46 protein-coding genes and 1 pseudogene (2 of these 47 running past the window's edge) are annotated in these 57,463 nt (G+C 74.2%); 18 read left to right on the top strand and 29 right to left on the bottom strand.

Annotation, left to right across the window (positions count from 1 at the left end; translation table 11 throughout):
• Positions 1–221, bottom strand: the 5' portion of a protein-coding gene (locus tag ACZ7LK_RS16670) for a Mur ligase family protein (protein ID WP_126887077.1). It extends 1,027 nt beyond the left edge of the window; only the first 221 of its 1,248 coding nucleotides appear in the window; it begins with the start codon at positions 219–221; its stop codon lies beyond the left edge, outside the window.
• Positions 222–336: 115 nt separating this feature from the next.
• Between ACZ7LK_RS16670 and def the strand changes: the two genes are divergently transcribed.
• On the top strand, positions 337–882 hold the full coding sequence (def, locus tag ACZ7LK_RS16665; RefSeq protein ID WP_392273394.1) for a peptide deformylase: 546 nt from the start codon (positions 337–339) through the stop codon (positions 880–882).
• Positions 883–1,005: 123 nt separating this feature from the next.
• Here the strand turns inward: def and ACZ7LK_RS16660 are convergent, their stop codons facing one another.
• A complete protein-coding gene (locus ACZ7LK_RS16660) occupies positions 1,006–1,665 on the bottom strand; it encodes a TetR/AcrR family transcriptional regulator (protein ID WP_392273395.1) in 660 nt (219 codons plus the stop codon).
• A 134-nt stretch (positions 1,666–1,799) separates the two neighbouring features.
• Between ACZ7LK_RS16660 and ACZ7LK_RS16655 the strand changes: the two genes are divergently transcribed.
• Complete coding sequence (locus tag ACZ7LK_RS16655; protein WP_392273396.1) at positions 1,800–3,026, top strand: acyl-CoA dehydrogenase family protein; 1,227 nt, start codon at positions 1,800–1,802, stop codon at positions 3,024–3,026.
• 57 nt (positions 3,027–3,083) lie between these two features.
• Here the strand turns inward: ACZ7LK_RS16655 and ACZ7LK_RS16650 are convergent, their stop codons facing one another.
• The 5 genes from ACZ7LK_RS16650 to ACZ7LK_RS16630 all read right to left on the bottom strand — a co-directional run bounded on the left by ACZ7LK_RS16650 (position 3,084) and on the right by ACZ7LK_RS16630 (position 9,859).
• Positions 3,084–4,007: a carbohydrate ABC transporter permease gene (locus tag ACZ7LK_RS16650; protein ID WP_392273397.1), complete on the bottom strand. Its 924-nt coding sequence runs from the start codon at positions 4,005–4,007 to the stop codon at positions 3,084–3,086.
• Positions 4,004–5,338, bottom strand: a complete 1,335-nt coding sequence (locus tag ACZ7LK_RS16645; protein ID WP_392273398.1) for a carbohydrate ABC transporter permease — start codon at positions 5,336–5,338, stop codon at positions 4,004–4,006. The genes ACZ7LK_RS16650 and ACZ7LK_RS16645 overlap by 4 nt, the downstream gene beginning before the upstream one ends.
• A 5-nt stretch (positions 5,339–5,343) precedes the next feature.
• Positions 5,344–6,669, bottom strand: a complete 1,326-nt coding sequence (locus tag ACZ7LK_RS16640) for an ABC transporter substrate-binding protein (RefSeq protein ID WP_392273399.1) — start codon at positions 6,667–6,669, stop codon at positions 5,344–5,346.
• On the bottom strand, positions 6,666–8,357 hold the full coding sequence (locus ACZ7LK_RS16635) for a glycoside hydrolase family 13 protein (protein ID WP_469462629.1): 1,692 nt from the start codon (positions 8,355–8,357) through the stop codon (positions 6,666–6,668). Before ACZ7LK_RS16635 ends, ACZ7LK_RS16640 begins: the two co-directional genes overlap by 4 nt.
• A 227-nt stretch (positions 8,358–8,584) precedes the next feature.
• Entirely contained in the window at positions 8,585–9,859 is a 1,275-nt protein-coding gene (locus tag ACZ7LK_RS16630) for an ABC transporter substrate-binding protein (RefSeq protein WP_392273401.1), read from the bottom strand.
• 124 nt (positions 9,860–9,983) lie between these two features.
• Between ACZ7LK_RS16630 and ACZ7LK_RS16625 the strand changes: the two genes are divergently transcribed.
• The 4 genes from ACZ7LK_RS16625 to ACZ7LK_RS16610 are packed head-to-tail and all read left to right on the top strand — an operon-like array spanning position 9,984 to position 14,215.
• On the top strand, positions 9,984–10,499 hold the full coding sequence (locus tag ACZ7LK_RS16625; protein ID WP_392273402.1) for a PadR family transcriptional regulator: 516 nt from the start codon (positions 9,984–9,986) through the stop codon (positions 10,497–10,499).
• Positions 10,496–11,254: an ABC transporter ATP-binding protein gene (locus ACZ7LK_RS16620; RefSeq protein ID WP_469462625.1), complete on the top strand. Its 759-nt coding sequence runs from the start codon at positions 10,496–10,498 to the stop codon at positions 11,252–11,254. Before ACZ7LK_RS16625 ends, ACZ7LK_RS16620 begins: the two co-directional genes overlap by 4 nt.
• Positions 11,255–11,260: 6 nt before the next feature.
• Complete coding sequence (locus ACZ7LK_RS16615) at positions 11,261–13,546, top strand: ABC transporter permease (RefSeq protein WP_392273404.1); 2,286 nt, start codon at positions 11,261–11,263, stop codon at positions 13,544–13,546.
• Positions 13,547–13,597: 51 nt separating this feature from the next.
• Positions 13,598–14,215, top strand: a complete 618-nt coding sequence (locus ACZ7LK_RS16610) for a thermonuclease family protein (RefSeq protein ID WP_392273405.1) — start codon at positions 13,598–13,600, stop codon at positions 14,213–14,215.
• A 51-nt stretch (positions 14,216–14,266) separates the two neighbouring features.
• On the opposite strand, the gene ACZ7LK_RS16605 is transcribed toward ACZ7LK_RS16610, so the two are convergent.
• Entirely contained in the window at positions 14,267–15,037 is a 771-nt protein-coding gene (locus ACZ7LK_RS16605) for an alpha/beta fold hydrolase (protein ID WP_471141399.1), read from the bottom strand.
• A 43-nt stretch (positions 15,038–15,080) separates the two neighbouring features.
• Positions 15,081–15,566: a glutathione peroxidase gene (locus ACZ7LK_RS16600; RefSeq protein WP_392273407.1), complete on the bottom strand. Its 486-nt coding sequence runs from the start codon at positions 15,564–15,566 to the stop codon at positions 15,081–15,083.
• An 85-nt stretch (positions 15,567–15,651) separates the two neighbouring features.
• On the opposite strand from ACZ7LK_RS16600, the gene ACZ7LK_RS16595 reads away from it, so the two are divergent.
• Positions 15,652–15,894, top strand: coding sequence for a DUF6011 domain-containing protein (locus ACZ7LK_RS16595; protein ID WP_392273408.1), 243 nt, complete (start codon positions 15,652–15,654; stop codon positions 15,892–15,894).
• Between the two features lie 30 nt (positions 15,895–15,924).
• Here the strand turns inward: ACZ7LK_RS16595 and ACZ7LK_RS16590 are convergent, their stop codons facing one another.
• Both ACZ7LK_RS16590 and ACZ7LK_RS16585 read right to left on the bottom strand, forming a co-directional pair.
• Entirely contained in the window at positions 15,925–16,797 is an 873-nt protein-coding gene (locus tag ACZ7LK_RS16590) for an acyl-CoA thioesterase (protein ID WP_392273409.1), read from the bottom strand.
• Between the two features lie 11 nt (positions 16,798–16,808).
• Positions 16,809–19,331 (bottom strand): DEAD/DEAH box helicase, encoded by a 2,523-nt coding sequence (locus ACZ7LK_RS16585; RefSeq protein ID WP_392273410.1) that lies wholly within the window; start codon positions 19,329–19,331, stop codon positions 16,809–16,811.
• Between the two features lie 122 nt (positions 19,332–19,453).
• On the opposite strand from ACZ7LK_RS16585, the gene ACZ7LK_RS16580 reads away from it, so the two are divergent.
• The gene (locus ACZ7LK_RS16580) at positions 19,454–20,245 is read left to right on the top strand and encodes a metal-dependent hydrolase (RefSeq protein WP_392273411.1); all 792 of its coding nucleotides are present in this window, start codon (positions 19,454–19,456) and stop codon (positions 20,243–20,245) included.
• 181 nt (positions 20,246–20,426) lie between these two features.
• On the opposite strand, the gene ACZ7LK_RS16575 is transcribed toward ACZ7LK_RS16580, so the two are convergent.
• Entirely contained in the window at positions 20,427–22,208 is a 1,782-nt protein-coding gene (locus tag ACZ7LK_RS16575) for an ABC transporter ATP-binding protein (RefSeq protein WP_471141572.1), read from the bottom strand.
• A gap of 5 nt (positions 22,209–22,213) precedes the next feature.
• Positions 22,214–23,989: an ABC transporter transmembrane domain-containing protein gene (locus ACZ7LK_RS16570; protein ID WP_392273412.1), complete on the bottom strand. Its 1,776-nt coding sequence runs from the start codon at positions 23,987–23,989 to the stop codon at positions 22,214–22,216.
• 180 nt (positions 23,990–24,169) lie between these two features.
• On the opposite strand from ACZ7LK_RS16570, the gene ACZ7LK_RS16565 reads away from it, so the two are divergent.
• Positions 24,170–25,765: a peptide-N4-asparagine amidase gene (locus ACZ7LK_RS16565; protein WP_471141393.1), complete on the top strand. Its 1,596-nt coding sequence runs from the start codon at positions 24,170–24,172 to the stop codon at positions 25,763–25,765.
• Between the two features lie 48 nt (positions 25,766–25,813).
• On the opposite strand, the gene ACZ7LK_RS16560 is transcribed toward ACZ7LK_RS16565, so the two are convergent.
• From ACZ7LK_RS16560 to ACZ7LK_RS16550, 3 genes are all read right to left on the bottom strand, one after another.
• On the bottom strand, positions 25,814–27,235 hold the full coding sequence (locus tag ACZ7LK_RS16560) for a Gfo/Idh/MocA family protein (protein ID WP_471141390.1): 1,422 nt from the start codon (positions 27,233–27,235) through the stop codon (positions 25,814–25,816).
• A gap of 353 nt (positions 27,236–27,588) precedes the next feature.
• Entirely contained in the window at positions 27,589–30,513 is a 2,925-nt protein-coding gene (locus ACZ7LK_RS16555) for an FAD-binding and (Fe-S)-binding domain-containing protein (RefSeq protein WP_471141387.1), read from the bottom strand.
• A gap of 74 nt (positions 30,514–30,587) precedes the next feature.
• Positions 30,588–31,049, bottom strand: coding sequence for a MarR family winged helix-turn-helix transcriptional regulator (locus tag ACZ7LK_RS16550; RefSeq protein WP_392273416.1), 462 nt, complete (start codon positions 31,047–31,049; stop codon positions 30,588–30,590).
• A gap of 107 nt (positions 31,050–31,156) precedes the next feature.
• Here ACZ7LK_RS16550 and ACZ7LK_RS16545 point away from each other — a divergent pair, with 107 nt between their 5' ends.
• Together ACZ7LK_RS16545 and mltG are read left to right on the top strand one after the other, a co-directional pair.
• On the top strand, positions 31,157–32,965 hold the full coding sequence (locus tag ACZ7LK_RS16545; protein WP_471141383.1) for an ABC transporter ATP-binding protein: 1,809 nt from the start codon (positions 31,157–31,159) through the stop codon (positions 32,963–32,965).
• 395 nt (positions 32,966–33,360) lie between these two features.
• Positions 33,361–34,221 (top strand): endolytic transglycosylase MltG, encoded by an 861-nt coding sequence (gene mltG / locus ACZ7LK_RS16540; protein WP_392273418.1) that lies wholly within the window; start codon positions 33,361–33,363, stop codon positions 34,219–34,221.
• Between the two features lie 43 nt (positions 34,222–34,264).
• Here the strand turns inward: mltG and ACZ7LK_RS16535 are convergent, their stop codons facing one another.
• The 4 genes from ACZ7LK_RS16535 to ACZ7LK_RS16520 form a co-directional block, all read right to left on the bottom strand.
• Positions 34,265–35,374: an NAD(P)-binding domain-containing protein gene (locus tag ACZ7LK_RS16535; protein WP_471141380.1), complete on the bottom strand. Its 1,110-nt coding sequence runs from the start codon at positions 35,372–35,374 to the stop codon at positions 34,265–34,267.
• Positions 35,375–35,568: 194 nt separating this feature from the next.
• Positions 35,569–37,098, bottom strand: coding sequence for an L-piperidine-6-carboxylate dehydrogenase (gene amaB / locus ACZ7LK_RS16530; RefSeq protein ID WP_471141377.1), 1,530 nt, complete (start codon positions 37,096–37,098; stop codon positions 35,569–35,571).
• A complete protein-coding gene (gene hglS / locus ACZ7LK_RS16525; protein ID WP_471141375.1) occupies positions 37,095–38,516 on the bottom strand; it encodes a 2-oxoadipate dioxygenase/decarboxylase in 1,422 nt (473 codons plus the stop codon). The genes amaB and hglS overlap by 4 nt, the downstream gene beginning before the upstream one ends.
• A 9-nt stretch (positions 38,517–38,525) precedes the next feature.
• Positions 38,526–39,707, bottom strand: coding sequence for an NAD(P)/FAD-dependent oxidoreductase (locus ACZ7LK_RS16520; protein ID WP_471141372.1), 1,182 nt, complete (start codon positions 39,705–39,707; stop codon positions 38,526–38,528).
• A 289-nt stretch (positions 39,708–39,996) separates the two neighbouring features.
• Between ACZ7LK_RS16520 and ACZ7LK_RS16515 the strand changes: the two genes are divergently transcribed.
• The 4 genes from ACZ7LK_RS16515 (at position 39,997) to ACZ7LK_RS16500 (ending at position 43,953) form a co-directional block, all read left to right on the top strand.
• Positions 39,997–40,419: a YjbQ family protein gene (locus tag ACZ7LK_RS16515; protein ID WP_392273423.1), complete on the top strand. Its 423-nt coding sequence runs from the start codon at positions 39,997–39,999 to the stop codon at positions 40,417–40,419.
• A 232-nt stretch (positions 40,420–40,651) separates the two neighbouring features.
• Positions 40,652–42,193, top strand: coding sequence for a restriction endonuclease fold toxin-2 domain-containing protein (locus ACZ7LK_RS16510; RefSeq protein ID WP_471141369.1), 1,542 nt, complete (start codon positions 40,652–40,654; stop codon positions 42,191–42,193).
• A 32-nt stretch (positions 42,194–42,225) separates the two neighbouring features.
• A complete protein-coding gene (locus tag ACZ7LK_RS16505; RefSeq protein ID WP_471141366.1) occupies positions 42,226–42,672 on the top strand; it encodes a hypothetical protein in 447 nt (148 codons plus the stop codon).
• A 60-nt stretch (positions 42,673–42,732) separates the two neighbouring features.
• Positions 42,733–43,953, top strand: a complete 1,221-nt coding sequence (locus tag ACZ7LK_RS16500; RefSeq protein ID WP_471141363.1) for a damage-control phosphatase ARMT1 family protein — start codon at positions 42,733–42,735, stop codon at positions 43,951–43,953.
• Between the two features lie 49 nt (positions 43,954–44,002).
• On the opposite strand, the gene ACZ7LK_RS16495 is transcribed toward ACZ7LK_RS16500, so the two are convergent.
• Positions 44,003–44,986, bottom strand: a complete 984-nt coding sequence (locus ACZ7LK_RS16495) for a 2-hydroxyacid dehydrogenase (protein WP_469462597.1) — start codon at positions 44,984–44,986, stop codon at positions 44,003–44,005.
• On the bottom strand, positions 44,983–46,152 hold the full coding sequence (locus ACZ7LK_RS16490; RefSeq protein WP_392273426.1) for a lactate 2-monooxygenase: 1,170 nt from the start codon (positions 46,150–46,152) through the stop codon (positions 44,983–44,985). Before ACZ7LK_RS16490 ends, ACZ7LK_RS16495 begins: the two co-directional genes overlap by 4 nt.
• An 80-nt stretch (positions 46,153–46,232) precedes the next feature.
• Between ACZ7LK_RS16490 and ACZ7LK_RS16485 the strand changes: the two are divergent.
• A pseudogene (locus tag ACZ7LK_RS16485) lies at positions 46,233–47,015 on the top strand (GNAT family N-acetyltransferase); the annotation flags it as partial.
• A 115-nt stretch (positions 47,016–47,130) separates the two neighbouring features.
• Here the strand turns inward: ACZ7LK_RS16485 and ACZ7LK_RS16480 are convergent.
• The 4 genes from ACZ7LK_RS16480 to ACZ7LK_RS16465 form a co-directional block, all read right to left on the bottom strand.
• The gene (locus tag ACZ7LK_RS16480) at positions 47,131–47,406 is read right to left on the bottom strand and encodes a DUF2087 domain-containing protein (protein WP_392273427.1); all 276 of its coding nucleotides are present in this window, start codon (positions 47,404–47,406) and stop codon (positions 47,131–47,133) included.
• A gap of 248 nt (positions 47,407–47,654) precedes the next feature.
• Positions 47,655–48,353: an HAD family hydrolase gene (locus ACZ7LK_RS16475; RefSeq protein WP_392273428.1), complete on the bottom strand. Its 699-nt coding sequence runs from the start codon at positions 48,351–48,353 to the stop codon at positions 47,655–47,657.
• A gap of 88 nt (positions 48,354–48,441) precedes the next feature.
• On the bottom strand, positions 48,442–48,927 hold the full coding sequence (locus ACZ7LK_RS16470) for an Lrp/AsnC family transcriptional regulator (RefSeq protein WP_392273429.1): 486 nt from the start codon (positions 48,925–48,927) through the stop codon (positions 48,442–48,444).
• A gap of 37 nt (positions 48,928–48,964) precedes the next feature.
• Positions 48,965–51,436: an MMPL family transporter gene (locus ACZ7LK_RS16465; protein WP_471141357.1), complete on the bottom strand. Its 2,472-nt coding sequence runs from the start codon at positions 51,434–51,436 to the stop codon at positions 48,965–48,967.
• A 311-nt stretch (positions 51,437–51,747) separates the two neighbouring features.
• Between ACZ7LK_RS16465 and ACZ7LK_RS16460 the strand changes: the two genes are divergently transcribed.
• Positions 51,748–53,262 (top strand): FUSC family protein, encoded by a 1,515-nt coding sequence (locus ACZ7LK_RS16460; protein ID WP_392273431.1) that lies wholly within the window; start codon positions 51,748–51,750, stop codon positions 53,260–53,262.
• 198 nt (positions 53,263–53,460) lie between these two features.
• Positions 53,461–54,534, top strand: coding sequence for a lactonase family protein (locus ACZ7LK_RS16455; protein WP_469462584.1), 1,074 nt, complete (start codon positions 53,461–53,463; stop codon positions 54,532–54,534).
• 147 nt (positions 54,535–54,681) lie between these two features.
• On the opposite strand, the gene ACZ7LK_RS16450 is transcribed toward ACZ7LK_RS16455, so the two are convergent.
• From ACZ7LK_RS16450 to ACZ7LK_RS16440, 3 genes are all read right to left on the bottom strand, one after another.
• Positions 54,682–55,602, bottom strand: a complete 921-nt coding sequence (locus tag ACZ7LK_RS16450) for a sirohydrochlorin chelatase (protein ID WP_471141354.1) — start codon at positions 55,600–55,602, stop codon at positions 54,682–54,684.
• A gap of 70 nt (positions 55,603–55,672) precedes the next feature.
• Positions 55,673–56,767, bottom strand: a complete 1,095-nt coding sequence (locus tag ACZ7LK_RS16445) for an N-acetylglucosamine kinase (protein ID WP_471141351.1) — start codon at positions 56,765–56,767, stop codon at positions 55,673–55,675.
• A gap of 19 nt (positions 56,768–56,786) precedes the next feature.
• Positions 56,787–57,463 carry the 3' portion of a uracil-DNA glycosylase gene (locus tag ACZ7LK_RS16440; RefSeq protein ID WP_392273435.1) on the bottom strand. 1 nt of this gene lie beyond the right edge of the window, so 677 of the gene's 678 nt are visible here — the last part of the coding sequence; only part of the start codon is in view: it crosses the right edge, with 2 bases visible at positions 57,462–57,463; the stop codon is at positions 56,787–56,789.

Here is a 57,463-nt window from a genome sequence, read left to right as displayed (position 1 = left end):
GTGGTGGTCTTGCCGTTGGTCGCCGACACCAGGACGACGTCCAGATGCTGCGCGAGCCGCCCCAGCAGTTCGGGGTCGAGCTTGAGCGCCACCCGGCCGCCGATCACCGATCCGCTGCCGCGTCCCGCCGCGCGAGACACCGCCGCTGCGGCCTTGCCTGCCGTCACGGCCAGCTTGGCGCGCGGCGACAGGGGCTCAGGATTGCCAGGGTGTCCTGCCATCGTCCTTGTTCCTCCTAGCGTGGGTCCGGGCTCAGCCTATCGAGATCCGGCCGGGCGCCCGAACCGCGCCACCTGCTGGAACCCTCCGGCAGGGGTGGAACGTACGCTGGACGCCATGCGAAACCGGCCGATCCCCGGCAGTTCCGGCCATGTACGAGCCATGACCCTGCTCGGCGACCCGGTCCTGCACAGCCCCTGCGAGCCCGTCAGCGACTTCGGTCCGTCCCTGTCCCGGCTCATCGAGGACATGTTCGCGACGATGTACGCCGCCCAGGGGGTCGGTCTCGCGGCCAACCAGATAGGGGTCGCCTCGCGGGTCTTCGTCTACGACTGCCCCGACGACGAGGACGTCCGCCACCTCGGGCACATCGTCAACCCGCGCCTGGTGGAGGCGGACGGGGTGACGGTGCGCGGACCCGAGGGCTGTCTGTCCCTGCCGGGCCTGGAGGCGGGCACGGAACGCTTCGACCGCGCCGTGGTCGAGGGCGTCGACCTGCTGGGCGCGCCGGTGCGCGTCGAGGGGACGGGCTTCTTCGCCCGCTGCCTCCAGCACGAGTGCGACCACCTGGACGGCACGGTCTACACCGACCGCCTCACCGGCTGGCGCCGCACCCGCGCCCTGCGGGCGGCGCGTCGCGCCCCCTGGGCCCGGTCCGGCTGACGGGACGGAGCCGCGCGGCCGGGTCGTCCGGAAGCCGGGTGCGTCGGAGGCGGCCGGCTCGCGGGCCGGGGCGCCCGGAGGGCCGGGCCCTCGGCAGCGGGGCCCCGCGCGGCCGGTGCACCGTCAGAAGCCGGGGCCCTCCACCTTGTCGTCGACCCGCTCCAGCCGGCCCCACAGCAGATCGGCCAGGCCGCGTACCAACTCCTCGCGGGAGCAGGGGCGTTCGCCGAGCCACCAGTCGCCGGCCGCGTGCATCATGCCGACGATGCCGTGGCCCCAGACGCGGGCCAGCGCCTCGCTGCCCGGGCCCAGGTCGACGCGTTCGGCGATCACCCGGGCGAGCTCCTCGCCCATGCGCCGGAGGACGGGCGCCGAGTGCCGGCCTATGTCGAAGCCCTGCTCCGACTGCTGCCCCCCGCCCCCGCCGCCGTCCTCCGACGGGTGCATCAGGAACCGGTACACCTGCGGCCGCGCCTCGATGGCCGCCAGGTAGGTGTCGAGGGTCGCCTCCACCCGCTGCCGCCGGTCCGCGGGCGCGTCGAGCGCGGTGCGCAGGGCGGACAGCAGGGCGTCGGTGTGACGCTTGGCGAGCGCCCGGTACAGGCCGCCCTTGTCGCCGAAGTGGCGGTAGAGGATCGGCTTGGTGATCCCGGCCTCGGCGGCGATGGCGTTCATGGACGCCTGCGGTCCGTCGCGGAGGACCACGCGGTCGGCGGCCTCGAGCAGCTCGCGTCGCCGCTGGTCGGCCGACCGCTGCTGGTCGGTCCGGTGTGTGGTCTCCATAGCGTGTCTCCCCGCCCGTGCGATGTCCCTAAGACCCGCGCAACGTAACACTCACGCCGCGGGAGCCGCCGGTTGACAGCGGCTACTTACCGGTAACAGACTGCGGTTACCGCAAGTAACCGCCGGGAGGGAACATGGCCGAGTTCACCTTTGAACTCAACGACGACCAGCAGCAGGTCCGTGACTGGCTGCACGGATTCGCCAAGGACGTGATCCGCCCGGCCGCCTCCGAGTGGGACGAGCGCGAGGAGACCCCCTGGCCGGTCATCCAGGAGGCCGCCAAGGTCGGCATCTACTCCCTCGACTTCTACGCCCAGCAGTTCTTCGACCCCACCGGCCTCGGCATCCCCATGACCATGGAGGAGCTGTTCTGGGGCGACGCGGGCATCGCGCTGTCCATCGTCGGGACCGGCCTCGCCGCCGTCGGCGTCCTCGCCAACGGCACCGAGGAGCAGATCGGCACCTGGATACCGCAGATGTACGGCACCCCCGACGACGTCAAGGTGGCCGCCTTCTGCTCCTCCGAGCCCGACGCCGGCTCGGACGTCGCCGCCATGCGCACCCGCGCCGTGTACGACGCGGCCAAGGACGAGTGGGTCCTCAACGGCACCAAGACCTGGGCCACCAACGGCGGCATCGCGGGCGTCCACGTCGTCGTGGCCGTCGTCGACCCCGAGCTCGGCTCCAAGGGCCACGCCTCCTTCATCGTCCCGCCGAACACCCCCGGCCTGTCCCAGGGCCAGAAGTTCAAGAAGCACGGCATCCGCGCCTCCCACACCGCCGAGGTCGTCCTGGAGGACGTGCGCGTCCCCGGCTCCTGCCTGCTGGGCGGCAAGGAGAAGCTCGACGAGCGCCTCGCCCGCGCCCGCGAGAGGGCCAGGGCGGGCGGCGAACGCGTGAAGAACGCCGCCATGGCCACCTTCGAGGCGTCCCGCCCCGCCGTCGGCGCCATGGCCGTGGGCACCGCCCGCGCCGCGTACGAAGTGGCCCTGGACTACGCGAAGACGCGCGTCCAGTTCGGCCGCCCCATCATCGACAACCAGGGCGTCGCCTTCCAGCTCGCCGACATGCGCACCCAGATCGACGCGGCCCGGCTGCTGGTCTGGCGCGCCTCCTGGATGGCGACCGCCGGCAAGCCGTTCACCTCCGCCGAGGGCTCGATGTCCAAGCTCTACGCCAGCGAGGTCGCCAAGAAGGTCACGGCCCAGGCCGTCCAGATCCTCGGCGGCAACGGCTATACCCGCGAGTACCCGGTGGAGCGCATGCACCGCGACAGCGCCATCTACACCATCTTCGAGGGCACCAGCGAGGTCCAGCGCCTGGTCATCGCCCGCACCCTGGCGGGCATGCCGATCCGCTGAACCGGAGGCGGGGCGCCTCCCCCGTGAGAGGCGCCCCGCCCGTACCACCCGGACCGGTCACTTCACCGATCCGGCCATCACCCCCTGCACGAAGTGCCGCTGGAAGGCGAAGAAGACCACCACCGGCACGATCAGGGACAGGAAGGCGCCCGGCGCCAGCACGTCGATGTTGCTGCCGAACTGGCGCACCTGCGACTGGAGTTCCACGGTCAGCGGCTGGGCGGAGCTGTCGGCGAAGAGCAGCGCCACCAGCATGTCGTTCCACACCCACAGGAACTGGAAGATCGCCAGGCTCGCGATGGCCGGCCGTCCCACCGGCAGCACGAGCTGGGTGAAGATCCGCCACTCCCCGCCGCCGTCCATGCGGGCGGCCTCCAGCATCTCGCGCGGGATGTCGGCGAAGTAGTTGCGCAGCAGGAAGACGGCGAACGGCAGTCCGTAGGCGACGTGGAACAGCACCACGCCGGGGATGGTGCCGAACAGACCGAGCTGCCCGAAGAGCTTGGCGACCGGCAGCAGGCCCACCTGGACCGGGACCACCAGCAGCGCCACCACCAGCAGGAAGATCCAGTCCCGGCCGGGGAACTCCAGCCAGGCGAACGCGTACCCGGCGAGCGCGGCGATCACCACGACGAGGACGGTCGTCGGGACCGAGATCAGCACCGTGTTCCAGAACGCCCGGGTGATCCCCGCGTTGCCCAGCAGCGCCGAGTAGTTGTCGAAGGACAACTGCCCCGGGCTGGTGAGCGCGGTCCACCAGCCGCTCGCCGCGTTGTCGTTGGCCGAACGCATCGAGGACAGCAGCAGCCCGGCCACCGGGGTGATCCAGATCAGGCCGACCACCACGAGGAACGCCTGTACCAGGCCGTTGGCCAGCCAGCGGCGGAGCCGGCCGCCCGGATGCCGGGCGGGTGCCGGCCGGACCGGCGGGGGAGGAGGGGTGGACGGTTCCGAGGGGGGTGCGGTGACGGTCGCGCTCATGACTGGCTCCTGCGGAAGCGGCGGACGTTGAACACCATGGCGGGGATGACCAGCAGCAGGAGCAGCACGCCGAGCGCACTGCCCAGCCCCTGGTTGTTGCCGCCGCCGAAGGAGACGAGCCACATCTGGGTGGCGAGGACGGTGGCGTCCTCCTGCACCGGGCCCGGGGCGATGATGTAGATGAGGTCGAAGACCTTCATCACGTTGATCACCAGCGTCACGAACACCACCGTCAGCACCGGCGCCAGCAGCGGCACGGTGATCCGGCGGAACACCTGCCACTCGCTCGCCCCGTCCATCCGGGCCGCCTCCAGCGCGTCGCGCGGCAGCGACGACAGCCCGGCGCCGACGAGCACCATGGCGAAGCCGGTCCAGATCCACAGGTAGGCGCCGATGATCGCCGGAGTGACCAGCGCCGGTCCCAGCCAGGAGACGCCCTCGTAGGGCGGGGCGAAGTTCGCGGCGGGCAGCTTGACCGTGTACGTGCCCGACGCCTCCAGCCCGGTCAGGCGGAAGGAGCCGTCGGCCGCGGTCGTCGCCGTGGCGGCGGTGCTCCCGTCCCGTACGGCTTCCACCGTCAGGCCAGGCAGGCCGCGTTCGGCGGGGTCGATCTCGCCCGGCCGCCCTCCGCCGCCGGGGGTGAAGTCCAGGTAGACCACGCCCCGCAGCTCGTTCGCGGCCGCCTTCGCCGGGGACGCCGGCTCGGCGTCGGCGGGCATCTCCTTGGGCGGCACGCCCACCAGTCCCAGGTTCACCGTGCCGCCGGCCGGGACGGCCTCGGCGGTGCCGTACGAACCGTCCGGGGCCTTCCGGACGCCTTGGTCCTCCCGGGGACGGGCGGCGGGGTAGGAGGACGACCCGGCGACCGCGTCGTGCACGCCGACGACGGCCGCGTTGAGCACGCCCTTGTCGGGGTCCTCCTCGTAGGCGAGCCGGAAGATGATGCCCGCCGCCAGGAAGGAGACGGCCATCGGCATGAACAGCAGCAGCTTGAACGCGGTGGCCCAGCGGACCTTCTCCACCAGCACGGCGAGGATCAGCCCGAGCCCGGTGAGCAGCGTCGGGGCGACCACCACCCAGATGGCGCTGTTGCGGATGGCGGTCAGGGTCGCGGGGTCGCGGAACATCTCCGCGTAGTTCTCCCCGCCGACGAACCGGGTGCCGGCCGCGTCGAAGAAGCTGCGGCCGACGGAGAACAGGACGGGGTAGACGACCAGCGCGCCCAGGAGCAGCAGCGCCGGCAGGACGAAGGCCACGGCGATGGTCCGCCGGCGGCGCTGGGCGCGCCGCCGGGGACTCGCGGCCCCCACGGGAGTGGTGAGGGTGGTCATGGTCGTCAGCCCTTGTACGCCTTGGCCGCCGCGGCTTCGAGCGCCGCCGCGGTGGCCGCCGGGTTCGACGGGTCGCGCAGGAAGTCCTGGAGAAGCTTCCACTCGCCGACGCCCTTGGTGCCGCCGAAGGAGGCCGGTGCCTGGTCCGACATGTCGAAGCGCACCGAATCCCCGGCGTCGATGAGCGACTTGGCCGTCTTGCGCACGGTGTCGTCACCGTAGGAGGCGAGGTCCAGCTTCTTGTTGGGGGACAGGAATCCGCCCGCCTCCGCCCACACGGCCGCCGCCTCGGGCGTCGCCAGGTAGTCCAGGAACGCCTCCGCGGCCTTCTGGTTCTTGCCGTCCTTCAGGACGACGGCCGCGTCACCGCCGCTGACCACGGGGGCCGTGCCGCCGGTGACCGCCGGGAAGGGGAAGAAGGTGGCGTCCTGGCCGATCTTCTTCCCGAACTGGTCCTTGGCTATCCCGGCGACGAAGTCGCCCTCGTACACCATGCCGGCCTCGGGGTCGGGGCCGAAGACCTTCTCGACGGAGCCGGGGAAGTCGGTGCTCAGCGCGCCCTTCTGGCCGCCCGCGATCAGCTTCTTGTCGGAGAACAGCTTGCCGAGGGTGGTCAGGGCCTTCACCACGGTGGGGTCGGTCCACGGGATCTCGTGCCGGGCGAGCTTGTCGTACTTCTCGGGACCGGCCTGGGAGAGGTAGATGTTCTCGAACCAGTCGGTGAGGGTCCAGCCGTCCTCACCGGCGACCGCGAAGGCCGGCAGGCCGGAGTCGGAGACGGCCTGCGCGTTCTTGAGCATCTCCTCGTACGTCTTCGGCGGCTTGACGCCCGCCTGCTCGAACGCCTCCGGGCTGTACCAGACGGTCGACTTGTGGGCGGCCTTGAAGTACAGGCCGTACAGCTTGCCGTCGACCGAGCCGTACGACGCCCAGACGGGGGCGAAGTTGGTGCCGACCGTCTTCACGGTGCTGTCGGGGAGCGGCTTGAGCCAGCCCTTCTTCGCGAACTGCTGGAGCACACCGACCTGGGGGACCATCACCACGTCCGGCGCGTTGCCGCCCTCGATCTTGCTCCCGACGACCGTGGAGACGTTGTCACCGGTCGACGTGAACCGGGTCTTGGCCCCGGTCTTCTCGGTGAAGGCGTCCAGCACCTTCTGGAAGTTCTTCTGCTCGGCGCCCGACCACACACCGGCCACGTTCAGCGTCTGGCCGCCGAGCGCCTTGTCGCCGCCGCCCGCGCTCACCGGGTCGCCGCCGCAGGCGGTCGCCCCGAGGGCCAGGGTCAGCGCCGAACAGCACGCCATCGCCATCCGTCGTCGCGTCATCATCGTGATACCTCCGAGGTGGTGTGGTCACCGGTCCACCAGGCGGCGGTGGAACCGGGCAGTACGCCGGCCGGGCAAGGGCCGCTGGACAGCAGGGGGGCGCCGGAGACCGGTGCGGGCACCGGGTCGGCGGTGAAGTTCACGGCGCAGACGAGTCCGTCGCCGCGTTCGAAGGCCAGGACACCGGGCGGCGACTCCAGCCACCGCATCGTGCCCTCGCCCAACTGCGGCAGGCCGCGCCGCAGTTGCAGCCCGTCGCGGTACAGGTGCCAGAAAGAGCGGGTGTCGGCGAGCGCCCGGTCGGTGGCGTGCTCGGCGAACCAGCCGGGCTGCGGCAGCCACGGCTTGGCGCTCTCGGCGCCGGTGCTGAACCCGAACGGCGAGGCGTGCCCCGACCACGGCAGCGGGACGCGGCAGCCGTCCCGGATGCGGGCCCGGCTGCCGGTGCGCCGGAAGATCGGGTCGGTGAGGACCTCGTCCGGCAGGTCCACGACCTCCGGCAGGCCCAGTTCCTCGCCCTGGTAGATGTACGCGGCGCCGGGCAGCGCCAGCATCAGCAGCGCGGCGGCCCGGGCCCGCGCGGCGCCCAGGCCGCTGCCCTCGGTGCCGGACTCGCCGTAGCGGGTCACCGTGCGCACCTGGTCGTGGTTGTTGAGCACCCAGGTCACGGTGGAACCGGTGCCGGCGATGTCCCGGACGGCCTCGTCGATCACCGTACGGAAGGCGGCGGCGTCCCAGGGGGCGCTGAGCAGGTCGAAGAAGAACGCCTGGTGCAGTTCGTCGGGGCGGACGTACTTGGCGTGCTCCCGGGCGGTCGGTACGGAGACCTCGCCGACCAGCAGCCGCTCGCGGCCGTCGCGGGCCGTGTACTCCTCGCACACCGCGCGCCAGTGCCGCCACACGTCGTGCACCTCGGGCTGGTTCCAGGCGAGCGGGTTGACCGAGTCGCGGGTGCGGGCGTCGGCCTCGGGGTCGGGGGAGTCGGGCAGGTCGGGGTGCTTGTACAGGCCCGCCGCCACGTCGATCCGGAAGCCGTCGACGCCCCGGTCCAGCCAGAACCGCAGGACGTGGTCGAAGTGGGCGGCCACCTCGGGGTTGCGCCAGTTCAGGTCGGGCTGCTCTGGGGTGAACATGTGCAGGTACCACTGGCCGGGCGTGCCGTCCTGCTCGGTCACCCGGCTCCAGGCGGGTCCGCCGAACATGGCGTGCCAGTTGTTGGGCGGCACGTCCCCGCCCGGGCCGCGGCCCTCGGCGAAGTGGAACCGGGCGCGGGCCTCGCTGCCGGGGGCGGCGGCGAGCGCCTCGCGGAACCAGGCGTGCTCGCTGGAGCAGTGGTTGGGGACGATGTCCAGCAGCACCTTGATGCCGAGCCGGTGGGCGTCTCCCACCAGCCGGCCGAACTCGTCGAGGTCGCCGAAGACGGGGTCCACGTCGCAGTAGTCGGCGACGTCGTAGCCGTGGTCGGCCTGCGGGGACGGGTAGAAGGGGCTCAGCCATATGCCGTCGACGCCGAGCTTCTTCAGGTACGGGAGTCCGGCGCGGACCCCGGCGAGGTCGCCGATGCCGTCGCCGGTGCTGTCCAGGAAGCTGCGGACGTACACCTGGTAGATCACCGCGTCGCGCCACCAGGGGTGGGCCGTGCGGTGCGTGAGGTGCTGCGAGAGGCCGTCGTCGGCCGGAGCGGTGAGCATCACCCGTTGACCTGTTTCTTCGTGAAGGGGTGCGCGCCATCCAGAGCGGGTAGCGGTTATGCATGCATGTTAAGTAGCCATGACGAGAAGGTGTCAACGATGGTGCGGAAACCAGCGGCAATTGAGGATGTATGTCCCTTATATGCGGGACGCGTTCATGAGGCGGCCATGACAAAGCTACCTAACAGGTAACTAGGGAGAGGGGAGGGGGTGACGAGGTGGGAACGTCAGCGGCGACGGGCGATGGCCGCGAGCTCCCCGGCCAGCCGCCGCACGGCTTCCTCGGGCGACTGGTGCTGCGCCATCGCGTCGTGCACCACGGCCTGCACGGCCAGGCTGACCTGCTCGTAGTGCGGGCTCTTGGGGCGCGGGGCCGCCGCCAGCACACTGGCCCGCAGCGCCGGCAGATACGGGAACCGCCGCACCAGCACCGGGTCCCCGTAGAGCGCCGCCCGCACCGGCGGCAGGGCGCCCTCGGCCAGCACGCGGCGCTGCACCTGTTCACTCGTGAGGTACGCGATCAGGTCACGCGCCGACTCCGGGTGCCGCGCATGACTGCTCACCGCCAGGTTCGACCCGCCCAGCACGCTCGTGCCCGGCCCCCGGGGCCCCGGCAACGGCACCGCGCCGAACTTCCCCGCCACCCGGGAGTCCCTCCCGGACGCGCCCGCCCAGGCGTACGGCCAGTTGCGCAGGAACAGCAGCCGGCCCTCCTGGAACGCCTGCCGCGACTCCTCCTCGGTGTACGACAGCGCCTCCCGGGGGATCCAGCCGTCCCGCACGCCCCGCGCCAGGAAACCGATCCCCGCGCGGGCCGCCGCGGAGTCCACCGTGACCCGCTCGCCCTCGTCGCCCAGGATCGTGCCGCCGGCCGAGTACACGGCCTCGGCGGCGTTCACCGTCAGCCCCTCGTACGGCAGGAACTGCCCCGCGTACCCGCCCAGGCCGTACCGCGGGGCGAGGGTCCTGGCCTGCCGCTCCAGCTCCGCCCAGGTGCGCGGCGGCCGCACGCCCGCCCGGTCGAGGACGTCCTTGCGGTAGAAGAGCATCCCGGCGTTCGTCACGTACGGGACCGCGTACAGCCGCCCGTCGTACGTCGCCGTGTCCACCACCGGCGGCAGGAAACTGGCCAGCGGGAAGCGCTCACGGTCCACCGGCGCGATCCACCCGGCGGCGGCGAACTCCGACGTCCACGCCACGTCGATGTTGAGCACGTCGAACCGGCCGCCGCCCGAGCGGAGATCGGTGATCATCTGGGACCTGGTCTCGTCCGCCGAGTCCGGCAGCTCGACCAGCGTGACCCTCTCGCCCGGGTGCGCGCGGTTCCACCCGTCGAGCACCCGGCCCAGGTAGCCGGTGAGGTCGCCGGCCGTGGCCAGCGTCATCGGACCCCGCCCGCCCTCGGGCGCGCGGCCCGCGGGGGCGGTGCCGGACGCCGCGTAACCGGTCAGGACGACCAGCGCGACCAGGAGCCCCCTACCCGCGGCACGTATCCACCGCATAGGTTCCTCCCAGTGCACCCGGCGCGAGACATCGGCGTCCGCGTCTCGGGCATGTATACCCGTTAGGCATGGGCGATACTAGAGCCCACATCACATCGGGAGCACACGGAGGAGGACAGCACGAGTGCGCCTTCCCCTCCTCGCCCTCCTGGCCCGCGGCCCGGCGCACGGCTACGAGCTCAAGCAGGACCTTGAGCAACTGCTGGGCTCCGCGTACCCTCCCACCAACGTCGGCCAGATCTACGTGACCCTCGGCCGGCTCGAGAAGTCCGGCCTCATCGAGGGCGAGGAGATCGCCCAGGAGAGCCGGCCCAACAAGAAGATCTACCGTCTCACCGACGCCGGGCAGGAAGCACTGCGCGCCTGGTTCGAGGAGACGGCCGACGAACCGAGGGTCCGGGACGAGTTCTTCATGAAACTCGCCCTCGCCCCGCGCACCGGACTCGCCGACCAGATCAGCCTCATCAACAAACAGCGACGCGAGTACCTCAACACCATGCGCAACCTCTCCAAGCTGGCCGCGGCCGAAGACCGGGACAACCGCATATCGCACCTGCTGATCGAGGGCGCCATGCTCCACCTCCAGGCCGACCTCGACTGGCTGGAGCGCTGCCAGGAGGAACTGGAGGACCTGCGGTGAGCGACACCTCCCCACCCCTCCTGCGGGCCGAGGGACTCGTCAAGACCCACCACGGCGAAGGCGCGCCCGCCCACGCCGTGCGCGGCGTCGACCTCGAGGTACGGCACGGCGAGTTCGTCGCCGTCACCGGCCCCTCCGGCGCCGGGAAGTCCACGCTCCTGCACCTCCTCGGCGGCCTCCAGCGCCCCGACAGCGGCTCCCTCTGGCTCGACGGGGAGCGCACCGACGACTACAGCGAGGCACGCTGGGCCGTCGAACGCCGCCGCAGCATCGGCATCGTCTTCCAGTTCTTCAACCTCGTCTCCAACCTCACCGTCGCCGACAACGTCGAACTGCCCGCCCTCCTCGCCGGCACCCCGGCCCGACAGGCCCGCGCCGAGCGCGAGGAGCTCCTCGCCGAACTGGGCCTGGAGAACAAGGCCCGCAGCATGCCCGGCGAGCTCTCCGGCGGCGAACAGCAGCGCGTCGCCCTCGCCCGCGCCCTGGTCAACCAGCCGCGCCTGCTCCTCGCCGACGAACCCGCCGGCAGCCTCGACAGCAAGGGCACCCGGGAGGTCATGCGGCTGCTGACCCGCTTCCACCGGCGCGGCCAGAGCATCGTCCTCGTCACCCACGACGCACGGCTCGCCAGCGCCGCCGACCGCGTGATCAGCTTCTTCGACGGCCGGATCGCCGACGACGCCGAACTCGGCGCGACACCACCGCGCCGCACCGGCCCGACCGGCGTCATCGACCTCGACGCACCGAAGGACTGACCGGCGGTGCGGGCCATGCTGCGCTGGGCGCACGCCGATCTGCGCACCCACCGGGGCGAGGCACTGTTCCTCGTCGCCGCCACCGCCGGGATCGTCGCCTCCCTGCTCCTCGCCACCGCCCTGTTCGGGTACGCCACCAACCCCTGGCAGCGGGTCTTCACCCAGTCCCGGGGCGCCCACGTCTGGCTCCACACCGGGCCCGCCGCCGACACCGGCCGGCTCGCCGGCCTCGACGGCGTCGCCGCGGTCGCCGGCCCGTACCGCACCGCCACCACCACCGCCGCCTCACGCGGCGCCCGCGCCGGCGTGGAACTGCGCGCCACCGGCCCCGGGCTGCCCGCGACGAGCCGCCCGCTGGTGACCTCGGGCCGCTGGCTCGACCCCGCCACCCCCGACGGCGTCGTCCTCGAAGCGGGGCTCGCCCGCGCCCTGTGGGCCGAACCCGGCGACCGGCTCACCGTCGCGGGACGCACGGTCACCGTCCTCGGCACCGCCGACACCGCCGAACGCCGCTACCGGCCCGGCGAACGGCCCGGCACCATCTGGGCGCTGCCCCGCGCCGTGCCCGGCGACCGCAGCGCCGGCCAGGTCGTCGGCCTGCGGCTGGCCGACCCCGACGACACCGACTACACCGTCCAGCGCGCCGTCACCACCATCGGCGCGGGCGCCGTCAACGACGTCGCCACCTGGCAGCAGGCCCGCGCCGAGGCACAGGGCGACACCCGGCTCCTCGGCCAGGTCCTCGGACTGTTCGGCCTCGGCGCCCTGATCGCCGCCGCGCTGGCCGTGTTCGGCGCCATCAGCACCCGGGTGCGCGGCCACCTCAGGGACATCTCGGTGCTCAAGGCCGTCGGCTTCACCCCCGGCCAGGTGGTACGGATCTTCCTCGTCCAGCACCTGGCGTTCGCCGTGCTCGGCGCGGCCCTGGCCGTCACCGTCGTCCGGACGCTGGGCGCCCGGCTGCCGGGGCGGCTCGGTGACGCCGTCCAGGTGTGGCAGGGCCTGCCCGGCCAGCTCCCGGTGCTCCTCCTCGTCCCCGTCGCGGCCGTCCTGTTCATCGGAGCGGCCACCTGCCTGGCCGCCTGGCGGGCCGGCCGCGTACCGCCCGTACCCGTGCTCCCGGCCGCCGCTGCCCCGGGCGGCGGGCTGTCCGGCGCCGCCCGCGGCGCGCTCGGGCTGCGCGTACCGCCCCCGCTGGTCCTCGGCTGGCACCGGGCGTTCGGACGCGGGCGGCGCGCCCCGGCCGCCATCGTGCGCCTCGCCCTGCCGCTGCTGCTGATCACCGTGGCGCTCGGCGCCTGGACGACCATCGAGCGCTTCGACAGCCGCCCCGAACAGCTCGGCCTCGCCGCCGCGCTCACCGCCCGCCCCGACGGCACGCTCACCGACCGCGAGGCGGCCGCGCTGCTCCGGGCCCACCGGGACGTGACCGCCGCCCACCCGGGCCTGGAGGTCGCCGCCCTGGTCCCCGGCCAGACCGGCACCATCGCCCTGCGCGGCCTCGGCACCCGCGAGCGCCCCTACCCGTACTCCATCGCCGACGGCCGCCCCGCGCACGGCCCCGACGAGGCCGTCGCCGGCCAGGGCCTGCTCGACCTGCTCGGCGCCCGCGTGGGCGACTGGGTGCGGCTGACCGTCGGGGGTCACCCGCAAGTGCTGCACATCGTCGGGCGGAGCATCGAACCGGAGAACGGCGGCCGGGTCGTCTCCACCTCGCTGGACACCCTCCGCGAGAACGACCCCGGTCTGCGCCCCAGCCTCTACCAGCTCCAGCTTCGCCCCGGCGCGGACCCCCGCACCGTGGGCACCGAGCTCACCGCCGCCTCCCGCGGCAGGCTCGACGTCCACGAGGTCACCAGCCCCGCCGACCGGCTGTCCGCACTGCGCGGCGTCGTCGCCGGGCTGATCACCGTCCTCGCCCTCATCGGCCTCACCGAACTGTCCACCGCCATCGGCGGCACCGTCCGGGACGGCGAACGGGACCTGCTCGCCCTCAAGGCGATCGGCCTGTCCCCGCGCCAGATCACCACGGTCACGGTCACCGCCATCGGCTGCACCGCCCTGGCCGCCGCCCTCCTGGGCACCGCCCTCGGCGTCCCCTTCGCCCACTGGCTGATCGACCACGAGGCCCACGCCACCGGCATCGGCGCAGGCATCGCCCACGCCCCGCCCCCGCTCCACCTCGTGGCGCTCGTCCTGGCCGCGGTCGCCGGCGCGGCCGCCCTCGCCGTGCTGCCGGCCGCCCGCGCCACCCGCCGCCGGCTCGCGGACAACCTCAGCGCGGTGGCCTGACCGGGCCCGGGGGTGCTGTACTGGAGGACACCCCTCCGGAGAGGGGGCGACATGCGCCCGAGGCGCCCCTGGCTCACCGCACTGCTGGCAGCGCTGGTCGCCGTCATCGCCTTCGGCGGCCTGGGCGGGCTGCTGGAAGCGGCGAAGGACGAGCCCGGGTCCGCCGGCGTCGAACCCCGTCCCCCCGGCGTACCGGACGGGCGCGAACCGGTCCTGCCCCGGCCCCCCGCCGAACAGCCCGCCGTGCCCCCGCCCCGGGGACCGGTCGTCCTCCGGGTGATCGACGGCGACACCGTCGAAGTGCGGGGCGACGGCCGGCTGATCCCCGCCGGCACCCGCGCCCGGGTCCGGCTGCTGGAGATCGACACCCCCGAGCACGGCGACTGCTTCAGCGCCGAGGCGGCCGCCCGCACCGCGAGCCTGCTGCCGCCCGGCAGCACCCTCAACGCGGAGACGGACCAGGACCCGAAGGACCCCTACGGCCGCTACCTGCTGTACGTGTGGAACGAGCGGGGTGTCTTCGTCAACGAGGCCCTGGTCCGGGACGGCTATGCCAGGGCCGTGCTGTACGCGCCCAACGACGCGCACTGGCCGCGGATCTCCCGGGCCGAGAGCGCGGCCCGGCGGTCCGGCGCGGGGCTCTGGGCCGCCTGCGGCACCACCCCGTGACCCCGCCGCGCCGCCGCCGGGCCGCCCGCGCCACGGCCCGGCCCGGCCGGGTCACGCTCCGGCCGGAGCCGCCTCCCGCAGCAGGCCGAGCAGCAGGTCCGTGACCTCGGCCGGCCGCTCCATGCTCGGCAGATGGCCGGCCCAGGGCAGTTCGACGTGCCGCGCGTCCTTCAGCCGGCCCGGGAGCTCCGCGGCCATCAGGCGGAAGTCCGCCACGTCATGGGCCCCGGACAGGACCACCGTCGGGGCGGTCACGGCGGACAGGTCGGCCTCGTGGCGGATCCGCCCGAACTCCTCCGTCACCGCGAGCTGGACGTCGAAGGCGTGGCGCTGCATCCGGCGGACCGCGTCCCGGGTGGTCTCGTCGGCCTCCGGGCCCACCCAGGTGTCGACGTTGAGCTCCACCGCCGCCGCCACGTCCCCGGCCTCCAGCAGCTCGTCCTCCCGGGCACCGAACGCGCGCAGCGCGGCACTCGGTTCGTGCCCGTCCACGGCCGGCGAGAGCAGCACCATGGAGCCGACCCGCTCCGGCCACCGGGCGGCGACCTCCAGGGCGACCCGCCCGCCGAACGAGGAGGCCACCAGCACGGCCCGCTCGATGCCGAGGGCGTCGAGGAGGTCCCGTACGTCCTCGGCATCGTTGTGGGGCCGGTCCGGGGCGGGGGTCGCGCCGAAACCGCGGAGATCGCAGCGGACCAGCCGGTATCCGGCCGCGCTCAGGGCGGGCCACTGGGGGTCCCACATCCGCCGGTCGCACACGCCGGCGTGCAGGAGTACCACTGCGGGGCCGTCTCCGGCCACATGATCATAAGAAAGTGTCATCGCCGGGAGGCTACCTGGTGCACCTCCCCGGTGACCAGGGATTTCAGGCGGGCAGTAGCGCCTCGATCGCCGCGACCAGCTCGCCCGACTCCGGCTCGGTGCGCGGACGGAAGCGGGTGACCTCGCCCCGGGGGGAGACCAGGAACTTCTCGAAGTTCCACTGGACGTCCCCGGCCTCGCCGTCCGCGTCCGCCGTCCGCGTCAGCTCCGCGTACAGCGGGTGCCGGCCCGGGCCGTTGACGTCCGTCTTCTCCAGCATCGGGAAGGTCACTCCGTACGTCGCGGAGCAGAAGGTGCCGATCTCCTCCGCGGTGCCGGGCTCCTGGCCGCCGAACTGGTTGCACGGCACGCCCAGCACGGTGAAGCCCCGGTCGCCGTACGTCTTCTGGAGCCGCTCCAGGCCCTCGTACTGCGGGGTCAGGCCGCACTTGGACGCCACGTTGACCACCAGGACCGCCGTGCCCTCGTACGCGGCCAGGGTCGTGGGGTCGCCGGACAGGGTGCGCAGCGGGATGTCGTACAGGGACATGAGGGGGACTCCTCTTCGAAGGACGGACCTGTCAGGGTCGCTGACAGGGTCGATGAAAGCACGCCCGCCTGGTAGACAGGCGGGCATGCACCAGGAACAGGCCCTCCCCGGCACCGAGCCCACGGCCGGGACGGAGACCGGGACCGGCCGGAGCGCCGGCGCCGACGCGCGCCCGGTGCGGTGCGGACTGTGCGGGCGGCCGCTCACCGGGGCCGCCTCCCGCCGCACCGGGCTCGGACCCGCCTGCGACGCCAAGCTGCATCCGGCGGGCCCCGCCATCAGGACCCGCCGCCACGAGGTCGAGCAGGACGCGCTGCCGGGCCTCTGACCCGGGCGTCCCGGGCCACCGGCCCGGGCGTCAGCCGTGCAGGGGGCGGAACAGGCCCTCCTGCACCACCGACACCAGCAGCCGGCCGTCCCGGTCGTAGATCCGCCCCCGCGCCAGGCCTCGGCCGCCCGTCGCGATGGGGGACTCCTGGTCGTACAGGAACCACTCGTCCGTACGGAACGGGCGGTGGAACCACATCGCGTGGTCCAGCGACGCCATGTCGAACCCCCGCGGGCCCCACAGCGGTTCGATCGGGATGCGGACCGCGTCCAGCAGGGTCATGTCCGAGGCGTACGTCAGCGCGCACGTGTGCACCAGCGGGTCGTCGCCCAGCGGGCCCACCGCGCGCATCCACACCGCGCTGCGCGGGTCGGCGCCCCTGACCTCGTCGGCCGACCAGCGCAGCCGGTCGACGTACCGGATGTCGAACGGCATCCGGCGGGCCATCCGCTCCATCGCCTCCGGCAGCGCCCCCAGGTGGTCGCGCACCTCGTCGGCCACCGACGGCAGGTCCTCCGGCGGCGGGAAGTCCAGGCGCGGGGGCAACTGGTGCTCGAAGCCCGCCTCCTCCGGCTGGTGGAACGACGCCGTCAGGTTGAAGATCGTCTTACCGCGCTGGACCGCCGTCACCCGCCGGGTGGTGAACGACCGTCCGTCCCGCACCCGTTCCACCTGGTACACGATGGGCAGGCCGGGGATGCCGGGCCGCAGGAAGTACGCGTGCAGCGAGTGGACCGGCCGGTCGCCCTCCGTGGTGCGGCCGGCCGCGACCAGCGCCTGCCCGGCGACCTGCCCGCCGAAGACCCGTTGCAGGGACTCCTGGGGGCTCGCGCCACGGAAGATGTCGACCTCGATCCGCTCCAGGTCGAGCAGATCGACGAGTCTCTCGGCGGGGTTGGTCATCCACGTTCCTCTCAGAGCTGGCCGACGTCGGTGACGCGGACGACCGCCCGGCCTTCCTCGTCGGAGGCCGCCAGGTCCACCTCCGCGCTGATGCCCCAGTCATGGTCGCCGTTCGGGTCGGCGAAGGTCTGGCGGACGCGCCACAGCCCGTGCGCCACGTTCTCGTCGGACGCGTCGATGGCCAGCAGCTTCGGGCCGCGCGCGTCCGGACCGGTGCCGAGGTCGTCGTACTCGTCCCAGTACGCGTCCATCGCCTCCGCCCACCGCTCCTCGTCCCAGCCGGACTCCGCGTCCATCTCGCCGAGCTCCCGCAGCCGGTCCAGCGCGGCCAGCTCCACCCGGCGGAACATCGCGTTGCGCACCAGCACCCGGAACGCCCGCGCGTTGGCCGTGACCGGCTTGACCTGGTCGGCCTTCTCCTGGGCCTCCTCGGCGGTCTCCACCTCGGGGTTGGCGAGCTGCTCCCACTCGTCCAGCAGCGAGGAGTCCACCTGCCGCACCAGCTCGCCCAGCCAGGCGATCAGGTCCTCCAGGTCCTCGGTCTTGAGATCGTCGGGGATGGTGTGATCCAGCGCCTTGTACGCCGACGCCAGGTACCGCAGCACGATGCCCTCGGTGCGCGCCAGCTCGTAGAAGGACGTGAACTCCGTGAAGGTCAGCGCCCGTTCGTACATGTCGCGGATGACGGACTTCGGCGAGACGGGGTGGTCGCCGACCCACGGGTGGGACTTCTTGTAGGTGTTGTACCCGTGCCACAGCAGCTCTTCGAGCGGCTTGGGGTACGAGACGTCCTGGAGCCGCTCCATCCGCTCCTCGTACTCGACCCCGTCCGCCTTCATCGCGCCGACCGCCTCGCCGCGCGCCTTGTTCTGCTGGGCGGCGAGGATCTGGCGCGGGTCGTCCAGCGTGGACTCGACGACCGACACCATGTCCAGCGCGTACGAGGGGGACTCCGGGTCCAGCAGGTCGAACGCCGCCAGCGCGAAGGTCGACAGCGGCTGGTTCAGCGCGAAGTCCTGCTGGAGGTCGACGGTGAGCCGGATCGTACGGCCCTCGGCGTCGGGCTCGGCGAGCTGCTCGACGACCCCGCCGTCCAGCAGCGAGCGGTAGATCGCGATGGCGCGGCGGATGTGCCGCAGCTGGTTCTTGCGCGGCTCGTGGTTGTCCTCCAGGAGCCGGCGCATCGCCCGGAAGGCGTCGCCGGGCCGGGCGATCACCGACAGCAGCATGGTGTGCGTGACGCGGAAGCGGGAGGTCAGCGGCTCCGGCTCGGAGGCGATCAGCTTCTCGAAGGTGTTCTCCGTCCAGCCGACGAAGCCCTCCGGGGCCTTCTTGCGCACCACCTTGCGCCGCTTCTTGGGGTCGTCGCCCGCCTTCGCCAGGGCCTTCTCGTTCTCGATGACGTGCTCGGGCGCCTGCGCGACCACGAGCCCGGCCGTGTCGAAACCGGCCCGGCCCGCCCGGCCCGCGATCTGGTGGAACTCCCGGGCCCGCAGCGTGCGCACCCGGCTGCCGTCGTACTTGGTGAGCGCCGTGAACAGCACCGTACGGATGGGGACGTTGACCCCGACGCCGAGCGTGTCCGTCCCGCAGATCACCTTCAGCAGACCCGCCTGCGCCAGCTTCTCCACCAGCCGCCGGTACTTGGGCAGCATGCCGGCGTGGTGCACACCGATGCCGTGCCGCACGTACCGCGACAGGTTCCTGCCGAACGTGGTGGTGAACCGGAAGTTGCCGATCAGCTCGGCGATCCGGTCCTTCTCCTCGCGCGAGCACATGTTGATGCTCATCAGCGACTGGGCCCGCTCCACCGCCTGCGCCTGGGTGAAGTGCACGATGTAGACCGGCGCCTGCTTGGTCTCCAGCAGCTCGGTCAGGGTCTCGGTGATGGGGGTCAGCCGGTATTCGTACGACAGCGGCACCGGCCGGGTCGCCGAGCGCACCACCGAGGTGGGGCGGCCGGTGCGGCGGGTGAGGTCCTTCTCGAACATCGAGACGTCGCCGAGCGTCGCCGACATCAGCACGAACTGCGCCTGCGGCAGTTCCAGCAGCGGGATCTGCCAGGCCCAGCCGCGGTCCGGCTCCGCGTAGAAGTGGAACTCGTCCATCACGACCTGGCCGATGTCCGCGTCCTTGCCGTCACGCAGCGCGATCGACGCCAGCACCTCGGCCGTGCAGCAGATGACGGGCGCGTCGGCGTTCACCGACGCGTCGCCCGTCAGCATGCCGACGTTCTCGGTCCCGAAGAGCTTGCACAGGTCGAAGAACTTCTCCGACACCAGCGCCTTGATCGGCGCGGTGTAGAAGGTCACCTGGTCGTTCGCCAGCGCCGTGAAGTGCGCACCGGCCGCGACCAGCGACTTCCCCGAGCCGGTGGGCGTGGAGAGGATCACGTTCGCCCCGGAGACCACCTCGATCAGCGCCTCCTCCTGGGCCGGGTACAGGGTGATGCCCCGCTCCTCGGCCCATGACGAGAAGGCCTCGAAGAGGGCATCGGGGTCGGCGTCCGGCGGCAGCTGATCGATAAGGGTCACGCCCCCATCTTGCCTGCCGCGCGGCCGGAAGCGGCAACCGGCCGTCCGGATGAAGATCACCAACGGTAGGCTGTCCCGTCGACCGGGGTGCAGGACAAGAGCAAACGGGGCGGGGAACGCACATGATGGGACCGGCGCACTCACTCTCCGGGGCGGCCGCGTGGCTGGGGGTGGGGGCCGCGACCGCCGCGGCGGGGCATCCGATGCCGTGGCCGGTGCTCGTCGTCGGCGCCCTGATCTGCGCCGGAGCGGCACTCGCCCCTGACCTCGACCACAAGTCGGCGACCATCTCGCGGGCCTTCGGCCCCGTCTCCAAGCTGCTGTGCGAGATCGTCGACAAGCTGTCGTACGCCGTCTACAAGGCGACCAGGACGAGGGCGGACCCCCGCCGCAGCGGCGGCCACCGGACGCTGACGCACACCTGGGTGTGGGCCGTGCTGTGCGGCGCCGGGGCGTCGGCGCTCGCGATCACCGGGGGCCGGTGGGCGGTCCTGGCGATCCTCTTCGTGCACCTGGTGCTCGCCGTGGAGGGCCTGCTGTGGCGGGCGGCCCGGATGTCCAGCGACGTCCTGGTGTGGCTGCTGGGCGCTACCAGCGCGTGGATACTGGCGGGCGTCCTCGACAAGCCCGGCAACGGCGCGGACTGGCTGTTCACCGGGGACGGGCAGGAGTACCTGTGGCTGGGCCTGCCGATCGTGCTCGGCGCCCTCGTCCACGACATCGGCGACGCCCTGACCGTCTCGGGCTGCCCGATCCTGTGGCCCATCCCGGTCGGCGGCAAGCGGTGGTACCCGGTCGGGCCGCCGAAGGGCATGCGCTTCCGCGCCGGTAGCTGGGTGGAGCTCAAGGTGCTGATGCCCGCGTTCATGCTGCTGGGCGGGGTGGGCGGCGCGGCCGCCCTCAACGTCATCTGACCGGCCGGCGCACCGGCGCCGGCACCGGCCCGTCGCATCCGCGCACCGGTACCGGCCCGCGTGCCCGGGCACCGGCACTGGCACCGGCCGGCGCACCGGCACCCGCGCCGGCCCGTGCCCGCACACACCCCGGCCCGGCCCGCTCCCGCGGGCCGGGCCGGGGTGTGTGCCGCCCGGTCCGCTACCCGTGCCAGGACCGCCACAGCGCCGCGTACGCTCCGTCCGCCGCGACCAGCTCGTCGTGGCTGCCCAGCTCGCTGATGCGGCCGCCCTCCACGACCGCGATCACGTCCGCGTCGTGCGCCGTGTGCAGCCGGTGCGCGATCGCCACCACCGTGCGGCCCTCCAGGACGCGGGCCAGGGACCGCTCCAGGTGCCGGGCGGCGCGCGGGTCCAGCAGGGACGTCGCCTCGTCCAGCACCAGGGTGTGCGGGTCGGCCAGCACCAGCCGGGCCAGCGCGATCTGCTGGGCCTGCGCCGGGGTCAGCGCCACCCCGCCCGAACCGACCTCGGTGTCCAGCCCCTCCTCCAGCGCCCGCGCCCACCCGTCGGCGTCGACCGCGCCGAGGGCCGCCCACAGCTCCGCGTCCCGCGCCCCGGTCCGCGCCAGCCGCAGGTTGTCCCGGAGCGTGCCGACGAACACATGGTGCTCCTGGTTGACCAGCGCCACGTGCTCCCGCACCCGCTCGGCGGGCATCCGCGACAGCTCGGCCGCGCCGAGGGTGACCCGCCCCTCCCGCGGCGCGTAGATCCCGGCGAGCAGCCGGCCCAGGGTCGACTTGCCCGCCCCGGACGGGCCGACCAGCGCCAGCCGGGTGCCCGGAGCCACGTCCATCGACACCCGGTGCAGCACGTCCACGCCCTCCCGGTAGCCGAACCGCACCTCCTCGGCCCGCACCTCGCGCCCGTCCGGCCGCACCGACCCGTCACCGCTCTCCGGCTCGATGTCCCGCACCCCGACCAGCCGCGCCAGCGACACCTGCGCCACCTGGAGCTCGTCGTACCAGCGCAGGATGATCCCGACCGGGTCCACCAGCATCTGGGCCAGCAGCGCGCCCGTCGTCAGCTGCCCCACGTCCATCCAGCCGTTGAGGACGAACACCCCGCCGATCATCAGCACGGCGGCCAGCACCGTGGTGTGGGTGAGGTTGATGACCGGGAAGAGGACCGAGCGCAGGAAGAGCGTGTAACGCTCCCACGCCGTCCACTCCTTGATCCGCCGGTCGGACAGCGCGACCCGCCGCGCCCCCAGCCGGTGGGCCTCGACCGTACGCCCCGCGTCGACCGTCTCGGCCAGGGCGGCGGCGACCGCCGCGTACCCGGCGGCCTCCGATCGGTACGCCGAGGGCGCCCGCCGGAAGTACCAGCGGCAGCCCACGATCAGCAGCGGAGCGGCCACCAGCACGGCGAGCGCCAGCGGCGGGGCGGTCACCGTGAGCCCGCCGACCAGCAGCCCGGCCCACACCACACCGACGGCGAGCTGCGGTACCGCCTCCCGCATGGCGTTGGCCAGCCGGTCGATGTCGGTGGTGATCCGGGACAGCAGGTCACCCGTGCCGGCCCGCTCCAGCACGCCCGGCGGCAGCGCCACCGACCGGACGAGGAAGTCCTCGCGCAGATCGGCCAGCATCTCCTCGCCGAGCATCGCGCCCCGCAGCCGCACCATCCGGACGAACAGCGTCTGCACCACCAGCGCGACCGTGAACGCCCCCACCGTGAACGGCAGGTGGAGCTCCCGCGCGCCCTCGGCGAGCCGGTCGACCAGCGAGCCGAGCAGGTACGGGCCGACCATCGAGGCGACGACCGCCACCGCGTTGACGGCGACCAGCACGGCGAACGCCGTCCGGTGCCGGCGCAGCAGCTCGGTGACGTACGCCCGGACCGTCGCCGGCGTGCCCACCGGCAGCGTGGTCGCGGACTGCGGGGCCGCCGGGTCGTACCCGGGCGGCGCCATGCCGGTCACGGCGGTCATGCCGACTCCTCGATGTCCACAAGGACTTCCTCTTCGGTCTCACGGGTGACCACCGCGCGGTACCGCTCCTCGGTGGCCAGCAGTCCGCGGTGGGTGCCCACCGCCACGGCCTCGCCCTCGTGGACCAGCACCACCCGGTCGGCGAGGTCCAGGAGCAGCGGCGACGACGCCAGCACCACGGTCGTCCGCCCGGCGCGCAGCCGCTGGACGCCCGCCGCGACCCGCGCCTCGGTGTGCGAGTCCACCGCCGACGTCGGCTCGTCCAGCACCAGCACCCCGGGGTCGGTGACCAGCGACCGGGCGAGCGCCAGGCGCTGGCGCTGCCCGCCGGACAGCGACCGGCCGCGCTCGGTGATCCGGGTGCGCATCGGGTCGCCGTCCGGCTCCACCGACGCCTGGGCGAGCGCGTCCAGCACGTCGCCGCAGCGGGCCGCCTCCAAGGCGTCCCGGGCGCTCACCTTCCCGGACGACGGCACGTCCAGCAGGTCGTGCAGGGTGCCGGACAACAGGACCGGGTCCTTGTCCTGGACCAGGACGGCGGTGCGCGCGGTGTCGAGCGGCAGCTCGTCCAGGGGCACGCCGCCGAGCAGGACGGAGACATGGCCGTCGTGCTCCTCCGAGGGGTGCCCGCCGAGCCGGTCGGCCAGCTTCCCGGCGGCGTCCGGGTCGCCGCACACCACGGCGGTGAACAGACCGGCCGGGGCCAGCAGCCCGGTCACCGGGTCGTACAGGTCCCCCGCCGGAGGCGCGCCGGCGTCCGTCACCGTGGTGGTGCTCGTACGCGTCAGCGCCAGCACCCGTGCGGCGCGCTTCGCGGAGGGCCGGGAGAAGGAGTACGCCATGGCGATCTCCTCGAAGTTGCGCAACGGGTGGTGCGTCAGCGTCACCGCGCCGTACACGGTGACCAGTTCGCCTACCGTGACGCGCCCCTCCAGGGCGAGCTTCGCCCCGTACAGCACCACCACGACCAGCAGCAGCCCCGGCAGCAGGACCTGGACCGCCGCGATCAGCGCCCACATCCGGGCGCTGCGCACGGCGGCCCGGCGCACCTCCTGGGACGCCTCCCGGTAGCGGCGGAGGAACAGCTCCTCGCCGCCGATGCCGCGCAGCACCCGCAGACCGGCGACCGTGTCCGACGCCAGTTCGGTGGCGCGGCCCGCCTTCTCCCGCTGGACGTCCGCGCGCCGGGTGGCGCGGGGGAGCAGCGGCAGCGCGGCGAGCGCCAGGACGGGCACGCCGACCGCGACGACGGCACCGAGGGCCGGCTGGTAGACCACCAGGCCGACACAGACCACGACCAGCGTGGTGGCCGCCGCCGCGAACCGCGACAGGGTCTCCACGAACCAGCCGATCTTCTCGACGTCCCCGGTCGACACGGCGACGACCTCGCCCGCGGCGACCCGGCGGGTCAGCAGGGAGCCCAGCTCCGCGGTCTTGCGCGCCAGCAGTTGCTGGACCCGGGCGGCGGCGGTGATCCAGTTGGTGACGGCCGTCCGGTGCTGCATCGTGTCGCCCACCGCGATGGCCGCGCCCAGGACGGCGATCAGGGCTCCGGCCCGGGCCAGCCCGCCGCCCGAGCGCTCGATCACCGCCTGCACCGCCAGGCCCACGGCCAGCGGGAGACCGGCGATGCCGAGGTGCAGCAACAGGCCCCACAGCAGGGTCCTGACCTGCCCGCCGAGCTGGTTGCGCCCCAGCCAGAGCAGGAAGCGCGTGCCCGACCTGACGTCGGGATCACCCGGATCGGCGTACGGAAGACGATGAATCTGCATGACGTCCCAGGGGTTCCGTCGACGGGCGGGCAGCGCGGAGCGGCAGCCGGAAACCGTGCAAGATTCGCCTTCCGGACCCGGCGACGGCAATCGATTTTCCGGCAGGACCGCACAGAACGCGCCAAGGGGCGTCACCGGCCCCTGGCGCCGGGCGCCCGCCCCGCGCTTCACTCCCGGCCCATGGGACAACGACGAGTCATCGGCATGCTCATGGGCGCCGTGCTGGCGGTCACCGCGCTGTCCGGCGCGGCACCGGCGCCCGCCGCGCCCCAGGACCCTCCCGCCGAGTTCGGCACCGATTGGCGCGATCCGCTCACCGCCGCACCGCCCGTTCCCCGGCCGGAGGGCGTACCCACCTGCGACATGACCCTCGCCCGGGCGCGGTTCCGCGACTTCACGCCCTACCGGGGCACCTACACGCCCCCCAAAGGCTGCGGCGACCGGTGGAGCACGGTCGTCCTCCGGCTCGACGGCACGGTGAAGGGACGCCAGTACGACCGGCTCGGCCACCTCACCATCGGCGGGGTGGAGGTCTTCCGCACCTCCACCCCGCAACCGTCCCCCGACGGCATCACCTGGTCGGTCGAGACCGACATCACCCGCTACAGCGACACCCTGCGCCGCCCGCAGCCGGTGGAGATGCTCATCGGGAACGTCGTCGACGACACGTACACCGGCGTCCTCGACGTCACGGTGACGCTGACCTTCCACGCGGGCGGACCGGCGCCGTCCGCCGACGTGCCCGACCGGGTGATACCCCTCGCCACCCCGGCCCTGACCACCCCGCGCAACTCCGAACGGATCCTCGCCGAGGTGTACGCCACCGGCTCCGGCGGCGGCTGCGAGGAGTACTGGTACATGACCGTCCCGGACGCCGCGCCCTACTCGTGCAAGGCGGCCGGCGGACCGCACCGGGAGGTGCGGATCTCCGTCGACGGACGGCTCGCCGGGATCGCCGCCCCCTTCCCGACGGTGTGGACGGGCGGCTGGTCCAACCCCTTCCTCTGGTACGTGGTCCCCGGCCCGCGCGCCTTCGACGCCCAGCCCGTCCGCTACGACCTGACACCGTTCGCCGCCCTGCTCAACGACGGCCGCCCGCACCGCGTGGAGGTCTCCGTCGCCGGCCTACCGGCGGGGCAGGCCGGCTGGTCGACCCCCGCCAACGTGCTCGTCTGGCAGGACGAGGGCCGCGCGGTCGTCACCGGGGCGCTGACCCGGCACCAGGAGAGCGCGCCCGTCAACTCGCCGGTGTACCGCCCCGGTACGGAGCACCGCCTCGACACCGCGGCCGCCCACCGGCTCACCGTGGCCGGGTACCTGGACACCTCGCACGGCCGGGTCGCCACGACCGTGACCCGGTCCGTGACCCACACCTCCGTCCACCGCTGGACCGACGGCGAAGCCCGTGACGCGCTGAAGGCGACCTGGCGGGACGACGAGACGGTGCGCCGCGGCGGCACCCGCACCCGCACGGACCGCACGTACACCATGGACGGCGTGACCACGCTCGGCGCCGGCGACCGGCTGCGCACCGTCCTCGCCCTGGGCGACCGCGCGGACACCCTGGTCCTCGCCCCCGGGGAACGGCCGCGCCGCTCACGGCTCGACGACTCCTACACGGGCGACGCCACCTACACGACCGGGGTGCCCCGCGACCAGCGGCACGCCGTCGGCACCAGTGCGGAGCGCTACCGGCTGTACGGGCCCGGCGGCTGCTACGACCGCGCCCTGCGGACCGTCCAGGGCACCCTGACGGAGGACCGCCGCCGCTGCTGACCGGTGGGTGCGGGGCCCGGCCGGTACCGCGGGCCCGGCCCCGCACGCTCACTCCGGCCTGGCCGAGTCCACGCCCGGCCGGGGCCTCGTCCACGCGCCGCGCGTGAAGTCGGGTATCCGCTGCGGCGCGCCGTTCGCCTTGACGGAGGCGTGGCTGAGCGGCACCGGGGCGGACCAGGTGGCGGCGTCGTACACGTCGAAGTCCGGGACGAGGCCGAGCCGCATGCACTGCATCAGCCGGAAGACCATGAGGTAGTCCATCCCCCCGTGCCCGCCCGGCGGATCGGCGTGCTCCTTCCACAGCCAGTGGTCGAACTCGGCGGCGTACGCGGAGAAGTCGCCCCACTGGTCGTCGGTGTGGTCCGGCTCGATGTAGATCCGCGCGGGGTAGTCCTCGAAGACACCCTTCGTCCCGCCCAGGCTGTTGATCCTGCTGTACGGGTGGGGCGTCGACACGTCGTGCTCCAGCCGGATCACCCGGCCCCTGGCCGTCCGCACCATGCTGATGGTGCGGTCGCTCTCGACGTACGTCTCCTTCCAGCTCGGGTCGTCCGGCGGCACATGGGCCCGGCGGTACTCGGCCAGCCCGAGCGCGGGCGTGCCGAAGCTGCTGATGCTGACCGCGCGGTCGCCCCGGTTGACGTCCATGTAGGTGGCCACCGGTGCGAAGCCGTGGTTGGGGTAGAGGTCGCCCCGCAGCCGGGTGTGCCACAGGCGGCGCCAGGGGCCCTCGTAGTACGTCGGCGAGAACATCAGGCCCCGCAGGTCGTGGTGGTACGCCCCGGCGCCGTGCAGCAGTTCGCCGAACCTGCCGGCGTGGGCCATGCGCAGCACGCGCATCTCGTGGCGGCCGTAGCAGCAGTTCTCCAGCTGCATGCAGTGGCGGCGGGTGCGCTCGGAGAGGTCGACCAGCTCCCACAGCTCGTCCAGGCGCATCGCGAGGGGGCACTCGACACCGATGTGCTTGCCGTTCAGCAGGGCCGCCCTCGCCATGGCGAAGTGCAGGTCCCAGGGGGTCGCCACGTACACGAGGTCGATGTCGCCGCGCCGGCAGAGGTTCTCGTAGTCGTCCTCGCCGTGGGCGTAGACGGCGGGTGAGGGATGGCCGGCGGCCACGACCTTGGCCACGGCCTGCTCGGTCTTGCTCTTCACCGGGTCGCAGACGGCGACCACCCGCACGCCCGGGACGGCCAGGAACAGGTCGATCATGCTGCCGCCGCGGTTGCCGAGCCCGACGACGGCGACGCGCACGGTGGAGCGCCGCTCGAACGGCACGCCGGCCATCGTGGGGCCCTGGCGCGGCGGTGCGGCGGCCTCCGTGGCGCCGGGCTCCGCGGCGGCGGCGGTACCGCCCGGGGCGCCGAGGCCCAGCCCGGCGGCTCCCGCCGCAGCGGCCGTGGTCCGCAGGACGGTGCGCCGGCTGGGCGGCTCCGGGGACCGGTCGTGGTCCCCGGGTGCTGCGTCGTTCATCGAACCTCCCGTGCCTCGTGTGCGTGGCTGGTCCATGAATCCCGGGAAGGACCCTGGCCGCCGGGGCCGCGGGTACGCAAGGGGGCCGGTTGGACTCTTGTTCCGAGCGCTTGGACTCCCGGAAGGGCAGTGGCGCGATGCCGTCCACCGCCGTACTCCGGCGCCGAATTCCACCGCCGGGCTCCGGCGGCTCACGGAGGACGGCGCCGCCCTGCTCGACCTGCTCGCCTGAGGGCGGCGAGGGGCGACTGCCGCAGGGACGCCCGCGGCACGGACGCCCGCGGCACGGACGCCCGCGGCACGGACGCCTGCCGCAGGGACGCCCGCGGCACGGACGCCTGCCGCACGGGCGCCTACGGCCGGGTGGCGCGCTCGAGCTGGAGGAGCACCGAGTGGTAGGGGCGGCCGGTGGCGTGCTCCATGCCGACCTCGCACATCCGGTTGGCCGAGAGGTACGCGTCGTAACACCGCGCCGTCACCTCGGCCGCCTCCCGGGCCGTGGCCGATTCCGTCAGCTCGGGGTGGAGCATCCCCCGGTCGCCGGCGAAGGCGCAGCAGCCCGCTTCGTCCGGGACGACGGCCTCCTCGGCGCATGCCGCCGCGAGCGCCACCAGCCGGTCCTCGTCCCCGAGGTGCCGCATCGCGCAGGTGGGGTGCACGACCACCGAGGCGGCCCTCCGCCGTACCGTCAGGCGCTCCAGCAGCTCGTCGGCGGCCCACACCACGGAGTCGAGGACCGTCAGCTCCGCGTGCATCTCGCGGTGACGGGCGCCGAGGTACGGCACCACCTCCCGCGCCAGGCCCAGCGCACAGGAGGAGGCGTCCACGACCAGCGGCAGCCGGCCGCCCGCGGTCCAGCCCCAGGCGGCCTCGACGACGCGGTGCGCCATCACGCGCGCGCCCTCCTCGTACCCCTTGGAGTGCCAGACGGTGGCGCAGCAGGTGCCCGCCACGTCGCCGGGGATCCACACCGGTCTGCCGGCCCGCTCCGACAGGGCGACCACCGCCTCGGGCAGGGACGGCCCGGCGAGGCCCCGCGGCTCGCCGAAGATCCGGTTCACGCACGCCGGGTAGTACACGGCGACCGCCCGCGCCCGCTCCGTGACGGGCAGCCGGGCCGCGGCGGCGCCGGGGATCTCCGGCAGCCACTCGGGCACCAGCTCCGGCCGCACGACCCTGCGGGCCAGCGCCGTCGCCGAGGCGGGCAGCCGGTCGCCGAGGCGCCGCCCGGTGGCCACCGCGAGCCGCGCCGAGGCCTCCACCGCCGCGAACCGCCGGGCGGCCAGGGCCGCCAGCCGCTCCTCCCGGGCCGAGTGGCGGGCGTGCCGCAGCCGCTTCATCAACGCACCCGTGTCGATGCCCACCGGGCAGTCCAGCCCGCACGTCGAGTCGCCCGCGCAGGTGTCGACGGCGGCATGGCCGTACGCCGCGAGGAGGGCGGTCTCGACGGGCGAGCCGGGAGTCTGGCGCATCATCTCGCGCCGCAGCACGATCCGCTGACGGGGTGTCGTGGTCAGGTCCCGGCTGGGGCAGGTCGGCTCGCAGAAGCCGCACTCGATGCAGGCGTCGGTGATCGGCTCCACCCGGGGCACCGTCTTCAGGCCGCGCAGATGGGCCCTCGGGTCCCGGTCCAGGACGACGCGCGGGGCGAGCACCCCTTCGGGGTCGAAGGCCCGCTTGGTGCGCCACATCAGCTCGGTGGCCCGCGGGCCCCACTCCAGCTCCAGGAAGGGGGCGATGTTCCGCCCGGTGGCGTGCTCCGCCTTCAGCGAGCCGTCGAACCGCTCCACGGTCAGCTTGCAGAACTCGTCCATGAACGCCGCGTACCGGTCGACGTCGTCCGGGTCGGCCGGGTCGAACGCCAGCAGGAAGTGCAGGTTGCCGTGGGCCGCGTGCCCGGCGACGGCGGCGTCGAAGCCGTGCTCCGCCTGGAGCGCCAGCAGCGCCTCGCACGCCTCGGCGAGCCGCGACGGCGGCACCGCGAAGTCCTCGGTGATCAGCGTCGTACCGGAGGGGCGGCCACCGCCCGCGGCGGCGACGAACGCCTTGCGCGCCTTCCAGTAGCCGCCGATCGTCCGGGCGTCCCGGGTGAACCGGTTGGTCACCGACGGGACGGGCGCCACCAGCTCGATGTCGTCGAGCACCCGGGCCGCCGCCCACTCGCGGGCCGCCAGCGCCGCGGGGTCGGGCGCCCGGAACTCCACCAGCAGGGCCGTGGTGGGGCCGGGCAGCTCCGCCCAGTCGGCGGGCACCCCGGGGACCCGCACCGACGCCCGCAGCGTGTTGCCGTCCATCAGCTCCACCGCGATCGCGCCCGCCTCCGTGAAGCGCGGCACGGCGGCCGCCGCGGCCGGCAGGGACGGGAAGAACAGCAGCGCGGCCGTGACCTCCCGGTCCAGCGGCAGGGTGTCGAACACGACCTCGGAGAGGAAACCGAGCGTGCCCTGGGAGCCGACCATCAGCCCGCGCAGGATCTCGACGGGCGTCGAGCCGTCCAGGTAGGCGTCCAGGCGGTAGCCGTTGGTGTTCTTGATCTCGTACTTGGCGCGGATGCGGGCCGTGAGGTCCGGGTCCGCCTCGATCTCCGCCTTGACGGCCAGGAGCTCGGCGCACAGGGCCGGCTCGGCGCGCGCGAGTTCCGCGTCGGCCGCCGGATCGGCCGTGTCGACCACCGTGCCGGAGGGCAGCACGGCGGTGAGCGACGCCACCGTCCGGTACGCGTTGCGGACCGTCCCGGCCGTCATCCCGGACGCGTTGTTGGCGACGACGCCGCCGATCGTGCAGGCCACGGCGCTCGCCGGGTCGGGGCCCAAAAGCCGGCCGTGCCGGGCGAGGGCCGCGTTGGCACGGGCGACCGTGGTGCCGGGCCGGACGCGGGCACGGGCGCCACCGTCCAGGACCTCGATCCCGGCCCAGTGCCTGCGCACGTCCACCAGGATGTCCTCGCCCTGGGCCTGGCCGTTCAGGCTCGTCCCGGCCGCCCGGAAGACCACCTCGCGGCCCTTGCCGTGCGCGTAGGACAGGAGGGCGGAGATGTCGTCGACGTCCTCGGCGACCACGACGACCTGGGGGACGAAGCGGTAGGGGCTGGCGTCCGAGGCGTACGCGACGAGGTCGGTGACCCGCGACAGCACCTTGCCGGGGCCCAGGAGGGCGGTCAGCTCGTCGCGCAGCCGTCCGGGTGAGCCGTGCGCCAGCAGGTCGGGCACCCGGTCGTGGGAGGGGCCGTGGTGGGTGCGGGGACGGAGGGCGTCGGGTTTCGGCTCCGGCAGCGGCATGGCACGGTCCCCTCGGCAGGCGGCACGGATCGTCCGGGCGCGGCCGTCACACCGGTGTCGTCACGGCACGCGCGTCAGCAGTGGCGCTCCGGCACTCCGTCGACCAGAGCGGTCAGCAGGCCGCCGAGCACCTCGCGCTGTTCGGCGGTCAATGGAGCCAGGATGTCCTCTGCGGCCGCCCGGCGCGCGGTGCGCAACTGCCGCAGCGTGTCCCGCCCGGCGTCGGTGAGCTCGATCCGCACCACCCGGCGGTTGGCCGGATCGGGGACGCGGCGGACCCGCGCGCTCGCCTCCAGACCGTCCACCAGGCTGGTCACGGCGCGGGGGACGACTTCGAGACGGGCCGCGAGGTCGGCCATCCGGGGCGGGTGGTCGTAGTGCGCCACCGTGCGCAGCAGCCGGGACTGGGCGGGCGTGATCGCTATGTCGGCCGACTCGAGCTGCCGCTTCTGGCTGCGGTGGAGGCGCCGGGTCAGCCGGAGGAGCTGCTCGGCCAGCAGGCCGTCCGGGTCGGGGGAGGGGTCGGGGGAGTCCATACCCGGATGTTAGCAGGACCACGCTCACTGTGAACGAAGGTAACAATGAGCTAAGCTCTTCGAAGGTTCGTCCGCACGCCTGTACTTCTGTACCTTCGAAGGAGCCCATGCGCATCCACGCCGAGTCCACCTGGACGCCACCCCCACCCGATCCGGAGCAGCCGCCGGTCCCGATCCGGCGCGTCCTCCGGCTCTTCCGTCCCTACCGCGGCCGGCTGGCCGTGGTCGGCCTGCTCGTCGGCGCCTCGTCGCTGGTGTCGGTCGCCTCGCCGTTCCTGCTGCGCGAGATCCTGGACACCGCCATCCCGCAGGGCCGTACGGGCCTGCTCACCCTGCTCGCCCTCGGCATGATCCTGACCGCCGTGGTGACCGGCGTGTTCGGGGTCCTCCAGACGCTGATCTCCACGACGGTCGGCCAGCGGGTCATGCACGACCTGCGGACCGCCGTGTACGCCCGGTTGCAGGGCATGCCGCTGGCGTTCTTCACCCGCACGCGCACCGGTGAGGTGCAGTCCCGCATCGCGAACGACATCGGCGGGATGCAGGCGACCGTCACCTCCACCGCGACGTCCCTGGTGTCCAACCTGACCGCCGTGGTCGCCACCGTCGCCGCGATGCTCGCCCTGGACTGGCGGCTGACGATCGTGTCGCTGCTCCTGCTGCCGGTCTTCGTCTGGATCAGCCGCCGGGTCGGCCGCGAGCGCAAGCGGATCACCACCCAGCGGCAGAAGCAGATGGCGGCCATGGCCGCCACCGTCACCGAGTCGCTGTCGGTGAGCGGGATCCTCCTGGGCCGGACGATGGGCCGCGCCGACTCCCTGACCAGGTCCTTCGCCGCCGAGTCCGAGCGGCTCGTCGCACTCGAGGTGCGCTCCTCGATGGCCGGCCGGTGGCGGATGTCGACGATAGGCATCGTCATGGCCGCCATGCCGGCCCTGCTGTACTGGGCGGCCGGGCTGGCCCTCCAGGCGGGTGGCCCCGCCATCTCCATCGGTACGCTCGTCGCCTTCGTCTCGCTCCAGCAGGGCCTGTTCCGCCCCGCCGTGAGCCTGCTGTCGACCGGCGTGGAGATCCAGACCTCCTTCGCCCTCTTCCAGCGGATCTTCGAGTATCTGGACCTGCCGGTGGACATCACCGAGCCCGAGGACCCGGTCCGGCTGGAGGAGATCCGCGGCGAGGTCCGCTTCGAGGCCGTCGACTTCCGGTACGACGCCAACGGCGGCGAGACGCTGAGCGGCATCGACATCACCGTGCCGGCGGGCGGCAGCCTGGCCGTCGTCGGCCCCACCGGCTCCGGCAAGTCCACCCTCAGCTACCTCGTCCCCCGGCTGTACGACGTCACCGGCGGCCGCGTCACGCTCGACGGCGTGGACGTCCGGGACCTGGACTTCGACAGCCTCGCCCGCGGGATCGGCGTGGTCTCCCAGGAGACCTACCTCTTCCACGCCTCCGTCGCCGAGAACCTCCGCTTCGCCCGGCCGGACGCCACCGACGAGGAGATCGAGGCGGCCGCGCGGGCGGCCCAGATCCACGACCACATCGCGTCACTGCCCGAGGGGTACGACACCCTCGTCGGCGAGCGCGGATACCGCTTCTCGGGCGGCGAGAAGCAGCGTCTGGCCATCGCCCGGACCATCCTCAGGGACCCGCCGGTCCTCATCCTGGACGAGGCGACCAGCGCGCTCGACACCCGCACGGAACAGGCCGTGCAGCAGGCGATCGACGCGCTGTCGGCCGGCCGCACCACCCTCACCATCGCCCACCGGCTCTCCACCGTCCGCGGCGCGGACGAGATCGTCGTCCTCGACGCCGGGCGCGTGGCCGAGCGCGGCACGCACGAGGAACTGATGGACCGCGACGGCCGGTACGCCGCCCTGGTCCGTGGGGACACGGAATTGGAGCCGGCCGTGTCCTGACCCGCCCGCCGTCGTGCTCACGGTGGCGGTACGGGCGGACGCGGCGGCGCCGCCGCTCCCTGGGACGGGGGAGCGACGGCGCCGGGCGGACGGTCCCTCAGACGAGCCAACCGATGAAGTGGACGAAGCCGGCGAGCAGGTCGGTGATGACGTTCATGAGGTGCGTTCTCCTTGGTTCCGTACAGGTGTGGGACTGCGCGGTCGCGGTCTGCAGCCCGTCGCTCGCGCACCGTAAGCATCATGCGTCGCGCATGGACCGGTGCGGGAAACCCCTGGCGATCATGCGTTCGGGCGAACATCCGAGCCCGTGTTCGCCTGTTCTGTTCGCCCTGTCGAGTGACCGCAAATGTCTGAATTGCCGGATTATCTGCCTGTGTCGGGTTAGCGTGCACCGCATGGTGAACGAGTCCCCGCACGGCGGCGCGCCCCGGCGCGGACGGCCCCGTATGACCCGACGCGGCCGGCTGGCCCTGGGCGCCGGCCTGGCCGTCATCGTGGCCGCCGCGGTGCTGGTGCCGCTGCTGCTGCTCAAGGAGCCCCCCGCGCCGCCGCCCCCGGAAAAGCCGACGATGCTGCTCGTCCCGGAGGGCTGGCGGGCCGGCCAGGTCTACGAGGCGGTCGACAAGGCCCTCAAGGTGCCGCCCGGCACCACCCGGGGCGTCGCCGTGAGCGGGAAGCTGAAGCTGCCGGCCGACGCGCGGGGCAACCCGGAAGGGTTCCTCTTCCCGGCCACGTACCCGGTCTACAAGAAGACGACCCCGCGCGGTCTGCTCGACTACATGGTCAGGACCGCGCGCGAGCGGTTCGGCACGGGCCGCGTCACCGCCGGTGTCCAGCGCGACGGGGTGAGCCTCTACCGGACGGTCACCATCGCCAGCATCGTCCAGGCCGAGGCGGACACCCCGGAGGACATGGGCAAGGTCGCCCGTGTCATCCACAACCGGCTCGCCCAGGGCATGGCCCTCCAGATGGACTCGACCCTCAACTACGGACTGGGCCGCTCCACCCTCGACACGTCGCACGACGACACGCGGATGGAGCACCCGTACAACACCTACAACCGGCAGGGGCTGCCCCCGACGCCGATCGCCAACCCCGGCGAGCAGGCCATGCACGCCGCGGTCGACCCGCCGCCCGGCGACTGGCTCTACTTCGTCACCGTCCGGCCCGGTGACACCCGCTTCACCGCCGACTACGCCGAACACCAGCGCAACGTCCAGGACTTCAACGCCCAGCGCGCCACCACCCCCAACTGAGCCGGTCGGGCGGGTCCGGGGCGGCCGGTCCGCGGCCGCGGCGTCATACGGCCGCGGGCGCCGGCGTCCGGGCCAGCAGGCGGCGGATGTCACGGGCGGCCGCGCGGCCGGCGCGGTTGGCGCCGATGGTGGACGCCGACGGGCCGTACCCGACGAGGTGGACCCGCTCGTCGCGCAGGGCCCGGGTGCCGTCCACGCGGATCCCGCCGCCCGGCTCGCGCAGCCGCAGCGGGGCCAGGTGGTCGATGGCCGCCCGGAAGCCGGTGGCCCACAGGATGACGTCCGCGTCGAGCATCCGCCCTCCGCCGGGCCCCTCCCCGTCCCAGGCCACGCCCGTCGGGGTGATCCGGTCGAACATCGGCAGCCGGTCCAGGATCCCCCGCTCGCGCGCCCGCCGGGTCGCGTCGTTCAGCGGCAGGCCGGTCACGCTCACCACGCTCCGGGGTGGCAGTCCGCGCCGTACCCGCTCCTCCACCAGGGCCACCGCCGCGCGGCCCTCCGCCTCGCCGAACGGGCCCTCCCGCCACACCGGCTCCCGGCGGGTCACCCAGGTGGTCTCCGCCGCCACCTCCGCGATCTCCATCAGGTGCTGCGTCCCCGACGCGCCGCCGCCCACCACGATCACCCGCCGGCCGGCGAACTCCGCCGGCCCCGGGTAGTCCGCCGTGTGGAGCTGCCGCCCGCGGAAGGTCTCCTGTCCCGGGTAGCGCGGCCAGAACGGCCGGTCCCAGGTGCCCGTCGCGTTGACCAGCGCACGGGTGGCGTACGTCCCCTCCGAGGACTCCACCAGCAGGCGCCCGTCCGCCCCCTCCCGTACGGCCGTGACGTCGACGGGCCGGTGCACCCGCAGCCCGAACCTCTCCTCGTACCGCGTGAAGTACCCGCCGATCACCTCCGACGACGGACGGGTGTCGTCGGCCCCGGTCAGCTCCATGCCGGGCAGCGCGTGCATGCCGTGGACGCGGCCGTACGTCAGGGTCGGCCAGCGGAACTGCCACGCGCCGCCCGGCCGGGGCGCGTGGTCCAGGACGACGAAGTCCCGGTCCGGTCGCAGCCCGGTGCGCCGCAGGTGGTAGGCGGCGGACAGGCCCGCCTGACCCGCGCCGACGACCACCACGTCCACGGGCACGGCCACGTCCCCAAGATTGTTCATGTTTCTACCAACCGGGGCGGGGGCGTGGATCTTCCCGCCATGGCCCGCCGCCCCGGTCCGGACGGCCGTAACGGGTCCGGACGGCCGAAACGGGTCCGGACGGCCGTAACGGTCCGGACGGCCCTGACGGTCCGAACGGCCGTGACGGTCCCGACCGCCGCCCCGGTCCCGACGGCCGCCCCCACCGTCACCGGCTACAGGAAGCGCACCCCCTGCGCCAGTGGCAGGTCGTCCCCGTAGTTCACCGTGTTCGTCGCCCGCCGCATGTACGCGCGCCACGCGTCCGACCCCGACTCGCGCCCGCCGCCCGTCTCCTTCTCGCCGCCGAACGCGCCGCCGATCTCCGCCCCCGACGTGCCGATATTGACGTTGGCGATGCCGCAGTCCGAGCCGTCGGCGGCCAGGAACCGCTCCGCCTCCCGTTGGTCGCGCGTGAAGATGCTCGACGACAGCCCCTGCGGGACGTCGTTGTGCAGGGCGATGGCCTCGTCCAGGGTCCGGTGGGTGAGCACATACAGGACGGGCGCGAAGGTCTCCCGCCGGACGACGTCCGTCTGCGCCGGCATCCGCACCACCGCCGGCCGCACGTACGCCGCGTCCGGAGCCGCCTCCGCCAGCACCCGCTCCCCACCGGTCAGCACCTTGCCGCCGTCCGCCTCCGCCTCCGCCAGCGCCTCGGTCATCGCCCGCAGCGCCCGCCCGTCGACCAGCGGCCCGACCAGCGTCCCGTCCGCGAACGGGTCACCCACCGTGAGCTGCCCGTAGGCGTGGACCACCTTCTCCACCAGCCGGTCCGCCACGTCCTCGTGGACGATCAGCCGCCGCAGCGTCGTGCACCGCTGCCCCGCCGTGCCCGCCGCCGAGAAGACGATGCCCCGCACCGCCAGGTCCAGGTCGGCGGACGGGGTGACCACGGCCGCGTTGTTGCCCCCCAGCTCCAGCAGGCACCGCCCGAACCGGGCGGCCACCCGCGGCGCCACCTCCCGTCCCATCCGCACCGACCCGGTCGCACTCACCAGCGCCACCCGCGGATCGTCCGCCAGCCGCTCGCCCGCCTCCCGGGCCCCGACGACCAACCGGTGCACCCCGGCGGGCGCGCCCGCGTCGGCGGCCGCCCGCGCCAGCAGCGCGTCGCAGGCCAGCGCCGTGAGCGGCGTCAGCTCCGACGGCTTCCACACCACCGTGTCACCGCACACCAGCGCCACGGCGGTGTTCCAGGCCCACACCGCCACGGGGAAGTTGAACGCCGAGATCACCCCCACCACGCCCAGCGGGTGCCAGGTCTCCGACAGCCGGTGGCCGGGCCGCTCGGACGCCATCGTCCGCCCATAGAGCTGGCGCGACAGACCGACCGCGAAGTCGCAGACGTCGATCATCTCCTGCACCTCGCCGAGCGCCTCCGAACAGATCTTGCCCGCCTCGACGGTGACCAGCTCCGCGAGGTCCTCCTTGTGCCGGGCCAGCAGCTCACCCAGCCGCTTGACCAGCGCCCCGCGTACCGGCGCGGGTACCGTGCGCCACGTGCGGAACGCCTCCGCGGCCGCCCCGACCGCCGCGTCGACGTCGCCGGGCGAGGCGGCCGGCATCCGGTACAGGACACCGCCCGTCACCGGCGTGCGCGACACCACCCCGTCCCCGGCGCCGGGCGGCCGGGCCCCGCAGCGCAGCAGCGCGCCCTCGGCGCGGGCGCGCAGTTCCTCGGTGGTGGGCAGCGACGTGGTCATACGGTCTCCTCGGGAAGGTGGACGCGGAGGTGCAGGTCGAGTGCGTGCAGCGTGCGGGCCAGCGAGTCGTCCCGCCGGGCGGCACAGAGGGCGAACGGATCGTGCACCGGGCGTTCCACGGCCCCGGCCAGCCAGGCCGCGTCGTACGCGGTGCCCGCTCCCGCGCCGGCGTGGCCCGCGTCCCGCGCGTCGGCGACCCCCGGACGCCCGTCCCGCGCTCCGGCGCCGACCGCGCGCCCGTCCCGGTCGAGGTTCGACCGGAAGATCCCGGCCGCCGAGCGCGGCAGGAAGTCCTCGTACACGACCGGCCGCGCGGTGACCCAGCCGCCGTCCAGCAGCCCCGCCAGGTCGCCCGGCGGCCGTGCGCCGTCCCGGCGGCGGCCGGGGACGGGCTCGTACGTGAAGAACCCCAGCCCCCGGACGGCCAGTTCGCGTTCGGTGCGCGGAAACCGGTCGGCCCAGACCCCGGCCGGCTCGGCGACCAGCTCGTCGTACAGGGCGCGACCCGCCGGCGTGAGGGCGATGCCGCGCGCCTCCACCTCGCCGAACCGCACCCGCAGCGACCCGTGCGTGACCCGCCCGTCCGGCTCGCGGAACGCGCGCGGCTCGGCGAGGGCCCGGAACGACGTCTGGCGCAGCAGCACATCGGGGCCGTCCCAGCGCGGCGGCCCCTGGATCCGGTCGATCATGGCGATGCCCCGGCCGGTCATGCGGCGGTACAGCTCGTCGATGTCCAGGACGCGGGGCGTGAGGTGGTTGATGTGGGTGCTGCCCACTCCGCCGATGTCGGCCGCGACGGGCGAGACCCGCTCCAGCTCCCGGTACCAGGCCCGGTCGACCGGCTCCGGCGACAGCTCGAACGCGGCCACCGCCAGCGTCAGGAACCGCTCCGCCGCCTCCTCCGGCAGCCCGCCCTCCCGCTCACCGAGCGCGGCCAGCTCCAGCAGCTCCGGCGGGAACAGCTCCCGCCGCTCCAGGAAGCCCGTCAGCCGCGCCCGGAGGTCCGCGTCGAAGTACCGCGGGTCGTCACAGGTCAGCAGCGAGGTGAACACCCGGAACGGATTGCGCTCCAGCTCCTCGGCGCCGACGGGCCGGAAGGCCGTCGACACCACCGGTACGGAGCTGCCGGCGGCGTCCCGCAGGTCGTAGAAGCCCACCGGCTCCATCCCCAGCGCCGCGAACACCCGGGCCGCCTGCCGCAGTTCGCGCGGCGTGCCGACCCGGATCGCGCCGTGCCGCTCGGCGGTCACCCGCTCGATGCTCCCGAGCCGCTCCGCCGCCGCCCCGCTCGTCCTCCGTACGTCGTCGTTGACCTGACCCGCGACCTCCAGCAGTGTCGTGTACGCCGGGACTTCAGCGCCGTACATGTCGGAGAGCCGACGGGCGAACGCGGCACGCAGCCGCCAGGCGGGAACCATGCGAACTCCTCAGATGATGTGCGCCTCCGAGCGCACCCCGGTGGCGGCACCCTCGAAACGGCCGGCGGTCAGCGGCCCCACGTCCACGAACGGCGTACGGCCGAGGTACAGGTCCCGGACCACCTCGCCGACGGCCGGCGCCTGGAGGAAGCCGTGGCCGGAGAACCCCGTCGCGTACAGGAACCGGCCGACCCCCGGTGCCTCGCCGATCAGCGCGTCGCGGTCGGGCGTCATCTCGTACAGGCCCGCCCAGCCGCCGGTCACCGGCACGTCCACGAGCGCGGGCGCGCGCCGGGCGGCCGCCCGGCGGAAGAGGTCCAGCCACCCGTCGTCGGCCTCGCGCCCGAAGCCCGGCTCCTGGCGCGGGTCGGACAGGCCCAGCACCAGGCCGCCGGCGCCGTCGGAGTGGAAGTACAGCGTGGAGCCGTAGTCGAGGGTGAACGGCACCCGCGGCGGCGCCGGGTCCAGTGGGCCGGTCAGGGCGATCTGCCGCCGCAGCGGGGTGACCGGCAGGTCCACCCCCGCCATCGCCCCCACCGCCCGCGACCAGGCGCCCGCCGCGCACACCACCGTCCCGGTGCGGACCGTCCCGGCGGTCGTCCGCACCGCGCGCACCGCCCCGCCGGACGTCTCGATCCCGGTCACCGCGCAGCGGGTCACCACGGTCGCGCCGAGCGCGGCGGCGGCCCGCAGGTAGCCGGCGACGGCCGCCCGGGGCAGCGCGTACCCGTCGGCGGGGGAGTGGGCGGCGGCCACGATCGAGGACGGGTCGACGTACGGGCACAGCGCGTGCGCCTCGCGGGGGCCCAGCAGCCGGCTGGGCACGCCGTACGCGCGCTGCACCTCGATGCCCCGGCGGAACGTCTCCACCTCGGCCTCGTCCGCCAGGAGGAAGAGGTAGCCGACGGTCTCCAGCCCCACGTCCGCGCCGGGCCGGTCGCCGAACGCCCGCCACGCCTCCAGACTCCGCTGCCCCAAGCGGACGTTGAGCGGGTCCGAGAACTGCGCCCGGACCCCGCCGATCGGCTTGCCCGAGGACCCGGAGGCGGGCGTGTCCCGCTCCACCAGCAGCACCCGCCCGGCCCCCGCCTCGGCCAGGTGGAAGGCGATGCTCGCCCCGACGACCCCTCCGCCGACCACCACCACGTCGGCGGAACCGGGCAGCACCACGTCGGCGGAACCGGGCAGCACCTCCCCACCGGCCCGGCCCCGACCCCCCACCGCCCCCGACGCACCCCGCGTCCCCGACGCCTCCGAGGCCCCCCGCGTCCCCACCGCCCCCGACGCACCCTGCGCCCCCCGCGTCCCCGACGCACCCGGTGTCCCTGACGCGCCCGACGTCTCCGACGTACCCCACGGACCTGACGCACCGTTGATCGCCATGCCCCCATCGTGACCGCCGGTGCCCCGCCGCGTCCATGGGGCCTCGCCGGACACGCCGGCTCCCGGAACGGCACCGCGGCGGTGACACCATGGGGGCATGAGCGACGCATTCACCACCCGTACGCTGCGCATCACCACCGGGAACCGGGAGACCGTCCACGACCTGACCGGCGCCTGCGCCGCCTTCCTCCGGGAAGCGGCGGCCGGCCGGGACGGCCTGCTGAACGTCTTCACGCCGCACGCCACGACGGGCGTGGCGATCCTGGAGACCGGCGCCGGCAGCGACGACGACCTCCTGGCGGCCCTCCACACCCTCCTCCCCGCCGACGACCGCTGGCAGCACCGCCACGGCAGCCCCGGCCACGGCCGCGACCACGTCCTGCCCGCCCTGGTCCCCCCGCATGCCACGATCCCGGTCGTGGGCGGCGAAATGGCGCTGGGCACCTGGCAGTCGGTCTGCGTGGTCGACACCAACAAGGACAACCCGGACCGCCAGGTGCGCTTGAGCTTCCTCGGCTGACCGAGCCGATCGTCATCGGCGGGCCGTCACCGACCGGGCGGCGACGGGCCCGCACATCGTGAACGAGCCGGTCCAGGGCCGATGAGGGCTGCACGTCACGGAACGCGGCCGAGCCGGTCTTCGACAGAAATCGGCCACCGACGCTCCACGCGCCCGCTCTGACGGCGCTCCTCCCCTCGCCAACGTGTACGGTCCATCGAACAGCCTGGTGGCCGAGGGCACGGGGGAGTCTTTGAATCTTCAACACAAGGCCGGGAGTTACGTCAACGCTTCGTGGTCCATGGTGCGGCTGCGGGACCTGATCCGCGACATGCTGGGCCTGCTGTTCACGGAGCTCAGCGCCCATGGCGGGATGGCGGGTGACGACAACGCCGGCCGGGCCTTCGCCGCCGTCTACAAGCCGGCCGTGAAGACCGTCTTCGAGGCGGCCGGTCTCGCACACCAGGTGATGGCGAACGGTGCGGGCGCCATGCTCAAGGCCACCGAGGACTTCCTCAAGCAGGAGAGCGCGATCGCCGCGTCCCTGCTCGGCCAGAGCGTGGGGCCCGACATCGGGGCGCAGCCTGCGAGGCCGGACTGCAACCCGCGCGCCAGCCACAACGCCGAGGATCTGCCCGAGGTTGTCGGCGAGACCAGCTGGACCGACCAGTACCTGCTCAGCTCGCGCTTCCACGGTCAGCGGGACAAGCTCCGCAAGACGGCCAACGCCTGGCGTTCGACGGCGGGCATCCTGGACGACGCCTACTGGGACTCCGAAAGCGCCTGGCGTACCGCGACCGCCCAGCAGCTCGGCGAGACCGCCGCAGCCGTCCGGACCTTCTTCACCGTGTTCGTCGGCAAGACCCCACCTCCCTCCGAGGTCGGCGAGGACGAGACCCTGATGGCGAACCTGCCATCCGCCTGTCGGATGATCGCCCACGCCTGCGACGCGTACGCGGATCACATCGAAACGGCGCTGAAGAGGATCCCGGAAGAGGAAAGCCCCCTCTTCGGAGAGCCGCTCGCCATCTGGGAACGACCGCAGTTCGGCGGCGAGGGGCACGACGGCGGCCTGCACGAGCTCGTCACGGGCGACATGCGCATCGCGCGCCTGGGGAACATCCCGCCGGCGCTCGACAGCTCGCAGGCCAAGGTCCCCATGCCGCAGCCGGACGGGGGCGGGTTCCTGCCCCTTCCGTCCCTGCCGCCCTTTCTCGCCCCGCTGATCCGGGTGCCCCTCGTGGTCCCCGTGGGCTACCGGCCGCCGAACGGCCCTCGCGTACAGCCGATGGCCCCGCCGACGCCGCCGGACCCGCGCTTTCCGCCTCTTACCGCCCCCGAGCAGCAGAACTTCCAGACGTGGCTGAACTCGTTGCGTGCCGGAGACGTGTCCGGCGGGAAGCCCGCCGAGGTCGCCTACCAGAAGCGGGTCGCCGGATACCCCGAGTACGAGGTCCCCATCCCGCTCGGCATCAGCGCCAACAGCACCCTGATGGTCGACGGCTTCCGTGACCGCGACGGCATGGCGATCGAGGCCAAGTACGTCAACAACCCGAACAAGCCGTGCTACCGCTCGCTCGACGAGCTCCGCGCGAACCACCAGTCCGGCAAGAAGGACTTCCTGTACGACAAGGACCGCAAGGAGCTCACGAAGTACCACGCCGCTCTCAACGACCCGCGCAACAAGGAGATGCGAGGCGTGGAGACGGTCACCAACAACGCTGATTCCGTGGCCTACTGGCGCGTGATGATGGCGGCCTACGGCGTCAAGGGCTACGCCCGATACGTACCCTGACCAACGGCAGCACACGATGAGGGAGCGAGCGCGTGGACGCGTCCGAACTGGCCGAACTCCGCACCATGTACGTCTTCGGACCCGCCGAGGGCGTCACATGGGGCCTGACCTACGAGGGGATCGAGGCCAAGCTGCGCGAGCGGAAGGCGGACACGTTCGTCCGTTTCGACGAGGGGGACGAAGGTCCTGTGCGCGGGTCCGTCATGCACTTCGGCATCACGGTCGGCGAGGAGGAGCTGGAGGGCATGGCCAAGCTGTCCCCGGAAGGCATCGCCATCGAGGACTGCACGGCCCTTGCCGCAGCGGAGTTCGTGAAGTGGTTGTGGGGAAGCATCGTCCCGGACGGCAGCAGCATCACCTTCAACACGGAGTGGGGCCTGGAAGCCGACGTGCCCGACGCGCTCGTCCCCCAGGTCCCCCGCCCCCGCCTCGTGGCCACCTTCCTCGCTCATCTCGAAGCCACCGGCGGGCTGGACTGACAGCGAGCACGCCACTGGGGATCATGACCACATGAGCGACATGCGAAGGGTCTGGGCCCCATGAGAGAGAAGACCTCCCGCGCCTCGGGCAAAGAGGCCGTTCGCGACGCCGGCCCGGCCGGCGCTCCGGTCGTCCTGGGCGACGAGCCCGGCTCGTTCGCCCGGAGCGTGCTGGCCGAGCGCCACCCCGCCCTCGTCCGGCAGGTGCGCGACGCCTTCCCGTACGGCCGTCGGCAGCACGCGGCCCTCGACGCCCTGCTGGACGAGACCGCCAACGGTGCGGTCGAGCCGCTCGGGACCGCGGCACACGACCACGAGCGCTGGGCGGCCTGGGGGCAGGGGCACTTCGGGCGCTCGTGGTACGACGCCCCGTTCCTGTGGGCGGAGAGCTACTTCTACCGCCGGCTCCTCGGCGCGGTCGGGTACTTCGATGACGGTCCGTGGCAGGGAATCGATCCCTTCGCGCCGTTCAAGCGGGCGGAGCTGCGAGGCGACGCGGTGGAGGAAGAGCTGCGGGCCCTCGACGCGCTCGCGGGCGCCGCGGCCGGGGAGCGGGCCACGGCCCTCCTGCACGCCTCCCTCTGGGGCAACCGCGCGGACCTCGGCTTCCGGATCTCCGCGGGGGAGCCGGCCGTGGCCGACGCCGCGGTCCCGGCACTGGTCGCCGACGACAGCGCCACGTTGTGGCAGCTCCTGCCCGCCGGCGCCTCGGCCACCGTGGCCGTGGTGGCCGACAACGCGGGACGTGAACTGATCCCCGACCTCGTCCTCATCGACCACCTCCTCGCACACGGGCACGCCGAGCAGGTCGTCCTCCACGTCAAGCCCCATCCGTACTACGTCTCCGACGCGATGACCGCGGACGTCGTCGACTGCCTCCGCCGCCTCACCGAGGCACCCGGCGAGGCCGGCCGGATCGGCGACCGACTCTGGCAGGCCATGGCCGGGGGAAGCCTGGAGGTCCGCACCCACCCGTTCTTCTGCGCCCCGCTGCCGTACGAGGAGATGCCCGAGGACCTGCGGAAGGAGTTCGCGACAGCCACGCTCACCATCCTGAAGGGCGACCTCAACTACCGGCGCCTGGTGGGGGACAGGCTGTGGCACCCGACCGTGCCGTTCGCCGGGCGCACGGCCCACTTCCCCGGACCCGTCGCGGCGCTCCGCACCCTGAAGTCCGACGTCATCGTCGGCCTGGAGCAGGAAACGCTGCACGCCCTCGAACGGTCCGGGGCCGCCTGGCGTACGAGCGGTACCCACGCGCTGATCCAGGTGCGTCCGTAGTACAGCGCGGGGGTGGCTCCCGCACAACCTTCTCCTGGCCGGCCGCCCGTCACTCCTCCGGGACCACGTCCCGCGGCGGCTTGCCGGCCAGGTGGTCGGTGACGTTCCGGACGGCGGCGAGGGCGATGCGGACCACCGTCTCGCGGGTGACGCCCCCGGCGTGCGGGGACAGCACCACGTTCGGGGCCTTGAGCAGGCGCAGGGACGCCGGGGGCGGTTCGGGGTCGAAGACGTCGACGCCCGCTCCGGCGAGGCGGCCGGCTTCCAGGGCGTCGGCGAGGGCGTCCTGGTCGACGAGGGCGCCGCGGGCCGTGTTGACGACGAACGCGGAGGGCTTCAGCAGCGCCAGCCGCCGGGCGTCGAGGAGGTGACGGGTGTCCTCGGTCAGCGGGGCGTGCAGGGTGACGTAGTCCGAGGCGCGCAGCAGCTCGTCGAGGCCCATGTACCGGGCCCCGCCCAGGCGTGCCTCCGTCTCGGGCGGGACGCGCCGGCGTCCCGTGTACAGGACGTCCATGTCGAACGCTGCGGCCCGGCGGGCGACTTCCGCGCCGATGCGCCCGAGACCGACGACGCCGAGCGTCTTGCCGCACAGCTCCGTGAGGGACTGCTGGAGGCGCGGCAGTGCCCAGTCGCCCTCGACGAGCGCGGTGTGGGCCGGGACCAGCCGTTTGGCGAGGGCCAGCATCAGCGCGAACGTCTGCTCGGCCACGGCCCGCCGCTCGGCGTCGCTGGAGCCGATCGTGCAGACGGGGACGCCCCGCGCGCGGGCGGCGGCCACGTCCACGCGGTCGTGGCCGTGACTGGCGCACTGGACCAGCTCCAGCCATGGCGCGGCGGCCAGGTGGGCCGAGGTCACCGGGGCCAGGGCGGTGATCACGACATGGGCCTCGCGCAGCGCCACCGGGTCCTCGCCGGTCGACTCGACCACCGTGACCCGGGCGTGCCCGGGGAGCACCGAGGCGAGCGCGGCGCCGGCGGCGCGGCCGCCGACGTGGGGGGCGACGACGGCGAGCACGTTCCGGGGGGCGGTCACGCGGTCTCCTCGACGAGGTCGTCCCGGCCGGGGCCGGCGGGGGTGGAGTGCCCGGACAGGGCCAGGGTGAGGTCCAGTTCGGCGAGCAGGCAGCGGATCACGTGCTCGACGCCCGCCTGGCCGTCGAGCCCGAGCCCGTACGCGTACGGGCGGCCCACCAGGACCGCGTCGGCGCCCAGGGCGAGCGCCTTGAAGATGTCGTCGCCCGTCCGGACGCCACTGTCGAACAGCACGGCCAGCCGGCCGTCTGCGGCCTCGGCGACCCGGGGCAGCGCGTCGGCGGCGGCGACGGCACCGGCCACCTGCCGGCCGCCGTGGTTGGACACCACCACGCCGTCCATGCCCGCCTGCGCGGCGCGCCGGGCGTCGTCCGGGTGCAGGACGCCCTTCAGCACGATCGGACCGTCCCAGTTCTCCCGCAGGAACGCCAGGTCCGGCCAGGTCTTGGCCGGATCGGCGAACATGCCGACGAAGTGCGCCACCGCAGCGTCCGGGTCCTCCTGCACCGGCTTGGCCAACCCCGCCAGGAACGCCGGGTCGGTGAAGTAGTTGGCGGTGCCCACGCCGTGCAGGAAGGGCAGGTACGCCTGGTCCAGGTCGCGCGGCCGCCAGGCCAGCAGCGGTGTGTCCAGCGTGACGAACAGCACGCTGCACCCGGCCGCCCGGGCCCGGCCCAGGAACGACCGGGTGACCTCCCGGTCCCTGGCCCAGTAGAGCTGGAACCACCGCTCGGCGTCGCCCATCGCCTCGGCGACCTGCTCCATGGGCGTGCTGGACGCGGAGGACAGCACGAACGGCACGCCCTGGGCGGCGGCGGCCCGCGCGGCGGCCGGCTCGGCGTCCGGGTGCATGATCGACAGCACGCCCACGGGCGCGAGGGCGAGCGGCGCGGGCAGGTCCCGGCCCAGTACGCGGACCGACAGGTCACGCTCGTGCACGTCGCGCAGCATCCGCGGCACGATCCGCCGCCGCTCCAGCGCCGCCCGGTTGGCGGCCACCGTGCTCCCGCTGCCCGCGCCGCCCGCCACGTAACCGGCCGGGCCGGGGCCGAGGCGCCGCTCGACCAGTTCCTCCAGGCGCGTCAGATCGGTGGGCAGCCGCGGTACGGCGCCGGTGGTCCCGTTCAGGTAGATCTCGTACTGGAAGTCCGCCCAGTGCTTCGCCATGCCTCGTACGTCCCGTCGTCGGTCGCGGAGATGGTGCGTCACCGCGATCCTGGCGGCGCCCGGGCACCGCGTCCACCGTCATGCGGCCGCCGATGCGCTCACCACAACGTCCAGGACGTCGTAGTCACCCCTCCGCCCTTGTGCACCTCGGCACAGGAACCGGCCGGTGCGCGGCTTCTAGCCTCGCCGGAACAGCACGACGAGGGGTGGTACCGGTGAACTGGCTGATCCACGACTACCGCGAGAGCGATCTCGCGGCGGTCGTCCATCTGATCGACACCACGGCCGAGCTCGGACAGGAGTCCGTCTTCTCACTCGCCGAGTGCATCGGCGCGCTGACGAGCCGTCAGCCCGCGGTGGTCGCCGTCCACCAGGGCGTGCCCATCGGGGCGGCGCTCGGCTGCGTGGCGGGGGAGCGCGCGTGGGTGATGCGCATCGCCATCTCCCCGGCCTGGCGCGGCAGGGGGCTGGCGAGCGCGCTCCTCGTGGAACTGGAGCGGCGTCTTGTCGCCGCCCGGGTGGGGCGGATCGCCTACGTCCTGCCCGAGGAGGAACTCGTCGGCGAGGGGCTGCTCAACGCCGGCTACACCCGTCAGCCCGCCGTGGCCTACTTCGAGAAGGTCGAGCCGCTGCACGGGCCCGCCGCCAACGTGCTGGAGGACCTCGGCGGCGGCTTCCCGCCGGGCGACCTGTGGGCCGGGGTGGCCGGCATGGAGGCGGAGAAGGACCTCATCGAGCGACGGGTCGTCCTGCCGCTCGCCCAGCCCGAACGGGCCGCCCGGCACGGAGTCCGGCCACCGCGCACCATCACCCTGTTCGGGCCGCCCGGCACCGGCAAGACCACCTTCGCCCGGGCCATCGCCTCCCGGCTCGGCTGGCCCTTCGTCGAGCTGCTGCCGTCCCGGCTGGCCGACGGGGGCAACCGAGATGATCGACCGGTTCGGCGCGGACATCACCGCCCACGCCCGGTTCTGACCGCTATCCGGCCCGCCGGTAGGCGGCGCCGTCCCGGGTGCGGGTCAGCATCCCGCCGACCACCAGATAGCGGCGCAGCGCGGAGCAGTCCTCGTGCACGGTGCGCAGGGCCGCGTTCACCTCGGGCTCGGTGTACGACCGGTCCCGCTCGAACAGCGTCTCGGTGAGGTGGACCAGCAACTGCTCGCGGCGGGCCGGCTTGCGCGGAATGGCCGTCAGGCGGCCCCGGGAGAAAAGGGCGGCCACATCACGTGAACCGCCCGTCATCGCTTCGGACATGACGGGCAGCCTCCCCCGCCCCGCCCCCGCCGGGCAACGTGTTTTCGCGGCAGGAGCGGGGACGGCTCACGCCGGGCGACGACAGCCAGGGGCGGGGCTCCGGGCGACAGCGGCCACGGGCGGGGCTCCGAGGGCGGCCCCGCGGTGCGAACGGCGTGAGGTCCGCCGCTCATGACGGCCTTGGGTGGGAACGGCGTGGTCCGCCGCTCCTGACGGCCCCGGGCCCCGCCGGGTCCGGTCGCCGGCCGTCAGCGGCGCGCGTCCGGGCGGCCCGCCATCACGAAGTCGTACGCGGCCGCCGCCGTGAACTCCGCCTGCCCGCCGCGCATCAGCAGCTCCGCGCCGCCGAACGCCGGGTCGTCGGCCGTGCCCGGTACGTACGGCACGGCGATGCACCGCATGCCGGCCGCCCGGGCCGCCGCCGCGCCCGGCGGGGCGTCCTCCAGGACCACGCAGTGCGCCGGCTCCACCCCGAGCCGCCGCGCCGCCTCCAGGAACACGTCCGGCGCGGGCTTGCCCCGCTCCACCTCCTCGGCCGAGACCAGGGTGGTGAGGTAGGCGTCCAGCCCCGTACCGCCGAGGACCGCCTCGATCGCGGTGCGCGACGAACCGGACGCGACGGCCATCGGCACGCCCTCCGCGTGGAGGCGTTCCACGAACGCCCGCATCTGCGGGAACACCTCCGTCGCCGCGCGCGCCAGCTCCAGGTAGTACCGGTTCTTGCCGGCCAGCAGCTCGTCGACCGGTGCCTCGATCCCGTACTCCTCCCTGAGGACCTCCAGGGTCTCGCGCGTCCCGATGCCGATGAAGTCGGTGTGGCGGTCCCAGCCGAAGTCCGTGACCCCGTAGTGCTCCAGGAGCCGGCGGCCCGCCTCGTAGTAGTTCGGCTCGCTGTCGACCAGTGTGCCGTCGAGATCGAAGACGACCGCGACGCGGGAGGTGCTCATGCCCCCAGCATGCCAAGCCCCCGCGCGCCCCCGGCCATCGCCGCCGCCGCCCGTCGCCGCCGCCCGTCGGGCGCCGCGGACCGGTCGCTCAGCCGCGCTGCGGACCGGCCGCCCGGCCCACCGCCTCCACCAGCGGCAGCAGCCGGTGCGGCACCCGTTCCCGCAACGCCATCTCCGTACGCGTACGCACCACACCGGGGAGCTGGATCAGCCGCTGGATCACGTCCTCCAGGTGCCCGTTGTCCCGGGCCACGACCCGGGTGATCAGATCGCCGCCGCCGGTGATCGAGAACGCCTCGACGATCTCGGGAACGGCGGCGAGCGCGTCACCCACCTCGTCCAGGTGCCCCTGGGTGACCTCGATGTGCACGAACGCCAGCACCGGGTGCCCGAGCGCGGCGGGGGAGAGGACCGGCCCCGTCCCGGTGATGACCCCCTCCCGCTCCAGCCGGTCCAGCCGTGCCTGGAGGGTGCCGCGCGCGATGCCGAGGATCCGCGCGTACTCCCGCACGCTGGTGCGCGGCTGCTCGATCAGCAACCGGAGGATCCGGGTGTCCAGCTCGTCCACTGCCATGGTCCGTCGCCCCCTGTTGGTACGGCACTTCCACCGTTCACGGTACCAATGGCCCATCCCGCCCCGGCCGGCTCCGCGGCCGCGCGGGCGTCCACCAGTTGGCGCGGCCGGCCAGCCGCATCACGGCCGGGACGAGCAGGCCGCGTACCACGGTCGCGTCCAGGACGGCGGCCAGCGCCAGCCCCACGCCCACGGCCTTCAAAAAGACCAGCCCGGAGGTCGCCAGCGCCACCATGACCACCGCCAGGATGGTGGCCGACCAGGTGAAGAGCCGGGCGGTGCGGTCCAGGCCCACGGCCACCGCCGTCTCCGTGTCCGCGCCCGCCCGGTGCTCCTCCACGACGCGGGACAGCAGCATGCACTCGTAGTCCATCGACAGGCCGAAGGCCACGCAGAAGGTCACCACCGGAATCTGCACGTCGAGGGACCCGGTCGCCGCGAAGTCGCCCACCAGCCACCCCAGGTGCCCCCGCTGGAAGACCAGGACCAGGGCGCCGAACGTGGCACAGAGGCTGAGGGTGTTCAGGACGAGGGCCTTGACGGCCAGGACGGGCTTCCGGGTCAGCCCCAGCACCAGGACGAACATGGACGCGCCCACCAGGGTCAGGGCGAGCGGCAGCCGCTCCCCGACCGCCCCGCGCACATCGGCGACCCTCGCGCCGGGCCCGCCCACCCACGCGCGTGCGGGCGCCGGCACGTCACGGATCGCCCCGACCCGGTCGGCGTTGGCCGGGTCCCCCGCCGCCCCGGCCGTGACCACCGACAGGTACGCGCCCCCGGCGTCCCGGTGGCGCGCCACGAAGCGGGCGGAGGCCGGCGACGGGCGGGCGCCGCGCCGTCCCTCGCGGTAGGTCCCGGTGGCCGTGTCCACCCGCCGCACGCCCGGCACGGCGGACACCCGGCGCGCGTAGCGGTCCAGCGCCACGGCCCCGGGGCGGGCGCGGGCGTCCAGGTCCGGCAGGACGACGGTCGTGACGTCGACCGGCGGGTCGGCGAAGTCCCGCCGCAGCGCCGCCCCCACGCCCCCCGCGGCGGTGCCCGCGGGCAGCACACGGTCGTCGGACACCGCGAACCGTACGCCGGCGAACGGGACGGCCAGCAGCACCAGCAGGCACGCGACCGGGACCCCGGTGACCAGCGGCCGCCGCATCACCAGGACGGCGACCCGCCCCCACCCGCCCAGGGGCGTTCCGCGGCCGCCGGGGCCCGCCCGGTGACCGCCCGGCGGCGTGGCCCTGTCCGGCCGGGGGCGGCGCCACCGGGCGAACACGTCCAGGCGGTCCAGCCGGTCGCCCAGCATCGCGAGCACGGCCGGCAGCACCACCAGGCTGCCCACGGCCGCCATGACCGTCACGGCCACGCCCGCGCAGCCGAGCGAACGCAGCAGCGGGTGCGGGAAGACGAGCAGGGCGGCCATGCTGCACGCGACGGTGCCGGCGGAGAACGCCACCGCCCGCCCGGCGGTGCGCAGGGCGGTGTGCAGGGCCCCGGCCGTGCCCGCCCCGTTCGCGCGCTCCTCGCGGTACCTGCTGACGAGGAACAGGCTGTAGTCGATGGCCAGGGCGAAGGCCAGGGCGGTGCCGATGTTGAGCGCGTACACCGAGACCTCGGTGTGGTCGGCGAGCCTCCGCAGCAGCGCCGTGGTGCCGAGCGCCGCGAACACCCCGACCAGGACGGGCAGCGCGGCGGCCACCAGGGAGCCGAACACCAGCAGCAGGAGGGTCACGGTGACCGGCAGGGCGACCAGCTCGCTCCTCCGCGCGTCACGGGACGCCTGGCGGGCCACCTCGACCCGGGTGGCCGCCTCGCCCCCGGCCGTCACCTCCAGGGGCCCGAACCGTCCGGTCACGCCGGGCACCACCCGCTCGGCGGTCCTGCCGCGCTCGTGGTCCCCGCCGCGGAGCCAGGCCAGGACCAGCGCGCCGCGCCCGTCCCGGGCCCGCAGGGCCGGCATCCGCCCGGTGCTCCAGTACGAGCGGACGCGGACCACCCCGGGTTCGGCGGCCAGCCGGCGCTCGACCGCCCGGGCCGCCGCGACGACCGCGGGGGCGTCCACGGGGGCCAGGGCGGCCGCACCCGGAACGGCGGCCGGGGCGGCCGCGCCCGGGGTCGTCCCGTGCGCGCGGGCCACCGGGGCCCCGTGCGTGCGGGCCAGCGGGGCCCCGTGCGCGCGGGCCACCGGGGCCCCGTGCGCGCGGGCCAGCAGCACCATCCCGGGCCTGCCCTCCTCGAAGTCCCGCCGGAGGACCTCCTCCGCGCGCAGCGACTCGGCCCCGGGCGGCACGATGCCTCCCGAGGACAGCCGCTCGGCCACCCCGTGCCCTCCCACCGCCGCCAGTGCCATCAGCAGCAGCGCCACGACGCACACGAGCCGCCGGTGGCGGACGGCGAACGGCGCGGGCGTGCCGCCGCGCCGGCGGCTGGTGTCGATCCCGTCGCCCCCGCCGGGCGGAGGCACGGGCTCCGGCGGCCGGCCGGGTACCGGGCCGGACCTCGTCGTGCTCGGCATGCGCACTCCCCTCGTACGGGCTCCCGCGGCCGGCGCGGGCGCCGGTCAGGCGGACGACCTGCTTCCGCCTTTCTCCATCGGCCGGGGCCGCCCGCCGCCTTGAGTCGGCCGGTGCACTGGCCCATTGGCCCGCTCGGTCCCGTACCGCTGTCGATGCACCTGGGCCAATGGCCCTGTCGGCTGCGGTTGAGTTGAGCCATCGGGCTGGAAAGTGGTGTCATGGGGGCGTCGATGGCGCTGCGGATCCCGCGGCGCCTTTTTCATGCCGGAACGCCGGAAGGCGCCGGACGTGTCGAAAGGGGCGGGAAACTGTGCTGAAGAGGGTGTTCGTGGCTCCGGATCCGGGCCGGCTGCGGTTGCGCGGCGCCACCCGGGCCGTCCTCGGCATCAGCGTGGCGGTGACCGTGTGCGGGCTCGCCGGACACTCCCTTGCGGCGGCCATCACCGGTGGCCTGGCCGCGCTCCTCGCGCTCTTCACCGTCACGGACGCCTCCGTGCGGGCCCAGGCGGTCACCACCGCCCTGCTGCCCGCCGTCGGGTTCCCCGTGCTCGCCCTGGCCGCCGTCCTCCACGACCACCCGGCCGCCCGGGACGCGGCCTTCCTCGCCGTCCTGGGGGCCGGGGTGTACGCCCGCCGCTGGGGGCCGCGCGGACACTCCCTCGGCGTCTTCGCGTTCATGACGTTCTTCGTCACGCAGTTCCTGCACACGCTGCCCGGCCAGCTCCCCGAGCTGTACGCGGCGGTCGCGCTGTCCCTGCTGTCCTCCTCGGCCGTCCGCTTCGGCCTGTGGTGCTACGAGCGGCGCCTGCCCCCGCCCCCGGCGCAGCCGCCGGCCGAGGGGCGCGGCCTGGCCCGGGCGACCACGCGCCAGGCCGTCCAGGCGACCGTCGGCGGAGCCGTCGCGCTGGTGATCGGCCAGATGCTCTCCGGGGACCGGTGGTACTGGGCCGTCGGCGCCACCTGGTGGATCTTCGTCAACACCACCTCGCGCGGGGAGACGCTGGTCCGCGGCTTCCGCCGGGTGCTCGGCACGCTGATCGGCATCGCCGTCGGGCTGGTGGTGGTCGTCCCGCTGGACGGCGCCGTCGTGCCCACGGCCGTCCTGGTCGCCGGGTGCGTGTTCGGCATCTTCTACACGGCCGCCGTCTCGTACACCTGGATGATGCTGTCGGTCACGCTGATGGCGGGGGCGCTGTACGGGCTCCTCGGCGTGCTCGACCCGGCCCTCCTCGCGCTGCGGGCCATGGAGACCGGTGTCGGGGCGCTCGGGGCCGTGCTGGCCGTGCTCTTCGTCCTGCCCATCACCACCCACGCGACCACCGACGCGTGGATCCAGCGCGCCCTGCGCTGCGTCCACGTCTGCACCGCGGAGGCCGCCGCGCGCCTGTCGGGGACGCCGGGCGCCGACCCGTCCCCGCACGTCACCGAACTGGAGGCGCTGCTCGGGCGGGTACGCCTCTCCCTGGCGCCCCTGGTGCACCCGCTGAGCCCGCTGCGGGCCCGCAAGGCCCGGGCGCGGCAGGTCCTCGCCCTGCTCGACGCGTGCGCCCGCGAGGTACGGGGCCTGGCCTCCATCGCGGCCGACCCCGAGGCCTCCCACGACGCCCGGCTGGCCGCCGCCTGCTGGCGGGTGGAAACGGCCGTGGAGGCGCTCACCACGCCGGAGAGGGCCCGCGAGGCCCGCACGGCCCCCGCCGACGTCCCGCGCGCCGCCGGGCCCGCCACCGAACCCGCGCTCGCCCACCTCCACAGCCTGGAGCGCGCGCTCACCGAGCTCGCCACCCCCCTGCGCACCTCCCCGCGCGAACCGCTGATCGGCGCGTAGCCGCGCGCCGCTCCCCGCCGCGCACCGCGCACCGCTCCCGTCTGCGGCCCGCCGCCGCGCCCCGCCCCGCCCGCCGCTCCCCGCCCGCCGCCACGTTCCGGTCGGGCGTGATCACGCCACCCGCGACGCCGTTGGTCTAGACCTGCTAGCGTCGGGCGCGCACCGAGGTCGGCGGGCTGGGCGGAGAGGGGCATCGCGGTGGCGGACGAGGCGTGGCGGGGCGGAGGGCCGGGCGGGCGGAACGGGGGGCGGGCCTACATCGGGTCGTTCACCTCGGCCGGCGGGCGCGGGATCGTCGCCGCCACCGTGGACTCCCGGACGGGCGCGCCGGTCGTCACGGGCGCGTCGGACGAGGTCGTGGACCCGTCCTTCCTGGCCGTGGCGCCCGGCGGCGACGTGCTGTACGCGGTCAGCGAGACCGAGGAGGGCGCCCTCGCGGCCTTCGACGTCACCGGGCCGGCCCCGCGGCTGCTCGGCGCCCCGGTGCCGGTGGGCGGGCAGCACCCGACCCATCTGGCGCTCGCCGGCGGACGCGCCTTCACCGCCAACTACGGTTCCGGCAGCGTCAGCGCCCTCTCCCTGGCGCCGGACGGCACGCCACGCCCCGCCGCCCAGGTGTTGACGCACCGGGGCTCGGGCCCGCACCCGCAGCGGCAGACCGGCCCGCACGCCCACCAGGTGGTGCCCGCGCCGGGCGGGGGCTGGGTCCTCGGCGTGGACCTCGGCACCGACTCCGTACGCGTCCACGCCCTCGACCCCGCCACGGGCCGGCTCGTCCCGCACGGCGAGACAGCGCTCGGCCCGGGCACCGGTCCGCGCCACCTCGCCTTCCACCCGTCCGGCAGCCACGTCTACGTACTGGCCGAACTGGCCCCCGTGATCGCCGCCTGCCGCTGGGACGCCGCCACCGGCGCCCTGGAGCCCGTGGGCCGCCCGGCCGCCCTGCCCACGCGGGCGGACGCCGTCACGTACCCCTCAGGGATCGTCGCCTCGCCCGACGGCCGGTTCCTGTGGGCGGCGCTGCGCGGGGACGACACGGTCGCCGTCCTGGAACTCGACGGCACCCGGGAGCGGCCGCGGCCCGTCACCACCGTGCCGTGCGGGGGCCACTGGCCCCGTGCCCTCGCCCTGGACCCCTCGGGGCGGCGCCTGTACGTGGCCAACGAGCGCTCCGGCGACGTCACCTGGTTCGACCTCGACCCCACGACCGGCGTGCCGAGCCGGGTGGGCTCGATCGAGGTGCCGGCGGCGTCCTGCGTGGTCTTCACCTGAGAAACGGGGCCCGGGCCCTACCGGAGCCGAGGCCCGGGGCCCGGGGACGGGCGGGTGCCGCCGTCCGGGCGGCGCGAAGGGCCCGTGCCGGACGTCTCCGGTACGGGCCCTCGATGTCGGCGGGCCGGCGGGCGGGCCGGCGGACCGTCAGCGGACCGGGGTCCCCTGCGGCTGCGGTGCGATGCCCAGCGCCGTCGTGTACTGCGACAGCACGAGCTTGCCGACCGCCGGGTAGGCGCCCAGTGCCTGGGCCACCGGGCAGTCCGCCGCCTTCACGGCCTCCTCCAGCAGCCCCTCGCCCAGCTCCGGGCCGATCAGGTACGGCGCGAGCGCGAGCTGGAGCGAACCGGAGCCGCGCAGCTGCTGCGCCACCGCCGCCACCGAGCCCTCCTGGTCCAGCGCCGCCGCCATCACCGGGACCGCGAGCCGGGCGGCCAGCAGCATGCCGGTGATCCCGGCCGCCTGCACGGCCTCCTCACCGCCGACCGTCGCCAGCACGATGCCGTCCGCCGCCGTGGCGACCGTGAACAGCCGCGCCCGGTCGGCGCGGGCGAGGCCCGCCTCGGACAGGCGCACGTGCAGCGCCTCCGCGAGCAGCGGGTGCGGTCCGAGGACGTCGGTCAGCTCGGCGGCCGCGCCGCTGTCCGCGACGGCCTGCCGTATGCGGTCCGTCAGCGTCCGGTCGGGACCCGCCAGCAGCGGGACGACCACGGCAGCCGGGCCCTGGGGCTCGGCCACCTCGCGGCCGGCGGCCCTGGCCAGCTCGTACCGCTCGACACGCAGCTCCGCGGCCCGCCCCAGGACCGCCGACAGCAGGGGGTACTCCACCCCGTCGCCGTCCAGGAAACCGATCGCGGCCTCCAGGCCGGGCAGCTCGGAACGAGCGATGCTCACGACCTCTTCGGCCAGACCGCGGACGGCGGCGGAAGGGGTGCCGGGAACGGCGAGGACGAGCGCGGGCGCGCCCTCGGGGGCCGCCACGGGTTCAGGGCGACGGTGCCGCCCGGACTGTCGGGGTCGCGGCATTCGTACAGGCAGGCCGGAAGCGGGCCCAGTGGGGGAGCTCATGGCGCCGCATGCTACTGGCTTTACCTGCTTCGACGCTTGGGGAGGGGGCGGTCAGGCGCCCTCTGTCCAGCTATGTCCGAGTCGTCGGTCCGGGGGTGATTGTCTCCAGCATGCCCGGCTCGCGCGGCAGTCGGAGCGTGCCCGTCGCGAGGGCCCCCGCGACGGCGAGCGCGCCGTCGAGCGGGTCCCCGGCGGCGGGTACCCGGCGGGCGTGCGGGAGCTGGGCGGCCAGTTCGGCACGCAACGGTACGAGGAGGGGGTCGCCCATCCCGAACAGTCCGCCCGTCAGCGCGACTTCACCTCCTCCGCCGCCGTGCCCGCCACCGCTCGCACCGCCGTGGCCCCTCGTGTCCCCGGCGCCGCCCGTCCCGTCGTCCCCGTCCGTCCCGCCGTTCCCTTCGCGCGGGCAGACGGCGGCCGCGGCCTCCGCGATGTGCCGGGCGGCCCGCGCCAGGATGCCGGCGGACACCGGGTCCCCCTCGGCGGCGCACCTGCCGACCTCGGGCGCGAACGACGCGAGCACGGCGGGCCGGTCGGTCCGCGGGTAGAGCCGGCCGGGGAGAGTCGCCGGGGGGCCGAACACCGCCTCCAGGCGCGCCAGGAGCGCGGTGGAGCCACCGCGCCGTCCGTCATGGGCGCGCAGGGCGGCCTCCAGGCCGGCACGGCCGATCCAGGCCCCGCCGCCGCAGTCGCCCAGCAGATGCCCCCAGCCGTCCGCGCGGCGCCAGCGGGACAGGTCCGTACCGACCGCGATGAGACCGGTGCCCGCGGCGACCACCGCCCCGGGCCGTTGTCCGAGCGCACCCGCGTACGCGGTCACGGCGTCGGCGGCCAGGGCCAGCCGGCGCACCCCGAGGGAACGGCGCAGCGCTTCCGGCAGGGTGGCGCGCACCGCGTCCCCGAGCGTCGCCATCCCGGCCGCCCCGACCGCGACCGCGGCGAGCCGGCCGGCCCCGGCCCGCTCCAGCAGTGCCTCGGCCGCCGGCACGAGCCGCTCCAGCAGGTGAGCCGCGTCGATCCCGTCCGGGCCGACGGGCACCGGGTCGCCGGAGGTGACGCCGCCGGCGACCCGGCCCCCGCCGGACGCGCCCGGGGCCGTCCCGAGCGCGATCCGCAGTCCGGAGCCGCCCGAGTCGACGCCGAGCACCCAGGTCCCGGTGCTCATCCGGCCGTCGCGGGGACCGTCACGGCAGCCGCCAGTCGACCGGCCGCGATCCCTGGCCGACCAGCAGTTCGTTCGTCCGGCTGAACGGCCGGGAGCCGAAGAAGCCCCGGTCCGCCGACATGGGCGAGGGGTGGGCCGATTCGATGGCCGGGAGGTCGCCGAGCAGCGGACGGAGGTTGCGGGCGTCGCGTCCCCACAGCACGGACACCAGGGGCTTGCCCCGGGCCACGAGCGCCTTGATGGCCTGTTCGGTCACTTCCTCCCAGCCCTTGCCCCGGTGGGCGGCCGGTTTGCGGGGAGCCGTGGTGAGCGCCCGGTTGAGCAGCAGCACCCCTTGGCGCGTCCAGGGCGTCAGGTCGCCGTTCGACGGCCTGGGCAGGCCCAGGTCGGAGTGCAGCTCCCGGAAGATGTTCTCCAGGCTGCCCGGCAACGGCCGCACCTCGGGCGCGACGGAGAAGCTGAGCCCCACCGCGTGCCCGGGCGTCGGGTACGGGTCCTGTCCGACGATCAGCACCCGGACCTCGTGGAACGGCTGCTGGAACGCCCGCAGCACGTTCGGTCCGGACGGGAGGTAGGTGCGTCCGGCGGCGATCTCCGTACGGAGGAAGTCACCCATTCCGGCGATGCGTTCGGCCACCGGCGCGAGGGCCTCGGCCCACCCCGGCTCGACGATTTCTTTCAACGGTCGTGCTGCCA

Source organism: Streptomyces sp. NPDC039423 (genome assembly GCF_055598725.1).
The sequence above is the reverse complement of the archived record's forward strand: the minus strand, read 5'-3'. Positions and strand labels throughout refer to the sequence as shown.

Coding starts and splice junctions, on each gene's coding strand:
- def (WP_392273394.1), top strand. CDS start 337: ATGCGAAACCGGCCGATCCCCGGCAGTTCCGGCCATGTACGAGCCATG.
- ACZ7LK_RS16660 (WP_392273395.1), bottom strand. CDS start 1,665: ATGGAGACCACACACCGGACCGACCAGCAGCGGTCGGCCGACCAGCGG.
- ACZ7LK_RS16655 (WP_392273396.1), top strand. CDS start 1,800: ATGGCCGAGTTCACCTTTGAACTCAACGACGACCAGCAGCAGGTCCGT.
- ACZ7LK_RS16650 (WP_392273397.1), bottom strand. CDS start 4,007: ATGAGCGCGACCGTCACCGCACCCCCCTCGGAACCGTCCACCCCTCCT.
- ACZ7LK_RS16645 (WP_392273398.1), bottom strand. CDS start 5,338: ATGACCACCCTCACCACTCCCGTGGGGGCCGCGAGTCCCCGGCGGCGC.
- ACZ7LK_RS16640 (WP_392273399.1), bottom strand. CDS start 6,669: ATGATGACGCGACGACGGATGGCGATGGCGTGCTGTTCGGCGCTGACC.
- ACZ7LK_RS16635 (WP_469462629.1), bottom strand. CDS start 8,357: ATGCTCACCGCTCCGGCCGACGACGGCCTCTCGCAGCACCTCACGCAC.
- ACZ7LK_RS16630 (WP_392273401.1), bottom strand. CDS start 9,859: ATGCGGTGGATACGTGCCGCGGGTAGGGGGCTCCTGGTCGCGCTGGTC.
- ACZ7LK_RS16610 (WP_392273405.1), top strand. CDS start 13,598: ATGCGCCCGAGGCGCCCCTGGCTCACCGCACTGCTGGCAGCGCTGGTC.
- ACZ7LK_RS16605 (WP_471141399.1), bottom strand. CDS start 15,037: ATGACACTTTCTTATGATCATGTGGCCGGAGACGGCCCCGCAGTGGTA.
- ACZ7LK_RS16600 (WP_392273407.1), bottom strand. CDS start 15,566: ATGTCCCTGTACGACATCCCGCTGCGCACCCTGTCCGGCGACCCCACG.
- ACZ7LK_RS16595 (WP_392273408.1), top strand. CDS start 15,652: ATGCACCAGGAACAGGCCCTCCCCGGCACCGAGCCCACGGCCGGGACG.
- ACZ7LK_RS16590 (WP_392273409.1), bottom strand. CDS start 16,797: ATGACCAACCCCGCCGAGAGACTCGTCGATCTGCTCGACCTGGAGCGG.
- ACZ7LK_RS16580 (WP_392273411.1), top strand. CDS start 19,454: ATGATGGGACCGGCGCACTCACTCTCCGGGGCGGCCGCGTGGCTGGGG.
- ACZ7LK_RS16570 (WP_392273412.1), bottom strand. CDS start 23,989: ATGCAGATTCATCGTCTTCCGTACGCCGATCCGGGTGATCCCGACGTC.
- ACZ7LK_RS16565 (WP_471141393.1), top strand. CDS start 24,170: ATGGGACAACGACGAGTCATCGGCATGCTCATGGGCGCCGTGCTGGCG.
- ACZ7LK_RS16560 (WP_471141390.1), bottom strand. CDS start 27,235: ATGAACGACGCAGCACCCGGGGACCACGACCGGTCCCCGGAGCCGCCC.
- ACZ7LK_RS16555 (WP_471141387.1), bottom strand. CDS start 30,513: ATGCCGCTGCCGGAGCCGAAACCCGACGCCCTCCGTCCCCGCACCCAC.
- ACZ7LK_RS16550 (WP_392273416.1), bottom strand. CDS start 31,049: ATGGACTCCCCCGACCCCTCCCCCGACCCGGACGGCCTGCTGGCCGAG.
- ACZ7LK_RS16545 (WP_471141383.1), top strand. CDS start 31,157: ATGCGCATCCACGCCGAGTCCACCTGGACGCCACCCCCACCCGATCCG.
- mltG (WP_392273418.1), top strand. CDS start 33,361: ATGGTGAACGAGTCCCCGCACGGCGGCGCGCCCCGGCGCGGACGGCCC.
- ACZ7LK_RS16535 (WP_471141380.1), bottom strand. CDS start 35,374: ATGAACAATCTTGGGGACGTGGCCGTGCCCGTGGACGTGGTGGTCGTC.
- amaB (WP_471141377.1), bottom strand. CDS start 37,098: ATGACCACGTCGCTGCCCACCACCGAGGAACTGCGCGCCCGCGCCGAG.
- hglS (WP_471141375.1), bottom strand. CDS start 38,516: ATGGTTCCCGCCTGGCGGCTGCGTGCCGCGTTCGCCCGTCGGCTCTCC.
- ACZ7LK_RS16515 (WP_392273423.1), top strand. CDS start 39,997: ATGAGCGACGCATTCACCACCCGTACGCTGCGCATCACCACCGGGAAC.
- ACZ7LK_RS16500 (WP_471141363.1), top strand. CDS start 42,733: ATGAGAGAGAAGACCTCCCGCGCCTCGGGCAAAGAGGCCGTTCGCGAC.
- ACZ7LK_RS16490 (WP_392273426.1), bottom strand. CDS start 46,152: ATGGCGAAGCACTGGGCGGACTTCCAGTACGAGATCTACCTGAACGGG.
- ACZ7LK_RS16480 (WP_392273427.1), bottom strand. CDS start 47,406: ATGTCCGAAGCGATGACGGGCGGTTCACGTGATGTGGCCGCCCTTTTC.
- ACZ7LK_RS16475 (WP_392273428.1), bottom strand. CDS start 48,353: ATGAGCACCTCCCGCGTCGCGGTCGTCTTCGATCTCGACGGCACACTG.
- ACZ7LK_RS16470 (WP_392273429.1), bottom strand. CDS start 48,927: ATGGCAGTGGACGAGCTGGACACCCGGATCCTCCGGTTGCTGATCGAG.
- ACZ7LK_RS16465 (WP_471141357.1), bottom strand. CDS start 51,436: ATGCCGAGCACGACGAGGTCCGGCCCGGTACCCGGCCGGCCGCCGGAG.
- ACZ7LK_RS16450 (WP_471141354.1), bottom strand. CDS start 55,602: ATGAGCTCCCCCACTGGGCCCGCTTCCGGCCTGCCTGTACGAATGCCG.
- ACZ7LK_RS16445 (WP_471141351.1), bottom strand. CDS start 56,767: ATGAGCACCGGGACCTGGGTGCTCGGCGTCGACTCGGGCGGCTCCGGA.